Source organism: Actinomadura citrea (genome assembly GCF_013409045.1).
Classification (GTDB): Bacteria; Actinomycetota; Actinomycetes; order Streptosporangiales; family Streptosporangiaceae; genus Spirillospora; species Spirillospora citrea.
In genome coordinates this window covers 5,409,104-5,466,774 of sequence record NZ_JACCBT010000001.1, presented here as the reverse complement: position 1 = coordinate 5,466,774, position 57,671 = coordinate 5,409,104, and the positions used below count along the sequence as shown (strand labels likewise).

Below are 57,671 nucleotides of genomic sequence, written 5' to 3'. Positions count from 1 at the left end.
TAGCGGCGATGCGGACGCGTCACCCGATGGTGCGGCGCGGCTCTGGCGTCGAGAATCACCGGATGCATGAGCTGAAGTAGTCCGACGGGATCGTCACTCTGTCCCCCCTGCGCCTGGACGATGCGGAGGCGCACCTCGCGGGGGAGGACGAGTTGCTCGTTCGTTGGCTCAACGGCGGTCCCGGCACGCGGGAGGGCATCAGAGCGTACTTCCGGCACTGCCGGGAGCAGTGGGACACCTCCGGGCCACTGCGCGCGTTCGGTATCCGGATGGGTGCTGACGAGGTGCTCGCGGGCACGATCGACTTGCGGTTCTCAGGAGAAGGTCTGGCGCCCGGCCAGGTGAATGTCGCCTACGGCCAGGTGGAGCCGGAGAATCCCGCATCCGCCGCAGTCGCGCGGCGGGCAGGGTTCACCCCCAGCAAGCCGACGCACGGCAAGGACGGCACACGGTTCGACTGGTACATCCGGGACCTGCACACCGCCGCCCGGTGACGACCAACAGTTACGGGACAGCCCGCAGGCTGGCCACGAGGTCTCCGGTTTCAGGTTCTTGATTGCTGCGACGCGTGGGCTGGAGAGCGTCGGGATCCTCGGAGCGCGCGCACCTGCGTGTCATCGCCTGCCGGGCCGGCGGCCTGGCCGTTCCCGGCGCCTGACCACCGCCCCGGTGGGCGTCATTTCGCGTCGCCGCTGAGATGGCGGACGAGGCGGACGAGCGCGGCGCGCTGGCCGTCGGGGTCGTTGTCGAGGTCGGGCATCAGCATCCGTCGGAGTTGCGGGGTGGCGAACCACCAGCCGGCCAGGACGATGACGGAGTACAGCAGTTCCCGCGGTGCGAGCCGGGTGTCCAGGCGCCCCGATTCCTGGGTCCTGGCCAGTGCTGCGATCTTCTCGGCGTAGTGCGCGGTCCGCTCCTCCTCGGCCACCACCGGCTCGCCTTCGGTGGTGTGCAGGCCCTCCCAGTGCAGCAGCCGGACGAAGTGCGGATGCGCGCGGTGGTAGTCGAAGACCTGCCCGGCGTACTCGCCCAGGTCGCCGGCCGCCTTCTCGTCCAGCGGCACGGCCATGGCCAGGCGTTCCAGTTCCGTGGTCAGCACGATCGCGAACATCTGTCGTTTGTTGCCGAAGTAGGAGTAGATCCGTTCCTTGTTCACCCCGGCCGTGGCGGCGATCCGGTCCATGCGGGCCGCCTCGGGCCCGTAGGCGGCGAACTCGCTGACCGCGGCGTCCAGTATGAGCCGCTTGGTCTTCGCGGTGTCCCACGCCATGACCTGAGCGTACAGCAGATCCCAACTGGCGAGTTGGAATTTCGGCTCTCCTGCGACAAACTCCAACTCGTGAGTTGGAATTACCGAGCACCCAGGAGACGCCATGCCATCTGTCCGGCCCCCGTGCCCCGCCGTCACGGCACCATCGATCCACCTGCGCGCCGTCTTCACCTGGCTGGCCGTCTACCTCATGATCATGACCACGCAGCTGCTGTTGGGCCCCCTGCTGGGCTCACTTTCATTGCCGATTCGAACGCTCGTGGTGACCGGCGTGGTCGTACCCACGGTCGTGTACGCGCTCGTCCCCGCGATCCTGCGGACCTACTGCGCCCTGCGTCGCCATGCCCGATGACGTCGAGGACGCGAACCTCCCGGGCCCCGGCCGCGCGGCCGGATCTGCCCGAAGGAAGCAAGGGGCTGTGAGAACTGAGAGCCCACACGTCCTGCGGCCGGTGTCAGGCGAAGGAGAAGAGCGCGGCGGCTTGAACGGGCGTGCTCCCTTGGCGACGTCCGGGAACATCGTGGACGGTGGTTGCGCCTTCGGAGCGGAGCTGGTCGGCCCCGGCATCTTGGGCCATGACGGCGGCGTAGGCGCGCACCTGCGCGGTGGTGAGGTCCGTGCGGCCTCGCTCGGTGTACTGCCGGAGGAGTTCGGTGACGTCCGGGTCGAATCGCAGTACGGTCACCGGGGCGTTGAAACGCGTGGCCAAGGCGATGAGCCGCAAGCGTGCCTGCGGTGTGACGTTCGTCGACTCGGCGACTGCGGTGCGGCCCGTGCCGAGCCTGGCGGCGATCCTGCGGTCACGTTCCGCGAAGATCGCTGCGTCCGCCGCGTCGGATTCCGTTTCCGCAGGCGGGCTACCGAAGAGTTCCGCGCGGATCTCGTCGCTGGACACCACGGCTTCCGCATCGATCTGCCGGCGCTCGATCAGCGCTCGGACGAAGCTGGTCTTGCCCGAGGCCGGTGCGCCGACGAGGACGACAAGTCCTGCCGGCACCCGGACGACCGGTGTGAGAGGGGTGTGAGGTGAAGGCTCCTGCGCGGTCGAGGGCTTCGTGTCGGGAGTCGACGGGCAGTCCGCGGGGCAGGTGCTCCTCGCCGGGCAACCCGGCTGCCATGTAGGCGGATCCTGTGCGGAAGTGAACCGTGAACAGCCAGCGTTCGTCTTCGTCGCCGCCTCCGCTGCGATGCTCTCCTGGCGGACGTGCGGCTTCTTACGCCGGTCCCGCAGCGGCCACACCGGCCGGCCACCGAGGGACAACCCTACTAATGATCAATGCGGGATCGGCGCGGCGCGAGCTGGCCGGCCTGCTCACGCCGGTCTTGATGGTGAGCCTGGCGGCGATGTCGGCGGGGACGGAGACGCCTTTGTCGCGGAGGGCCAGGGGGAGGGTGAGCAGGTCGTCAAGCGCACAGCTTCCTCCGCGTCAGACGCCCGTGCCATGGCCACCAGGTGTTCCAGTTCACGACGCGCCTTTCGATCGCCGGTTCGAGGAAACGGGGATGACATGGGAACGACGGGACTGCGATCATGCGCGCCATGATCTTGTTGTTCTCGGGGGTGCACCGTGCAGCCGCTGCGTCCGGCTGATCCGGCCTCGATCGGCGGCTATCCGCTGCTGGGCCGGCTGGGCGAGGGCGGGATGGGGCTGGTCTACCTGGCGCTGGCCGGAGGGGGCCGGCACATCGCGTTGAAGGTCGTGCGCGAGGGGTTGGACGATCCGCAGGTGCTGGCGCGGTTCCGGCGGGAGGCGCAGACCGTGGCGCGGGTGCGCAGCAGGTATGCGGCGGGGATGGTCGCCTCCGGCCTCAACGAGGAGCCGTACTGGCTGGCCACCGAGTATGTGCCCGGCCCGACGCTGCGCCAGGCCGTGCAGCGCTTCGGTCCGCCTCCCGCCGGCACCTGTGTGCGGCTGCTGGCCGCGCTGGCCACGGGCCTGGCCGAGGTGCACGCCCAGGGCGTGGAGCACCGCGACGTCAAGCCCTCCAATGTGGTGCTGGCCCCCGATGCCCCCAGACTGATCGACTTCGGGATCGCGCGGGGCGAGGACCAGACGCAGATCACCCGCACCGGGGGCTGGAACGGCACCCCCGGCTATGTCGCGCCCGAGGTGCTGCGCCAGCAGGTGTTCGGGCCGCCCGCCGACGTGTTCTCCCTCGGGGTGACGATCGCCTACGCCGCCACCGGCCGTCCGCCGTTCGGGGCAGGTCCGGTCGAGGCGGTGCTGCTGCGCACCATCAACGACGAACCCGACCTGGCCGGGCTGCCCGCCGAGCTGGCGGCACCGCTGGCGGCGGCGATGGCCAAGGACCCCGCTGATCGGCCCACCTCACAAGAACTGGCCGCGGCATGCGGGGCGCCTGCCCGAACGTCCAAAGCCGATACCAGCGACCGTCCCGCCGCCCCACGCGGCCTGCAGGATGGGTTCGCCAATGACTCCGCCTACCAGCACATCACCGCGCTGGCAGCGCAGCCGGTTCCGGCGGACGTGGGAACAGCGGTGCGGCAGGGACTGGTACCGGACGGCCACAGGAGGACGGGACCGCTGCGCCGCGCAGGCGTCATCGCCGGTGCCTCGGCCACCGTCCTGGTCATCCTGGGATCGGCGGTCGCCTTCCGCTACCTCGGCGGCGGGGACGGCGACAACGGCGACCGGCCGCCCACCGGCCGCCCCGCCGCCGGCGCGACGGTGACCGCCGCCTCCCGGCCGTCGTTCGAGGGGTCGGTCTCCGATCTGAGCGAGGGCAGCTCCGGCTTCGGCTCGTTCCTGAAGAACAACATCGGCCGCAAGGTGCGGCTCAAGGTCGGCCTCAACATGAACCTCAAGATCACCGACGGGAAGGGCGCCGCCATCGACACGAGCGGTGCCGAACACGACAACGTCATCTTCGAGGTCTGGTCCGTCTGCGAGGGCGGCCTTCCCAAGAACGAGAAGCCAGAAATCGGACGTTGCACGGCCTACCACGTGAACATCGGCAATGACGAGCGCCCCTGGAACGGGCTCAATTTCGTGCACGGCGAGTTCACCTTCCAAGGCAACTTCGAGGTGTCCGGCGGAGCGGACTACCAGGGCCTGACCCTCTACGCCCTGCTCCCCGTGGCCGCCGACTGACCCCGCCGCCCAGACCGCCACTGGTGCGAATTCCAGGACATTCCCGCGATCGCCGAGGGTCTGACCCGAGAGCCTTTTCCTTCCAATAACCGGCCGCCGAAGAACAATTGTTCACCGGGCATTCCCGAGGCGGGAATGCCCGGGGAGCGACGGAAATCAAAACCCGTCCCGCCGCCCTGCGGCGCACCGCGGGCGGGCCTGGAGGGGCGTCCCGGACCAGGTGTCCCGGGCGTTCTGGGGCCGGTGTCCCGCGTGTCCCGGGTCTATTGCCGGGTGCGGGACGAGATTGGCCGTACCTGGTCGAAGAATGACGTGTCAGTGCGTGTCCCGGCCGCTCTTGATGCTGGTCCCGGGATGTCCCTGAATCGGGACATCTAAGGACTGGTTGTACAAAGCGGAAAGCTATGTTTTGATCAACCCGCTCGGCCCGCCGATGGGATCACGGGGTCCTTCGGTCAGCCATGTGGGGGAAACACATGATCGGACTTGCTCTGCGTAAGCCTGCCCGGAATCGCTTCGTGCGCACCTTCGCGCGGGAGGCGGCGTGACCGCCGCGGCCGCCGCGAAACCGGCCCTGAGCAGCGTGAAGAAGGCCGTGGCGGCCAAGCCGCCGGCCCCGCCCGCGCCGCCGCCTCCGCCCAGCAAGGTGGAGTCCAACGTGACGCTGTGGAATTTCACCCAGCCCAACGGGGGGAAGCTCGCCGAGGCCGCGTGGCCCGCGGTGGTCAACGGCACGCTGGCGGTGACCACCGGCGACCCGGCGGCGGAGGCCACCGGGCCCCGTCGGCTGTCGGCCTTCCTCGGCCTGGGCGCCGACCTGCGCGGGCTCGCGGCGGCGATCGAGCCGATCGTCAACAAGGGCGCGCTGGACCCCAAGGACGCGCCCAAGGACGCCACCGACCTCAAGCTCACCCAGAACGAGCTGGAGAAGGCCCTGGCGGTCTATCTCGGCCTGAACATCCCCCCGCTCCGCCCGACCGAGTGGAAGGTCGGCCGACGGGTGATCCTGCCGATCGAGGTGGAGATCGTCCCGCCCGCGGTCCCGCGCTGGAAGGTCGGGCGCGCGCAGATGCGCGAATGGGCCCGGCTGATCAGGCCCGAGGAGGAGGCGGGGCTCCAGCTGACGGTGCGGCTGCCCGTCGAGCCGCTGCCGGCGACGACCGAGGCCGACCACCGCCCGCTGGAGCTCAAGGCCCAGGTGGCGACGCGGCTGGGCACGCTGACCAAGCCGGTCGCCAAGCCCGAGGAGGTCGCCGCGCTCGGTGCCGAGGTCCGTGCCGGGGTGCTGGTCAACCCGTTCGAGGGAATCTTCTACCAGATCGAGCTGATGCGGCAGCTCCGCCGCGACCGGCCCGAGCTCGAACTGCCCGTCACGCTGGCCATCCTGTCCGGCTTCTCCGAGCACCAGGCCGCGGTCACCGGCTGGACGATGGGCGGCAACGCGCTGTTCCGCCGGCTCTGGGACGCGCTGCGCCGCAAGGGCGACGGCGTTCCGGTCGCCGACAAGCCCGCGGTGGCCGGCGCGCGCGCCCTGCTCGCCGGAGCGCTGGGCCTGGCCGCCAATGGGACGGCCGCCTGGTACTCACCGACCGAGCGCGGTCCGTCGGTGCCCCCGGTGGACCTGTTCCTGGCGCCCGCCCAGCTCCTGCGCAAGAGCCCGAACGGCAAGGACGTCTACCTCACCGTGGTCTACGGGCGGCTCATGGCGGCCGGCGTCCGCGACAACACCGGGAAGTACTACGGCCCGGCGGCGCTGGGCGGCATGGACCTGGTGGACTTCGTCGGGGACGATCCCGCGTTCCTCGGCCCGGCCCCCGGCTCCACGCTGCTCCAGTGCTGGGACCTGGTCAAGAAGATCGCCCCCAACGAGGGGAAGCTGGACGGCCTGCGGCTGGCCGACGGGGGCATCGTGTCGATCGGCATCCAGCAGTGGACGATCGCCGCCGACGACGAGCTGACCGTCGTGCTGTACCAGTTCATGCGGATGGCTCCGGACCACTTCGACCTGTTCTTCGGCATCCGCGGGATGCAGTTGCGGGTGTGGGGCCTCGCCGACACCACCGAGCCGACACCCGACAAGATCGACGAGGCCAACCCCTACCTGCGCCCGCGGTCCCGGCCCGACACCCCCGAGACCTGGCGCAGCGCGTACGCCTCGAGGCCGGCCGGCGACTGGGGCGACGCCGGCACCGGGCCCGCCGACGACGGCGTCCCGAGCCGGGTCAAGCTGGTGTGGCTCAAGTACAGCGCACCCGGCGGCCCGGTCGAGACGCCCCAGCCGATCAGGTCGGGCACCGCGCACCGCTGGGCGCTGTTCGGCGGCGCGGAGAACGCGGCCAAGCAGGTGATCTTCGACCCGCTCTGGGGCGGCATCTCCCGCCTGGCCTCCCAGACCTCGCGGGAGCTGTGCACCGCGCAGCTCCAGACCGCCGTGTTCCGGTTCCAGCGCCTGTGGAACCAGGTGAACGGGATGTATCCGACCACCGACGCCCCCGGCGGAAAGCAGTACCCGTTCCGCCGGCTCGTCTCCTCGCAGTTCTTCGCGGCCGCCGTGATCGACGCGCACATCAACGTCCCCGGGCTGGTGGCCGCCGACCTCGACACGGCGTTCCGCAACACCTACGCCCGCAAGCCGTACACGCTGGTCGGCACCGAGGCCGACGACCACTTCCTGATGCGGATGGCGATCAACTTCGTGCTCGCCCGGCGCGTGTACAAGAGGAACAAGGACTCCCGGGACCACAACATCGTCGCCCTTCACGACAAGCCCGTGATCCCGGCGACCAGGGACAAACCGGCCAGGGATCCCGGTCTGAACGCCACTCCCGGCAGCTTCACGGGGTGGCCCGCGCCATGATCCCCGACACCATGACGGCCGAGGTCAGCGCCCTCGGCCGGGCCATCGGCCTGTTCGACGGCCCCTCCGATGACCTGTCCCTCAACACCGCGTTCTTCGCCTCGCCCGCCGAGCACGTCGCGCGGGTGCTGGCCGACCCCGACCAGCGCGACGCCGCGCTGGAGGCCCTCGATCTCCTGCTGCCGCACGCGGCGCTGGAGGAGGAGACCCGGCTGCACCCGCTGGTGGAGCCCACCGACGTCGGCGGCCTCTACCTCGGCGTGACCCGCACCGGCGCCGGCGCCGCCACGCAGATCCTGCTGGACCTGCGGGCCGTCGCCCAGCCCGGCCCCACCGCGCCCCGCGTCACCGCGACCGTGCCGCTGGTGGCCGTCCGCAACGGCGCGCTCGCGGTCGTGACCGGCGAGGCCGCCCACCCGGTCGAGTTGACCGCCACCGTGCGGCTGCCCGGCGATGGCGCCCGGCTGACCGCGTCGCTGTCGATGGCCGGGACCGGTCCCGGCGGCGCCGCGGCCCGGTTCCGGGTCCGGTACCGCCCCGGGCCCGCCTCGACCCTGCCGCCGCTGGACCTGGATCCGATCGCCGTGCCGGAGGGCCTGGCGCAGCTCGCCGCCGCCCTGGTCGACGCGCTGCTGTCGGCGGCCGAACAGCCGGCGCAGGTGCGCGCCCTGGCCGGCCACCTGACCGGGCTGCTCGGCCTGTCCGACGGGCTGCCGGCGCTGCCGCTGGCCGGCCTGGTCCACGACCCGACCGCGATGCGCGGCTGGCTGGCCGGGCTGGCCGGCTCGACCCTGGCCGACGGCCGGTCGGCGCTGGTGGCCTGGCTGCGGCACATCGCCGGGCTGCTGGGTGACCTGCCGATGTCCGCGCCCGCCGCGGGCGCTCCCACCGAGGAGCAGCCCGTGGTGCTGCGGCTGACCGCGCCGGGCCCCGGCCCGGCGGTGCTGGCCCGGGTGTGGCTGCGGGCCGCGCCCGACAGCGGCACCCCGGTGCTGGTCGTCGCGCTGGCCGCCGAGTTCGCCGTCGCGGCGGCCGGCGCGGTCGTCTGCGGCGAGGGCATCCTGCTGGCGCTGCCGCTGCACGGCACCGGCCCCACCGTGCTCGCCGAGCGCGCCGAGGTGACCGTGCGCCGGGCGGCGGCGTCCGGCCCGCTCGTCCCCGCCGGCCCCGCGACCCACGGGTTCGGGATGGGCTCGCTGCGGGCCGGGCTGCGCTACGACGCCTCCGGGCTCGGCCCCGTGCTGGAGTTGCGCGACGTCGTCACCCCCGACCACGTGTTCCCCCGCCTGGACCTGACCGACGCGTCCTCGCTCGGCAGCGCCGCGGCCGGCGCGCTGGAGGACGCGCTGGAGGAGGGCCTCGGCGCCGCCGGGCCGTTCGCCGGCGCGGTCCGGACGCTGCTGGGCCTGGCCATGACCCCCGGCACCGACATCGGCGGCCTGGCCACCGCGCCGACCCGCGAGCTGGCCGCCTACTACCGGGAGTTGCGGCAGACCGCCGACGGCTGGCGCCGCCTGCTCGCCGCGATCGGCGGGCTGCTCGGCTCGGGCCGCCCGGGCGACCTGGCACCGGTGAGCGGTGCCGGCACCGCCGCCGACCCTTGGGTCCTGCCGCTCGGCTGGTGGCCCGGCATCACCGCCGCGACCGGCGGCTTCGCTCTCGCCCTGTGGGACGAGGGGACCGCCGGCGCGCCCCGCCTGCACCTGGGGCTGCGGCTGCGCCTCGCGTCCGCCGCGCAGGCCGACACCGCCTGGGCGGTGTCGGCGCAGGCCGCGCTGCTGGCCGCCGACCTGGCGCCCGAGGGCGGTGGCGTCCGCTGGCTGGGCGGCGTCCGCGCCGACCTGGCCGTCACCCCGCCCGGCGAGGAGCTGGACGGCGACCTCGGTTTGGCCACCGGCGACCTGCGCGCCTTCGCCGCCTGGGCGCCCGGCAGGCCGCTCACCGCGCAGGTGACCCTGGAGGACGTGCGGCTGACCGTCGCCGGCGAGCAGCTCGACCTGGGCACGCTGCGGCTGCCGGCCGACGCCGACGCCTCCAGCGGCACGTTCGGCCTGGCCATCAGCCCCGTCCAGGCGGTGGACGTGCTGCGCGCCGTCGTCGCCCGCGCGGCCGCCTCCTGGGGCGGCCCGGGCGCCGGCCTGCTGCCGTCGATCCTGGGCATGGGCCGCTCGGCGCGGCTGCCTGAGGGCGCCCCCGCGATCGAGCCTCCCGACCCCGCCGACGCCGGCTCCCTGCTGGAGCGGCCGCTGGAAGCGCTGCGCTCCTGGGCCGCCGCCCTGGTCTCCGCGCAGGCGGGTGTCACCGCCGCGGGCCTGCCCTACCTGTCCGAGGCCCGGTGGCCGTTGCAGGCTTTCCTCACCGACCGGGTGGGCCTGTTCGAGGACATCGGCGCGGCGGGCCCCGCCCCGGCGGGCCACGGCACCGCCGCCGACCCCTGGACCGTGCCACTCCAGCCGCACGACCGGCCCGCCGCCGAACTGCTCACCTGGACGCTGCCCGGCGGGCCGCCCCCGGAATGGGCCGGGGCGGTGACCGCGCGCCTGGAGAGCGAGACGCTCGACACCACCGACCTGGACTACGTGGCCGACCTCGCCGCCGACCTCGGGCCGTTCGTCGGCGAGGCCACCGCGGCGCTCGGCTCGGGCACCGAGGCCCTCGGGTCGCTGCGGCTGCTGCGGGACCTGTTCGCCGAGGGCGACGGCGTCGTCCCGGCGGGCGCGGCCGGGCGCGGCCCCGGCTCCGCTGAGGTGGCGACTCCCGTTACCGCGGCGCACCACATGCTGCCCCGGTCCCGCGACGCCATCCGGGCCGCGCTCGGCACGGTGCGCTCGCTGACCGCCGGCCTGGGCACCGTGCCCTGGTCGGTCGTGCTGGTCGCGCCCTCGTTCGCCGGGGACGACTGCTGGTCCGGCCTGGTCGCCGCGGCCACCGGGCCCGGCGGGCCGCTGCCCGCGTCCGCCGCGGTCGCGACCGTCGACCTGCGCGGCGTCCCCGACCCGCTGCACGCCGACCTGAGCACCATCGGCGCGGCGCCGGTCTACGTCGTGCGGCTGGGGGAGGAGGCGGAGCACACCGCCGTCCACCAGGCCGCGCAGCTGCGCCGCGTCCTGGACCGGATCGCCGTCGCGCGGCCCGGCGGGCGCACGGTGCTGGTCGCCCATTCGGTCGCGGGCGTGGCCGCCCGCAGGCTGGTCGCGGACCTGGCCGCCGAGCCGGCCACCTCGGTGCTCGGGCTGGTCACGCTCGGCACGCCGCTGAAGCCGGTGGACGTCAGCGCGCTGACCGGCCCCGGCGTGCGCAACGCCGCCCGGCTCGTCCGCGGGGTCGCGCCGTACGGCCTGGGCGCCGAGGGCGCGGACGACATGCTCGTGTTCCTGGCACCCACGCAGGACGACCTGGACCCGTACGGGCGGGAACTGCCCGCCGCGACCGTCGCGGTGGAGGGGCCAGGGCTGCTGCCCGCCGCCCGGTTCGCCGCGGTTCCGGCGACACCGCCGGACGTCCGCGGCATCCCCGTCCTGGCCATCACCGGTGAGTTGCCCGGCGGCACGCTGGCCACGCGGCTGGCCGACCTGGTCGCCGGCGCCGCGGCCGCCGGAGCCCCCGGTGAGCAGGTCACCCACCTGGCCCACGGAGTGCGGATCGGGCTGCCCAAGCCCCCCGGGCCGGCCGGCGCGGTCTCCGTCGAGGCCGACGTGCGGCTGGACCTGGGCCGAGTCCCGGTCGTGGCCGGCGCGCCCGAGCCGCCGGCGCCGCGGGCCGGGTTGGTCGCCCGGGTACGGCTGGCCCGCGCCGGCGGGCCGCTGCTGGACACCGAGACCGGCGCCGTCCCCGAAACGGGGGCGCGGATCGGGACCCTGGAGGCCACCGTCACAGTGCCCGGTGACTCCGGCGCGCCGGTGCTGGACGTCGTGCTCCGCGACGCCGCCCTCGGCGGCCGCTGGTCGCACGCCGCGGGCCTGGACGACCCGCGCACCGCGCCGCTGCTGGCCCGCCTCATCGACGCGCTCGGCCGGGAGGACCCGGCCGGCGGCGAGCCGGCCGCGTTCCTGAACCTGCTCACCGACCTGGGCCTGACCGGCACCGACGGGACGGGCAAGGTCTGGATCACCGACGCGTTCGCCGCGCTGGCCGCCGACCCCGGCGCCTACCTGGGGCCCCGGCTGGTCCCGCTGCTGGACCGCGGCACCGGCCTGTACGGCCTGGTCCGCGACGCCGGCGCGGCGGCGGGGGCCGGGCCGTGGCGCTGGCGCTCCCCGGACCTGCCGGTCGAGCTGGTCGTCACCCCGGACCCGTGGCGGGTCGCGGTCCGCACCACCGGCGCCGGGCTGACCACCGCGGCCGGTGGCCGGTTCCGCGGCGACGGCGAGGTCGAGCTCGGCGGCGCGGCGACCGCGGACTGCGCCCTGTCCCTGGCCGGCGTCGGGCTGGACCGGGGGCCGACCGGCGCGCCCCGGCTGCACGCGCCGTGGCTGGACGCGCCGCTGCCGCTGGACGCCGGGCCCGCCGAGCTGCGCGCCGCGCTGGCCCCGCTGGTGCCGCGCCTGATCGCCGACGTCTGCCTGACCGGCCTGCTCGAACGGGTCATCGGCGGGTTCGGTCCGGCCGCCGCGCTGTCGCGGCTGCTGCACGACCCGGCGGGCTGGCTGCTGGACAACCTGCTGGGCGGCGCCGGATCGGGAACGCCCGACCCGGCGGCGCTGAACGGGGTCCTGACCGACCTCGCCGACGCCGCCGGCCTGGCCCGCGACGCGGCCCGGCCGCTGGTGCTGCCCGGCAACCTGATCGTGCGGGCCGACGCGGCCCCGGCGGGCGGGACCAGGCTCTCCCTGGCCACCAACTCGCCCGTCGCGATCAGTGGGATCACCCTGGCGCTGTCGGCGGCGGTCACGCTCGCCCGCCGGCACGCCGCCGTCGGCGGCACCCTGGAGGTCGACCTGCCGCTGCCGGGCAGCTGGGGGAGCGTTCGCGTCATCGCCGGGCACGGCCCCGACGGCCCGGTGCTGGCCTTCACGCTCTCCGGGGCGGAGACCACCGTCCACCTGCTGCCCGCCGTCAAGGGGGTCGCCGAGCTCGTCGCGGCGCAGGCCGCGCGCCTGCTGCCCGAGGTGCTGGACGGCCTGACCGCCGCGGCGGCGTCGCCCGCGCCCTCCCCGCTGCTGTCGGACGCCCTCGCCGTCGCCGCGGCGCTGGGCGTCTACGACCCCGCCGCGGGGCCGGGGCACGGCTTCGCCGCCCGGGGCGACCGGCTCGCCCGGCTGGTCCGGGCGGCGCCGGGTTCCCCGGACGGCATCACCGCCGCCGGGGTGAGCGCCACCGCCACACTGCTGGGCCGGCTGCTCGGAGGCATCGTCTCCTCGCCCGCGCCCGGCGCGCTGCGGGTGTCCACCCCGGTCCTGGGCGGGAACCTCGTCCTCGACGCCGTCGCCGTCCCCGGCTCGGCCCAGCCCGCCCTGCTGGTCGGGCTGACCGGCCTGAACCTCCAGACACCGGCCGGCGGGCAGGTCAGCGCCGGGGTCACCGCCGACGTGACGGTCGGCCGCTCCGGCACGGCCCTCACCGCCGCCGCCCGGCTCGCGACCCGCCTGGACACCGGCGCCGGGATCGTGCTGACGCCCCGGCTGGACCTGTCGGCGGGCTCGGACGGACGGCTGCGCGTCACCCTGCGCCCGCTCGGCGACGACCAGGTCGTCGTCGCGCTCGCCCCCGTCCCGGCGGCGATCACCGCCGCCGACGCGGCCCGGCTCGCCCGGTCGTGGGTCGTCCCGCTGGCGACCCGGCTGATGATGCGGGCGGCCGACACCTGGCTGTCGCGCCCCCTGTGGGACGGCCCCACCGGCAGGAACACCCGGGACCTGCTGCGCGCGGCCAAGGTCGTGGACGACCAGGACCGGCTGCTGCCGCTGCCCGGCCCGGCGGCCGCACTGCGGGACCTGCTCGGCGTGCTGGACGGGGTCGCCGTCCCGCTGCCGGGCGGCCTGGGGCTGGGCCTGGCCCGCTCCGGAACCCTGCTGGGCCTGCGCCTCACCGGCCAGGCCGAGATCACCGCCGGGGAGTACCGGGTCGAGCTGCATGCGGGCCTGCCCGCCGCAACGGGCGTCGCCTGGCCGGCGGCGGAGAACGGCGTGACGCTGATGCTGCTGGACACCGCCGGGACGGCGCCGGGCCTGGTCCCCGCGCTGCGGTTCGGCGGAGTCGGCGCGACGGTGCGGCGCCGCGACGGCGCCGCCGTCATCGACGCGGGCGGCGTCCGCCTCGGCCACGCGTCCGGCTTCGTCCGCGCCGAGGTCGCGCTGCCGGTCGGCGGGACCCCGCGCCGCGCCACCACCGCGGGCTCGCTGGGGGCGGCGGCCGTGCTCGGTGGGCTGGGCCTGCCGCTGCTGACCGCCCCGGGCCCTGCCAACGACCCGGTCACGGGCGGGATTCTGGCGCCCGGGACCGGCGACGGCACCCCTGCCAACCCGCCGATCGACGTGGTGGTCGCCTCCGGCCCGACCGGGCCGCAGGTCGTGCTGAACGGCACCGACAACGCCGAGCCTCGCTGGCTCCCGGTGCAGAAGTCGTTCGGCCCGCTGCACCTGGACCAGCTCGGCCTGGCCCACCGCAAGCTCACCGGCCCCGAGCACGCCGGCCACCCCGACGCCGTCGCGCTGTTCTTCGACGGCAGCCTCGCCCTGGCCGGCATGTCGATCAAACCGGACGGGCTGCGGCTGCTGGTCCCGCTGGACGACCTGGCCGAGCCCGGCGAGTGGGAGGTCGGCCTGGACGGCCTGGCGGTCTCGCTGGACCTGCCCTCGGTGCGGGTCGCCGGCGGGCTCACCCGGACGGTGGCCGACGGCGTCGCCGAGTACACCGGCGAACTGTCGGTCGACGTGGCAGGCCGCGGCTTCACCGCGATCGGCGGCTACTCCAAGGGCGCCGACGGCGTCACCTCGCTGTTCGTGTTCGTCGCGCTGCCGTTCGCGCTGGGCGGCCCGCCCTACCTGTTCGTCGAGGGCCTGGCGGGCGGCGTCGGCTACAACCGGGCGCTGGTGGTCCCCACCGACCCGATCGCCGCCGCGTCCTTCCCGCTGGTGCAGGCGGTCCAGGAAGGCGGCGTCGGGCAGCCCCGCGACCCCGAATCGCAGCTCGCCGCGCTGCGCAAGGTCGCCCCGGCCCGCCGGGGCAGCCACTGGGTCGCGGCGGGCGTGCGGTTCTCCAGTTTCGAGCTGGTGCACACCAGCGCGGTCGCCTACGCCGCCCTCGACCGCGGCTTCCAGGTCGGCCTGCTCGGCGTCTCGCGCATGGTGCTGCCGATGGCCGGGCCGGCCATCGCCAACGTCGAGCTCGCGATCAACGCCCGGTTCGACTCCACCGAGAGCCTGCTGTCCATCCGCGCCCAGCTCACCGACAACTCCTGGCTGCTGTCGCGCGACTGCCAGCTCACCGGCGGCTTCGCGTTCGTCATCTGGTTCCGCGAACGCCGGTTCGTGCTGACCATCGGCGGCTACTCGCCGTGGTTCGACCCCGAGGGCTTCCCGGTGGTGCCGCGCGTCGGCATCCGCTGGGCGGTCTCCAAGGAGATCTCGGTCAAGGGTGAGGCGTACTTCGCCGTCGTGCCCGGGTTCATGATGTTCGGCGGCCGGATCGAGGCCGCCTACAACACCGACATCGTCCGGCTGTGGTTCACCGCGTGGCTGGACGTCCTGCTGGGCTGGGACCCGTTCTACTACCGCGTCGACATGGGCGTGGAGGTCGGCGCGACGTTCCGGCTGCGGGTGTGCTTCATCGCCTGTGTGACGATCCGGGTCAGTGTCAGCCTGGGCGTGTCGCTCCAGATCGAGGGGCCGCCGCTGCACGGCCGCGCCCGGGTCGACCTGGCGGTCGCCTCGGTGACGGTGCACATCGGCGACCCGGTACCGCCCCCGCCGGCGTACCTGACCTGGCTGGCCTTCAGCCGCCGTTACCTGGCCGGGCCCACCGGCCCGGCGGTGGTGGCGGTCTCGGCGGGCGCCGCGGCCGACACCGGCCCGGCCGCGACCGGCGCGAACCCGCCCGACGGGTCACAGGCCAACCCGTGGCCGGTCCAGGCGGCGGCGCGGCTGCGCACCGAGAGCCGCATCCCGGCGACGCGCGCCAAGGTCGGCGAGACCGCGGTCCCGCTCACCGGCATCACCGTCGGCGGGCCCGCCCCGCTGCACCCGACGCCGTGCGGGAACAAGGTCCTGCCGTACTTCCGCGTCACCCACCAGGTCGCGGTAACCGGATCGAACGGCGCCGCGCCGAACTCGATGGTGGTGACGCCGCGGCAGGGCGGCTTCCAGGCGGCGCTGTGGCAGCCCGCCCCCGCCCCCGGCGACCAGCCGCAGAACGTGGACGGCCTGTCCGCGCTCGGCGGCGTCGACCTGGACTTCATCACCACCCCCACCGGTGCCCCGGTGACGGTCCGGCCCGAGATCACCGCCGTCAGCACCCCGCTGCCGTTCGGGGCGCCCGCCGGGCGCGCCCGGGCGGCCACGGCCCTGACCGCCGAACCGGCGCCGCCCGCCCCGACCCGCCGCACGCCGGCTGCCCCGGGGCCGAGGCTGATCGGGGTGGTGCACCCCGGCGGCCGCCGGGTGACCAGGCCCGCACCGGCGCCCCTGGCCGCGCTCGCCGCGACCGACGACGCCGTCGCGCTCGCCCCCGAGACGGGGTACGTGTGGCGCGTCTCCGCCGGGGAGCGCGCGCGGCTGGCCGTCGAGCACGGCCGGGCGCGGGTGGTGTGCGTGTCCGGGTCCGGGCACGTGCTGGCCGACCGCGTCGTGGACGCCGCGGCCAAGGCGTTCACCCCGCCGGAGGGCACCTCGCACGTCATGGTCGGCGACGTGGCGGGCCTGCCCGCCGGGGCCCCGGGCTGGCATGTCGGGACGCCCGTCGTCCAGGTGCTGCCGGGTGTGGCGCTGGCCGGGCGGGCGACGCTGCTGCCGGACGGCCCGGTGCCGATGCCCGCCGCGCCCGACCAGGTCGTCCTGCTCAGCGCCGGAGACCTGCTGCGGAACCGGGGCGGCTGCCGGACGCTGCTGCCACCGGCCACCACGGTCGTGCAGGTCCTGGTGGAGCGCGCTGACGGCACCGCCGGGGCCGCCGCCGACCTGGACGGCGCCGTCACCATCGACGGCCGCACCGTCCGCGGCGAGGCCCTGCGCACCGCCTCGGGGATGGGCCTGCTGGTCCAGGTGCCGCCCCGCGACCACGGCGCGGACCTGCCGGTGCAGGTGGATCTGGAACTGCCCGGCGGCTGGTCCGCGGTCGCGGTGCACGCGGTCGCGCGGCGCGAGGACGAGGCAGCCGACGAAGGGGCCGGCCAAGCGCTCGCCGCGGCCGGGACGCGGCCCGCCGTGGTGCGCTGGGCCGCCGCCGACAACGACGGGGGACGGAAATGACCGAACTGGAACCGGGACGGATCGACTTCTACGACGGAGTCGCCCCCGGACTGCGCGACGACACCTACCGGGTCCGGGTGACCACCACCGTCGAGCACAGCGCCACCGCCGACCACGCGGGCGCGCAGCCGCTGGAGGTGTTCACCGAGGACCGGTGGGTCAAGGTGGCCGGGGCGAAGTACCGGCTGGACCCCAGCGAGATCCTGTCGGTGTACCCGCCGCCCGACTCAGCGGGGGCCTACACCACCACGCTGGGGCATGTGGTGCTGCGCCGCCGCACCCTGCCCTGGGAGAAGGCGGTGGCCCCCTCCACCAGCACTCCGTGGCTGGCGCTGCTGCTACTGGACGTGAACGAGGCCACCATCAACCGCAACGTGGCCGCGCCGGACGGCACCCGCTACACGACGGTGTCGATGAGCGCGGACGTGGCTCGGGCCGCGCTGCCCCTGCGGGCCGAGGTGCCGCTGCTGTGCCACGCCCGCCAGGTCGCCCCCGGCGGCCCGGACACCGCCCGCGACGACGACGGATGGGTCGCGGTGGTGATGACCGGCCGCCTCCCGGTCGCAGGGCGCGCCTACAACATGTGCCTGGTCTCGCTGGCCGACCACGGCGCCGTCCTGGACCGCGGCAGTGTCCCGGCGACCGTCACCCTGCCGGTACTGCACGACTGGACGTTCAAGTCCGGGAGCTCGGGCACCTTCCAGAAGGTCGCGGCGGGCGTCGCGCAGAACGCGGCCGCGTTCGGCCTGTCCGCCGGGCACCCCGCCCGCCTGGACCACACCCGCCGGGACGGGACGCCGGGCGTCGCCCTGTACCGGGGCCCGATCGTGGGCGTCGCCGACGAGCCGGCCGTGGCCGCCGAGGCTGAGACGGACGTGAGCCTGTCCACCGCCCGCACGCTCGGCCGGCTGCTGGCCGCCGCCGACCGGTCCCTGGTCCGCGAGCTGAGCGAGTGGCGCCGCCGCGACCTGATGTCGGGCCTGGGCCCGCCCGCGTTCGCGGCCGGATCCACCCCGGGCGACGTCGCGGCCGAGACGGTGGCGCGCCTGTCGGGCGCGACCGCCGACCCTTGGGGCGTCCCCGATCGCGTCCGCCGCCTGCACGCCCGGCGCGACGGCGCGCTCACCCCGGCGGAGGCGCCCGGCGCCGACGGCGGCACACCCAACGGCGCGCTCCCGCAGGACGCCGGAACCGCAGCGGAGGGACGGTCATGAGCGAGGCAGGGCGCGCGGCGCTCAAGCGGGGCATGGCGGCGGCCGAGGGGCTGAGCGCCGGCGAGCCGCCGCAGGCCGTCACCGAGGCCGTCGACCGCTACCACCGGCTGATGGGCATCCCGTTCGACCACATCGTCCCAGACCCGGCCCTGCTGCCCGAGGAGTCGGTCCGCTTCTTCATCGTGGACGGCGAGTGGCTGGAGGCGCTGACCGAGGGCGTGCTGAGCGTCGGCGGGACGGGCAGCCGGGCGAGCGCGCTCGCCGCCCGGCACACCGAGCTGTACCGGAGCAGGATGCGCACCGCCGCCGCCTCGGGGCCGGTGGCGGGAATGCTGCTGCGCTCCACCCTGGTGGCGCAGTGGCCGACGTCGCAGATCCTGGCGTTCGCCGATCCGGTGCCTCCGCGCGACGCCAAGCCCGCGGGGCTCGACCCGATCGAGCCGCTGCGGTTCGAGGCACTGGCGCCGACGCTGCTGCTGGTGCTGTGGCCGCAGGTGCCGTCCGCGGTCTGGATCGAGGAACCGCACCGCGAACTGGGCCACGGCTTCCACGTCGATCCCCAGACCGGGGGGCTGGTCGTCCCGCCGGCGCCGAACACGGCCGGGGCGAACGTCCCGGTCCAGATGCGCGCGCCCCAGACCGTCGACATCGTCAGGCTGGCCGCCGATGTGGCCAAGCAGCCGGGCCGGGGCGGCAGGGCCGGCCCGGGACCGCTCGCCGCCGCGCTGCTGAGCCGCCCGTACCGGCAGGTCTTCGAATGAGCGGCGACGCGGGACGCCGCACCCCGGGGGAGAACGTGCACGAATCACAGCCGGTCCTCACCACGGCCGCCGCGCCCGACGCCGCCTCATGGCTGCTGGTCCCGGTCGCGCTGGACGTGCTGGCCCTGCGCGCCGGCGACGGCCCGGCGCAGTGGGCCGACACCGCCATGCGCGAGCCCGTCCCCGGCGGCGACGCGGTCCAGATGCTCCAGGCCGACCCGTTCACCGACCGCGCGGCGCCCCGCGCCACCGGCGCCTACCTGCACTGGGCGGTCCCCGACGCGCTCACCCACGCCGAGCAGGCGCCGCCCACCGGCGGCGAACCGGGGCCGGTGGTCTTCCCCGCCCTGCCCGAGCGGTGGCTGGTGGCCAGGCTGTCGGCCAAGGCGGGCCCCAAGCCCCGCGCCGTCCGCGCCTGGATCCTGGACGCCGCCGGGGCCGCGCCCGGCACCCCGCCCACGGTGACTCCGCTGGAGCAGTGGTCCGCGCCCGCGCCCGGCGCGGTGCCCGCCAAGCCGCTCACCGCGCTCGGCCACGGGGACTTCGGCTGGGCGGCGTACTACGACAACGTCGAGGGCAGGCTCGGTTTCCACGATCCCCTCACCGACGCCGAGGGGCCCGTCGCCTACCTGGTCTGCGGCTGGTACGCCCACCCCGAGCTCGACCCCCTGCGCCGCGCCGACACCGCGGGCTGGAAGGCGTTCACCGACCACCTCGCCGACCAGCGCTGGCGGCTGCCGGGGGACCAGTACAACGGGCTGGCGCCCACGCCCACCGGCCTCATCCTGCACGGCAGCGCCGTGTCGATCGGCTGGCCCGGCACCGGCTGGAACGGCGACCTGGGCGGCGTCCTGTCCGCAGAGACCGACTACCGGCCCGACCCGGGGGCGATCCGGCTGGCCCTGGCCGAGTCGCTGGTGGACGCCCTGGCCGCGCTGTCGGCCGAGGACGGCGGCGACCCCGCCCGGCTGACCGCCGTCCGCGCGTTCCTCGCCCAGGCCGACGGCGAGGCCGCCGGCGCCACCGGCGGCGGCACCAGCCCCGACGGGGAGTCCCGGCTGACCGCCGCGCTGCACGCGATGCGGTTCGGCGCCGCCCCGGACGTCCCGCACCAGGAGACCATCTGGCAGGCCGCCGACCCTCGCCCGGCCGCCGAACCCGCCGCCTCGGCGGCCGCGGGCACCACCGTGGCCGGGCAGTTCGTCGGCGTCGAGCGGGCCCGGCCCCGGCTGTTCGAGGCCGCCGACCCGGTGCTGGTCGTGCAGGGCGGCGGCCGCAGCTTCAAGCACGGCGGCGACGGCCGGTTCGAGGGCGACGCCCGCCTCACCGTCCGGCTCGGCGGCCAGACGGTCGCCAGCCTCGGCGCCGCCGCCGACGGCAGCGGCGGCGCGCCCGCCGGGCGGCTGGACGGGAGCGTCCTGCGTACCGGCGTCCCGGCGCTGTGCCAGGACCTGATGGTCGAGCTGGCCGCGCTGGACCCCGGCTCGGCCCCGCCGCCCGTCGGCGGCGAGCGGTCCCCGGCCCTGGCCCGCACCGACTGGTGGGCGACCTGGGACCCCTCCCTGCCCCCGGCGGCCAATGGCGGCGCGCTGCCCTCACCGGTCGCGGTCACCCCGCCCGCGCGCCCGTGGAACCCGCTGCACGCCGACTGGGAGCTGCGCTACGAGCCACTCGCCGCGACCGGCTGGCGGCTCGGCGACACCGACCTGGAGGGGGCGCCCCCGCCCGCGGTGGCCGAGCCCGCCAGGACGTTCCAGGGCCGCGCACCGCTGGCCGCCGGCCCCGCGTCCGTGCTGGCCGGCGCGACCCTGCGCGCCCAGCGCAAGGCCGTCGCCACCGGCATGGCCGGCCCCGCCGCCGCGCCCGCCGACGTCGAGCTGCTCGACCTGCTCGGCGGCCGCCTGGACGGCCTGATGAGCATGCTGCGCGGCGAGCAGCAGGGCGACCTGGTCGGCGGCGACACCCGCCCGCCGCTGCTCACCCCTCCCGCGCCGCTGCGCGCGGGCCGCACGAAGCTGACCCGGCTGCGGCTGGTGGACACCTACGGCCAGGTCGTCGAGATGGCCTCGGGCGCCCGCTCCGCCGGGCCGCCGACGCTCGTGCCGCCGTCCGCGGCCGCCGACGACGACCCGGGCACCCTCGTCCTGGCGCCCCGCTTCACCGCACCGGCGCGGGTGATCCTGCGCTACGTCGCCGCCGACGGCCGCACCAACGCCGCCGGCGCCACCGTCGAGGCCGACGACACCATCAGCCCCGTCGCCGGGTTCCTGATGCCCGACTTCGTGGACGGCTCGGCGGAGTTCTTCGACCCCGCCGGAGGCGGCCTGGGCCGGCTGCGCGCCGACGGCACCGGCGCGACCGTCTGGGAGGACGACCCCGCCCGGCCCGGCCGCCCCGGCCGGCTGGGCGCCGACCCGGCCGACGCGATCGGGCACCCGGCCTTGGCCGGGCTGGCCTCCGGCGTCGTCGGGGCCGATCGTCGCGGCGGCCCCTACGACCCGACGGCGCTGTCGTCGCTGCTCAAGGTCATCGACACGACCTGGTGGACGATCGACTTCACCGGCGAGGCCGGCGAGGAGCACCTCGCCATGCTGCTGGGCCACCCCGTCGCGGTGCTGCGCGCCGAGCTGCTGGTCGAGGTCGACGACCCGGCCGCCGACCCCGCCCTGGGCGGCGTCCCGATCGAGGTGGCGCTGGGCGCCCTGGACAGGTTCGAGGACGGCCTGGTCGGCTACCTGGCCGGCGACGACCCCGGCATCCTGAGGGTCATCGACCCGGCCGTGCTGGAGGCCGCCCGCGAGTCCGGCGAGCCGCTGGCCGAACGGTACGTCACCGGCGACCCGCTGATCGTGCGGCCCGGCGTCCCGGTGCCGCTGACGCTGCTGGTGGCGCCCAACTGCCAGGTCCACGTGCGGACCGGGCTGCTGCCCGCCAAGGCCGTCGGCATGCGCCGCTCCTGGGTGGCCGAGCCGCTGGCGAAGATGACGCCGACGTTCCGGCACGGCCCGGTCCTGGCCGACGCCGAGCACCGCCGGCTGCCGCTGCCCGCCGACGTACACGGCACCTGGACGTGGCTGCACCGCGCCGACCCCTACACCTGGGCCGCAGACGAGGTGACGGTGCTGCCGCCCGGCGGCGCCGGCGCCGCCGAGGGCAGCCCGCCGGTCCGGGCGCCCCGCGTCGAGGAGGGCTGGCTGCGGCTGGGCCTGGTCGACGCGAGCTGGGAGCAGTACGCCGTCCGCGTGGACGTCGAGGCGGTCAGCCAGGTGCCCCGGATCGTGCCCGGCAGCCCGATCAAGCGCGTCGGCGGCTCCAACGGCGGCCGGTCCTGGTCGCTGAGCGCCCAGAACACCATGGAGCTGATCCGCAGCGGCCGGTTCGACTTCTGGATGCAGCCCCGCGTCAACGGCCACCCGGCCGGCATGCCGCAGGGCGACGCCCGCCAGATCCGCGTCGTCACCGACGCCGAGGGCCGCCCCGCCCTGACCACCACCACCGCGGGCGACCTCGCCGACCCGCTGCTCACCCTCCCCGAGACGGGCATCCCGGAGATCAAGATCTTCGACCCGTCCAACCCCGGCACCTACGAGCCCAAGGACGGGTACCGCCGCCACACCGTGGCCGCCCGGCACAACGGACAGTACCTCGACGTCACCGGTGGCGCCCACGTCGTCGACCCCTACGTCCCGATCATCACCTGGCCGCTGCACGGCGGCACCAACCAGCAGTGGGCGTTCCGGTGGCACGACCACGCCTACTTCACCATCGCCGCCTGGAACAGCGGGCTGCTGCTGACCGCCGGCCCCCTGGAGAAGCCCGACCTGTCCGCGGTGTTCCAGGCCCCGCCGCCGCAGCCCGGCGCGCCCGCCGCCACCCAGCTCTGGCAGCCGGTCTCCACCGGAGACGGCCACGTGGTCATCTACCTCAAGGGCACCACCCGGTGCCTGAGCGTCGACGGCGGGCCCGAATGGATGGAGAACGGCCCGCGGACGGTGGTCACCGAGTACCAGGGGCTGCCCAACCAGCAGTGGAAGATCCGCCCGGTCGACATCGACACCCCGCTCTTCGACGCCACCGCGACGTCGATCAGCGTGCCGCAGACCATGTACACCTCCCAGGTGGAGACCCTGACGGTGCGGGTCCGCAATACCGGCAACAGCGCGTGGCGGCCCGAGGCCGGGCACGCCCTGCTGCCGGTGGGGGGGTTCGTCCAGCTCGTCTACGTCAAGGCGAACTACAGCACCGAGCGCCTGACGGCGATCCCCGTACCTCTGGTGGTGCAGCCCGGCCAGGAGGTGACGATCACCTTCCCGGCGGCCGGCGGGACCAGCCCCACCACGCTCACCGGCTCGTTCCGGATGGGCAAGGTGACCATGGTCGGCGGCATCCCGGGCGGCGTCACCGAGACCTGGGGCCAGCCGACCCCGGACCGCACGATCACGGTCGCGCAGGTCACCGGCACCCAGCTGTCAGCCACGGTCGCGGCGTCCATGCCGCCCGGCACGATCGTCGCCGGGGACAGCCCGTACGTGTGGTTCACCATCCAGAACACCGGTACCGCCGGCTGGTACCGGGAGATGGGCCACCGGATGATCAACCTGCACGGCGCGTCGGGCGACCCGCTGAGCCCGACCGACATGTCCCTGAGCACCAACCCGGTGCGGCCAGGGGAGACCACCAGCGCCGGGGCGCAGCTCCACCCCGACACCCCGGGCACCTACCAGCTGCGGATGCAGATGGCGCAGACCGCGCCCTTCGGCGCCATGTCGCCGTCCTACTCGGTGGTCGTCGCGGGCATGGTCGACGTGACGCAGGGCAACGGCGCGGCCTTCCCGACCACCTGGGTCCAGGGGTACGCGGCGTCCATCCGGGCCGTGCTGAACGCCGCGGCGCCGCGCGCGGTGCCGGTCACCGTCCGGCTGGGCAACAGCACATGGGGCACGACCTCCGTGCCCAAGGGCTCCACCGTCTCGCCGGGCGTCTCGCTGAACCTCCCGGTCGGCCGGCACACGATCACCGTGCTCTGCGCGACCCAGGCGATCACCAAGGAGGTCAACGTGATGGACCCGAAGGAGACCGAGAAGCCCGACATCGAGAAGATCGACCCGGACAAGGTCGCCTTCAAGGAGAAGGACCGCGAGTTCCCGCTGACCGAGGCCGCCGGGTCCGGCGCCCCCGCCGACGGGCCCGGCGCCACCCCGTGGATCTCCGCCGACGACCGTCCCGACGTCGGCGGCCACCTCTACGACGACGGGCCCGAGGACGGGTGATCGTCATCGTCTCCGGGAGCGGCCACCGCCCGGCCCGGCCCCTGCTGCGGGGGCTGGGCGGGGCGCGGCTCGTGACCCCCCGCGTTCTCGCCGGCCCCGGCACCCGCTGCGACCCCGCCGACCTGCCCGCCGCCACCCTCGGCACCCGCCGGGGGACGCTGGCGGCCGGCGACGTCACCGCCGTGCTGGCCTGCCTGCCCGCGGTCACCCCGTGGGACCTGCCGCACATCGCCGGACCCGAACGGAGCTTCGTCGCGGCCGAGCTGACGGCGCTGCTGGCGCTCTGGCTCCAGGCCCCGGCGCTGGTCGTCAACCGCCCGGTGCCCGGTTCGCTGTGCGGCCGCGGCCTGGACCCGGGCGACGTCCGCTGGGCCGCGGTGGAGGCGGGCCTGCCCGTCGCGGCCCGCTCCAGGGCCGAGACCCGCCTCACCCTGGTCGGCGACCGGATCCTGCCCGACGGCGCCGACCCGGCCGCCGCAGAACTGGTTCGCACCCTCGCCAAGACCCTGGACGCCACGGTCCTGTGCGTGCGCCTGGCCCGTGAACCCGACCGCGGCTGGTGCGTCCACGGCGTCGAGCCCTGGTGGCAGGCCGCGGACGGCGAGGTCACCGCCGCCCTCGGCGCCCTGATCACGGAAGGGGCACGATGATCCTGCTCTGGGGACACCCGGAAGAACGCCCCTTCGCCCAGGTCCTGAGGGCCCTGCACGCGCGCGGCGCCGACCCCCTCGTCCTGGATCAGCGCCGCCCGATGACCGTGACGTCCGGCACCGTGCGCACCGCGGGCGCCTCGTGGAACCTCGCCGGCGTGACGGCGGCGTACCTGCGCCCCTACGACGCGGCCCGGCTGCCCGCCGTCACCAGATCCCCGGCGCGTACGGCCCTGACCCGGTACGCCCGCCGCGCCGCGCCCGCCCTGTGCGCCTGGGCCGACCACGCGCCCGCCCTGGTGGTCAACCGCCCGTCGGCGTCGGCGACCAACGCCGCCAAGGCATGCCAGGGCCTGCTGGTCGAGGCGGCCGGTTTCGCGGTGCCGCCCAGCCTGGTCACCGACGACGCCCAGGCCCTCGCCGAGTTCGCCGGCGAGCACGGGGCGGTCGTGGTGAAGCCCGGCAGCGGCATCCGCGCCCGCGTCGCGCTCGCCGACGTCCACGACCCCGGCAGGATGGCCCGCCTGGCCACCTGCCCCACGTTCTTCCAGCGGCACATCCCGGGCGAGGACGTACGCGTCCACGTCGTCGGCGACCGGACCTTCGCGGTCCGGCTCGCCTCCGACGCCGTCGACTACCGAGTTCGCGACGCGGCCCTGAAGCAGAGCACGGTCGAGTTGCCCGGCGACCTCCCTGAACGCTGCGTGGCCCTGGCCCGAGCCCTGGGGCTGGTCGTCGCGGGCATCGACCTGCGCATGACCCCGGAAGGCGACTGGTTCTGCTTCGAGGCCAATCCGGCCCCCGCCTTCACCTTCTTCGCAGGAGCCGACCAGGTGGCCGAAGCCGTAGCCGACCTACTCCACGCTCACCGCCCGAGTTCGTAGACCCCCACGCCGGGGAGTACACCGGGTTCGGTGAAATCCGGTCTACCTGGAGATGCAGGTCGGGCGAGCCTGAAGGGCGTCCAGAGCGCGGAGGAGTCTGCGGAGCTCAAGCGGCTCAAGCGGGCGAACGCCGAGTTGCGGCGGGGTGGATGAGATCCTGAACCTGCCCGGAGCCCGAGGCGGCGCCGGCGCTGCTGCTATCGCGGATCCGCCGAGCCGAGGCGGTGGCCGGGCGGTCGGATGCTAGGGCAGGATCGCGTCGACGTAGCCGCCGTCGACGCGGACCGCCCCGCCGGTGGTGGCGGACGCGTGCGGCGAGCTGAGGTAGACGACCATGCTGGCGATCTCTTCTGGCTCGATGAGCCGCTGGAGCAGCGAGTTCGGGCGGTGCTCGGTCATGAAGCGGCGCTGCGCCTCGTCCCAGGGCAGGTCCTCCCCGACCATCTCGGCGACGAAGTCCTCCACGCCCGCGGTGTGGGTCGGTCCGGCCAGGACGGTGTTGACGGTGACGCCCGTGCCCGCGACGGCCTTGGCGTAGCCGCGCGAGACCGCCAGCAGCGCCGTCTTCGACACACCGTAATGCACCATCTCCGCGGGGGTCACGACCGCCGAGTCGCTGGCGATGAACTGCACGCGCCCCCAGCCCCGCTCGGTCATGCCCGGCAGGTAGAGGCGGGCGAGCCGCACTCCCGACAGCACGTTGACCTCGAAGTAGCGCCGCCACTCCTCATCGTCGATCTCCAGGACGGGCCGCGCCGAGAAGATGCCGAGGTTGTTCACCAGGATGTCGACGTCGGGCGCCTCGGCCCGCACCGCCTCAGCGCCCTCGGCGGTGGCGACATCGGCGACCACGCCCCGCAGGTCCGCCTCCGGGAGTCGCGTCCGCAGTGCGTCCAGAGCGCCGGTGACACTGTCCTCGGCCCGCCCGTTGACGATGGTCGCCGCCCCGGCCCGTGCCAGCCCCGCGGCGATGGCGTGGCCGATGCCCTTGGTGGAACCGCTGACGAAGGCGGTCCGCCCCCTGAGATCGATGTCCATGGCGGTGACCTTCCCACCTCGACGCCGGTCAGAGCTGCTGGACCCCGGAGATCTCTGGCAACTCATGTCGCTCTGCGCACCGTGTGGGGGTGCGCGAACTGTGTCCCGGCAGCGGCGGTGACGTCGCGGTCGCTCTCCAACCAGGCCGGGGCGGCCCGCGCCCCCGGCTCGACGCCGGGGTTTCTTTCAGACGCGTGACGTCATTCGTCGAATGATGCGGTTTCTTCTTGTTCACGTTGTCGGAGTGGTTCTCGGCCGCGGCTCGTCGGCGGGCTCGGCGAAGCGTGGGAAATGTTCGTCCGGAAGGGGGTCGCCCACGGTCAGGCCGAGCGGGTCGGTGACGGGGTGTGCGGGTCCGGCCGCCAAGGTCAGGTCCGCGTCCGCGTAGATGATGACGTGGGCGATACGGGGGTCGCCGGTGAGGTTGGGCGTGGCGCTGTGGGCGAGGCGGGAGTTGTGGAGCGTGCAGTCGCCCGCGCGAAGGGGGACCGTGATGCGCCGTTCCCACAGCAGTTCGGGCGCCACGGTGAACATGTCGGCATGGTTTGACAGATCCTGTGGGCGCAGGCCGTCCAGGTGCTGGGAGCCGGGGATGAACGTCATGCAGCCGCGGTCGACCGGCACGTCCACCAGCGCCACCCAGGCCGAGAGGGCATGCCGTGAACCGGCGTGCGGCCAGTACGGCTGGTCCTGGTGGAATTCCGTCGAGGCCCCGTTCCGCGGCTCCTTGATCAGCAGCTGGTCGTGCCACAGCCGCAGCGGGATCCCCGCCAGCCGGGCCGCGATGGCCGCCAGGTCGGGGTTCAGGGTGAGCTCGCGCAGGGTCTCATCGTGACGCCACAGCTGGAGCAGTTGCGTGAAGATCGTCCCGTTGTGGTGGTCCCGGACGGTGGAGCGGGCCGCCAGCGCCGCTTCGGCGAACCTGGCCGCGTCGGCCCGGGAGATCACTCCGGGCAGGTGGACGAAACCATCACGGCGATACGCTGACACGGCGTCCTGGGAAAGGTTGTCCGCAGTGGTACGGGGTTCGGGGCCGGCGACAGTCATGGCTATCTTCCTTGCCTTCTGGGGATTGCCGTCTCGACAACTGTCGCCGCCGCCTCCACCGTGCGGCTAGCACGAGAGCCCGACAGGCATAGCACGATCTTGACGAGCGTCCGTCGAGGAGAGGTCCGATGCATCGCGTGCGGCTCGCTGAGGTGTTTCCGCCGGGGCGGCCGCCCATCGCCGCCGAGCGGTTCGAGTTGCGGAGCGACACCGCCGCCCACAGCCATGACTTCATTGAGCTCGCCGTCGTCACCGGTGGCACTGCCACCCACGTCTCGGCCGCGGGCGAGCAGCCTCTGGACCGCGGTGCGGTGACGATGCTCCGCCCGGGCGACTGGCACGGCTACCGCGGCTGCGACCGTCTGACCGTCTACAACCTGTACATCAGCCCGGAGGCGTTTCGGCGCGAACTGGCCTGGATGCGCGCCGCCCCGCACCTCGGCCCCTCAGTGCGCATCGCCGGCCGATCCGGCCGCCACACGGGCCACCCGCTGCGGCTCGACCCCACCGCGCTGCGAGTGGTCGAAACCGGCCTGGCGGAAACCTCCGGTGAGCCCGGTTCCGATCCGGCCCTTCATCCCGGACCGGCCTACGCCGTGCGGGTCGGGATTCTGCTCTGCCTTCTGGGCGGCGTCGCGGCACATGGCTCCACGGATGCCACCAGCGAACGAACCGATCATGTCCATCCCGCGGTGTTGGCCGCGGCGCAGTTCTTGGAGGACGACATTCAGCGGGCCTGGAACCTGGGCGAACTCGCCTCCACCGTGAACTTGTCGCCCCCCTACCTGACTCGCATGTTCACCGCGCATCTCGGAGTTCCGCCCATGACCTATCTCGGCAGGCTGCGAGCAGAGCGCGCTGCGGCACTCCTCATCGAGACCGACCTGTCCGTGGCAGCGATCGGAAGGCTCGCCGGCTGGCACGATCCCAACTACGCGAGCCGCCGGTTCCGGCACTTCTTCGCTCTCAGCCCGGCCGCATACCGCGCCCGATTCCGCCCCGGCGGGTGTTAGACGATCACGCGACCCGGGGTGCCGACGTGTGATGGTTCATGAGGCGCTTCCCAGGGGCGGTGGCGTCAAAGATCGCGGCGCCGGACGGCGAGTACGGCGCTGACCGGCGCCCCGGACTCGGGCCCCTCCTGCCGAGAGGCTTTGAAGTCGTCCGGGGAGTGCGACGAGCGCCGCCCGCGACTTGATCGGCACCGTCCCGCCAGGGACGGCCGCCGCGCACGACGCCATGCCGGCACCCTGGCGGGCCGCATTCGGACCCGAGAACGGGCCGGGGGAGGCGCCTACCGCGGAGCCCTGCCCGGAGGCTGACCACCACGCGTCGCGCCGTCCGCCGGCCCCTCCACTCCACTCCACGTGAGGAGCGTTCCGAAAACGGGCCCGCGCGATGTTCGGGTTTCTACAAGGTGAGACCGCCGTCGATCGTGAGGATCTCGCCCGTCATGTAGGGGTTGGCCATCAGGAACAGCGCGGCGGCCGCGGCCTCCTCGGGCGTCCCCCACCGGCCGAGCGGGTTTCGGGCGCCGGCCTGCGCGACGGCCGCGTCCCCGGCCTCGCCGGGGCCGGCGCCCATCGCCCCGCGCGACAGCGGGGTGTCGAACTGCCCGAAGCGCAGGGCGTTCACACGGAGCCGGCGGGGTGCCAGTTCCACGGCCAAAGCCCGCGCCAGCGTCTCGACGCCGCCGACGGCCGCGAGCGGCGCGGACATCCCGGCCACGGGGCGGGAGACGAAGGCGCCGGAGGAGAACGTGATCGAACCTCCCGCGCCCAGCCGCGGCGCCGCCGCCCGCGCGACGGCCAGTGCCGCCCACAGCCGTCCGTCCATCGCCTGCAAGGCGGTGTCCCTGGTGATGTCGGTGAGCGGGCCGGTGCCGCCGAGGCCCCCGGCGGTCAACAGGACGTGGTCGACGGCGCCGGCGCGTTCGAAGGTCTCGGCCAGCGCCTGCTCGTCGGCGGCGTCCCCGGCGACGACGAGCACCGCGCCGTCGCCGCCAGCGGCGCGGACGTGCTCGGCGGCGGCGTCCAGCCGGGCCTTGTCGCGCCCGGTGAGCACGACCCGCGCGCCCACCGAGGCCAGGAGGGCGCCGGTGGCGAGGCCGATGCCGGAACTGCCGCCGACGATGACGGCGGTCTGCCCGGCGAGGCCCTGCGGCAGCGGGGAACGGACCGGGACGGGCGCCTCGGTGGTGGTCATCACGATGCTCCTAAATAAACCAACTGGTTGGTTTATCCTGCCCGCCGCGGACCACGAAGTCAACCGGATGGTTTAATTCGGTGCATGACCTACGACGCGGAGGCCACCCGGCGTCGGATCTTCGTGGCCGCCACCGCCGAATTCGCCGCATACGGGCTGGCCGGGGCCCGCATCGACCGCATCGCCCGCGCCGCCCGCGCCAACAAGCAGGGCATCTACCTGTACTTCGGCGACAAGGAGAAGCTGTTCGGGGAGGTCGTGCGTGACAAGGTCGACGAGGTCTGCCACGCCACCGACCTCGGTCCCGGTGACCTGGGTGAATCCGTGGGCCACCTGTTCGACTGGTACCAGGAGCACCCGGAGCTGATCCGGCTCCTGCTCTGGGAGGCGCTGGAGTCGCGCGAGGAGGTGCAGGGCGAGCTCGAACGCCGCGAGATGTACCGCGAGATCGTCCGCGGGGCGCAGGCCGGCGGCATCGCCGGGGGACCGTCCGGGGAGGGCGCCAGGCGGCTCGCCCAGGACTGGATGTTCACGATCCTCGGCCTGGTCGCGTGGAACTTCGCCGTCCCGCAGCTGTGCCGCCTCGTCCTGGACGAGGACGACGAGGCGGCGGCGCTCGCGCGCCGCCGCGCGTCCGTCGTGGAGACCGCGCGCGTCCTCGCCGAAGCACGGCGCTTCGCATGACCGGCGGCGCCGCGCCGCGGATCCGGATCCCGAAGTTCATCTGGGGCCATCGGGTCGATCCCGTCAAGAGTGAGCGCCAGAACCACGACCAGACCGCCACCAGCGCGCACTGCTGATGTCCCTGCGCTCCAACGAGACCTTCGAACGGTCCCGCCCATCCGGGCGCAGCCGCCGTGTAACACCAGCATGCCCGCGACCAGGCGGCTGGACGAGCGGCCGGGGCTGCCGGTGGTGGTCTACGAGCCGGGCAGGGCCGCCAAGCCCACGCTGATTCGGTAGACCGCCGACCAGCTCACCTTGATCTCAGCCTGACTCCGGGGTTCCGAGCGGCTTGTCCACCGATCGGTGGACGGCGGGTTCAACCGAACGGGCCTGCCGAGCGCGCTCCCCTTGTCAAGACACTGTTGACATGACGAACACCTTGAACGAAGCGCCCTTGGGCGGCGGTGGTGCGGATGCGGCGTTCGGTTCCACCGAGGTCGTGCGACTGGAGTCGGTGCGCAAGGTCTACGGCGGCGGGAGAAACGCGGTGGTCGCGCTCGACGAGGTGAGCGTCGGATTGCGGCAGGGCTCGTTCACCGCGGTGATGGGGCCGTCTGGTTCGGGCAAGAGCACTTTCCTGCAGTGCGCCGCCGGGCTCGACCGTCCGACGTCGGGGTCGGTGGTCCTGGACGGGGTGAAGCTCGCCTCCCTCGGCGAGAACCGGCTGACCAAGCTCCGCCGCGACCGGATCGGTTTCATCTTCCAGTCGTTCAACCTGCTTCCCGCGTTGAACGTGCGGGACAACGTCGGCCTGCCGCTGCGGCTGGCGGGCCGCCGGCCTGACCGAGCAGCGGTCCAGGAAGTGCTGGAGCGCGTCGGGCTCGGCGGGCGGCTGCACAGCCGTCCGGGTGAGCTGTCAGGTGGTCAGCAGCAGCGCGTCGCGATCGCGCGGGCGCTCATCACCCGGCCGGCGGTGATCTTCGCGGACGAGCCGACCGGCGCGCTGGACACCACCACCGCCCGCGAGGTGCTCGTCCTCCTGCGGGAGGCCGTCGAGGGGGCGGGACGGACGGTGGTGATGGTCACGCACGACCCGGTCGCCGCCGCGCACGCCGACCGTGTCCTGTTCCTGGCCGACGGCCGCGTCGCCGGCGAGATCGACCGGCCGAGCGTAGAGCAGGTCGCCGAGCGTATGACGCGCCTGGGCGCCGCCGGAGCGAACCGGTGATCGGGATCGCGCTGCGCACCCTGCGCTTCCACAAGGGCGGCTTCCTCGCCTCCTTCGCCGCGCTGTTCCTGGGCGCCCTGATCGTGGTGGCCTGCGGCGGACTGCTGGAGACCGGCATCCGCGCCGAGGCCCCGCCGCGGCGGCTGGCCTCGGCGGCGATCGTGGTCACCGGCGACCAGCGTTACCAGGGCACGGTGCAGGAACTGGTGTTCCCCGAGCGCGTCCACCTGGACGCCGCGCTGGCAAGCAAGATCGCCACGGTTCCCGGCGTCGCCGCCGCGGTGCCGGACCTCTCGTTCCCCGCCACGCTCCCCTCCGGCGGGCAGGTCACCGGCCACAACTGGTCCTCGGCCCGGCTCACTCCACTCCGGCTCGCCCAGGGCACCGCGCCCTCCGGCCCCGGACGCATCGTCCTGGGGGAGGACCTGGCCGAACGGGCCGGGCTGCGGACCGGCGGCCAGGTCCAGTTGCTGGTGCACGGCGCCGCCGAGCGGTTCGAGATCTCCGGGCTGGCCGCCGGGACCGGCGACGTCTTCGTCGCCGACGCTCAGGCGGGCCGCCTCACCGGCCGACCCGGAACCATCGACTCGGTCGGCGTGTTCCTCGCACCCGGCGCGAGCACCGCCCAGGTCGTCCGAGCCGTCCGGGCCGCCGCCGGTACCGGGCCCGCGGTGCTGACCGGGGACGACCGGGGCCGCGCCGAGGACCCCGCGGTCCTCGCCGACACCGGCGACCTGGTCCCGCTCGCCGCCGCGTTCGGCAGCCTCGCCGCGATGGCCATGGTGTTCGTGGTGGCCGGCACCCTCGGTCTGTCGATCCGGCAGCGAGAGCGCCAGAGCGCGCTGCTCCGCGCGGTCGGCGCCACACCCGGCCAGCTCCGCCGCCTGATCCTTGGCGAGACGATGATCCTGACGGTGGCCGCCACCGCCCTGGCCTGCTACCCCGCCCCCCGGCTGGGCCGCCTGCTGCTGCGGGTCTTCGTCCATGGCGGCGTGGTGCCGGACGCGGTCGCGTTTCGCTCCGGACCCGTCCCGCTGATCGCCGGCGCGGGCCTCGCGATCACCGCCGCGCTGGGCGCCGCCCTCATGGCCGCGCACACCGCCGCCCGCACCCGCCCTGCCGAGGCGCTGGCCGAGGCCGCCCTGCAGCGCCGGTGGTTCAGCCGCGTCCGGCTCGTCCTGGGTGTGCTGTGCCTGGGCGGGGGCACCACGCTGGCGTTCGGGACCGCCGGCTCCGACGCTCCCGACGCGGGCGGGGTCGCCACCCCGGCCGCACTGGTGTGGACGATCGGCTTCGGACTGCTCGGCCCCGTGCTGGCCCGCGCCATCACCACCGGACTCGCGCGCCCCGTCCGGGCGCTCTCAGGGCTCTCCGGCGAACTGGCCACCAGCAACGCCCGCGCCCGGACGGCACGGCTGACCGCCGCGGTCATGCCCGTCATGCTCGCCACCGGGCTGGCCCTCAGCCTGACCTACCTGCAGACCACCCAGTCCGCCGGCGCCCGCCAGGCCTTCGAGGAGGGCCAGCGCGCCGACCTGGTCCTTACCTCCGCCGCCGGCGGCCTGCCCCTCGACGCGGTCGACGCCGTCCAGAAGATCCCCGGTGTCGCCGCCGCGACCGCGCAGATCCCCGGCCGCGGCTTCATCGAACCCGCCGCTCCGCTCACCCCGTCCGACGGCGAAGAGCCGGCGGGCCCGCAGCCCACCGAACTCGCGCTCCAGGGCATCACCCCGCAGGGAAGCGACCGGACGACGGCCTTCCGCGCCGCCACCGGCACCCTGACGGCACTGCAAGGCGACACCGTCGCGCTGCCCGCCCGCTATGCCACCGGCCACCGGCTCGGCGACACGATCGCGATGCGGCTGGGCGACGGCACCCGGACCGGGTTGAAGCTCGTCGCCACCGTCGGGGCCCGGCGCGGCTACGAGACGGCGCTCGTCCCGGCGGCGCTCCTCGCCGCGCATACCGACGCCGGGCTCGTCCCGCGGATCCTCGTCAGCACCGCCCCCGGCGCGAACCGCACCGAACTGGCCGCCGCCCTGACCGCCATCGGGCACCCCGGGCTCCGTGTCACCGACCGCGACGACCTCGCCGCCGGTCAGCAGGAGCAGGACCGCACCCAGGCGACCATGGCCTGGCTCGTTCTCGCGGTCGTCGTCGGCTACGCAGTGATGTCCTTGGTCAACACCCAGGCCCTGGCCACCGCCGAACGCCGCCGCGAGTTCGGCCTGATGCGCCTGATCGGTGCCACCCGCCGCCAGGTCCTGCGGATGATGGCGGTGGAAGCGGGCCTGGTCATCGCCGTCGGAATCACCCTCGGCTTCCTGGTGGCCGCCCTGACCATCGTCCCGCTGTGCCTGAGCGTGCTGGACTCCGCGCTGCCGGCCGGCTCCCCCTGGATCCTCGCCGCGGTAGTGGCCGCCGCCGTGGCCCTGACCTCCGCCACGACCCTGACCGCAACGCGAATCGTCCTGCGAACCCGCCCCGGCGCCAGGCCATAATCGGCTCATCCCACGCGCCCGGCCTGGGGACCCCGCCCCTGGCCGGGCGCCGGCGTCGGACGGGTGGCGTCACTCGCGCCCCAGCAGATCGCACTCGGCGATCGCATCAAGAACGGCCTCGCGCCTGATCACCGTGATCGTGGTCAGCCGATGCCCAGCCGGTAGGGATCCCAGTACCTGCTGCTACCGCCGCGGCCTTTCTGCGTGGGTTGTCAGACGGACCGCTGGACGAAGTCGAGGGCGGTCTCGGCGACCTCTTGCCAGGCGTGGTCGATGGTGAGGGAGTGGCCCCGGTTCGGCATCTTCACGATCTCCGTGACGGAAGGGTTGCGCTTCTGTCGTTTGTAGGCGGCGTTCGCGATCGCCCAGGGCACCGTGTGGTCCTTTTCGCCGTCGATGAACAGCAGGGGACCGCGGTCGGGGCTCTTCGTGTCGACCTTCGCCTCGGTCCACGGATTGAGATTCGCGTTGCCCATCTGCATGAGAGCGAGCCCAGAGCCGGCGACGTGGAAGTTGTCGTAGAGCTTCCGCGCCTCCTTGTCGTCCAGCGCATTCGCCCATCCGTAGGTGAACTGGTCGAACGTGAGAGTGATCGCGCGATCGCGCGTCAGCGGGTTGACCAGGAATGGGCCCGCCGCCTTGAGCACGGAGGCCGGCAGCGGCAGAACGCCCCGGAAGATCCCGGGGTCGATGGCCACCGTGGCCGCCGAGAGGCCCTGGCCCGCCAGCATTTCCGCCAGAAGACCCCCGGTCGAGTGCCCGATCAGCACCGGCCGCCTGTCCAGGGCGTTGACGATCTCGGTGGTGTGGTCGGCGATCTGCTTCAAGGTCTTCTTGGCGAGGACGCCCGGGTTCGCCCTGGCCGCTTCCACCGTTTCCGGATCGTCCGGCCAATCCGGGGTCAGCGGTGCGTAGCCCGCCTGCGTGAAGAAGTCCACCCAGTTGGCCCAGCTGCTCGGCAGCAGCCAGAGCCCGTGGATGAGGACGACCGGGGTGTTGTGAGAGGCGTTGGCCGCCTCGATCTCCCGGTACTCCCGCTCAGAGATTGACGGCATGCCAACCCTCCTTCGGTCGGGTGAAAGTCAACTCGTCGCCTCCTCCGCTCGCCGATCGACGGAAGCGCTCGGAACCGGGTGTGCCGGTCAGCTTCGGAGGAAGGCCAGCAGTTCGGCGTTGAGCTGGTCTTGGTGGGTGGCTGTGATGCCGTGGGGGGCGCCGGGGTAGTAGACGTCCTTGGCGCCCTTGATCAGCCGGGCGGATTTGATCGCCGAGTCCTTGACCGGGACGATCTGGTCGTCCTCGCCGTGCAGCACCAGAGTCGGCACATCGAATTTGGCGAGGTCGTCGTGGAAGTCGGTCTCGGAAAAGGCCTTGATGCTCTCGTAGGCGTTGAGGAGACCCGATTGCATGCTCCACAGCCAGAACTGATCCAGCACTCCCTGGGAGATGCCGGCACCGGGCCGGTTGGCGCCATAGAACTGGATGGCCAGATCCTGGTAGAACTGCGAACGGTCGTTGAAGAGGGCCTCGCGCATGTCGTCGAAGACCTCGATCGGGAGGCCTTCGGGGTTGGCTTCGGTCTTCACCATGATCGGGGGCACCGCCGCGATCAGGACCGCCTTGGCCACCCGGCTCGTGCCGTGCCGGCCGATGTAGCGCGCGACCTCCCCGCCGCCGGTGGAGTGGCCCACCAGCGTGGCATCCCTGAGGTCGAGCGCCTCGATCACCGCGGCGAGATCGTCGGCGTAGCCGTCCATGTCATTGCTCGTGGAGGTCTGGCTGGATCGGCCGTGACCGCGCCGATCGTGCGCGACCACCCGATAGCCGTGCTGGACGAGGAACAGCATCTGGCCGTCCCATGCGTCGGAGCTCAACGGCCAGCCGTGCGAGAACGTCACGGCCGGGCCCTCGCCCCAATCCTTGTAATAGATCTCCGTACCGTCATGGGTAGTGATCGTGCTCATGGCACCGGCTCCCTGTTGAAGGCGAGGCCGATACGGAACACCGTCGACCCCACCGGTCTCGTCGAGTCCGTAGAACACTCGGTCCTGTCCATGGCCCGCGACTTGCCACGCTGGGCATGGATCCTCCCTCCCCTCGAAGGATGAGCACTTAACTTCAGAGTGTGGAAAGCCTGGCAGTAAGACGGTGAATTTCGCTTTACGTGCACCCTCCCCTTGACCGGCGTGTCCTGCGTCCACCGGATCATCACCGACCTCGCCGTCGACGTGACCCCGGCCGGGCTCGTCCTCGCCGAGTGCGCCCCCGGCGTGACGCCCGAGACCGTCCCCCGTCGCCGTCGCCGTCGCCGCCGTGGTCGCCGGACCGGAAGCCATCGGCCGCCACCGCCTCGTCCGTCCCGTCCACTCCTCGGGCTCCCTCGGAACGTCCTCGCACGGCGCCCTGGTGGACACCGATGTCGCGCGCGCCATGCTGGCTCAGGACCTGACCGGCCTGCGCGACCACGGCTCGCACCCGCTCCACTCGCGTGCCCAGGGGCGCGCCTGGTTCAGGTTGGTGGCCGCCGAGACGTGACAGGCCCCACACCCCGGCTCGCTCGATGGAGGCCGCGTGGGTGCCGTGGATGGAGCACGACGTCCCAGAACTCCTCGAACCTGAGGTAGAAGACGTCTTCGACCTCGCGCCGGATGTTGTGCACGAGGCGTTCGACCTCTCGGAGCAGGGCTTGCTCGTACGCGAAGGAGCGGCTGATCATGCCGTATCCGTGGTATTTCCGGTATCCGGCAAAGGTGCGCACGCGGTCGGTCATCCGCTCGGCGTCCTCGGCCTTCCGGGCCCGAAACGTGACCTGAGCAGTCTGGAGAACAGATGTCCCACGACGAAGACCCACTCTGCGCCGTCTTCATGCCGGCTCTGGTGGTGATCCTGCATGCGGCTGAGCAGGAGAAGGGCGAGCCGCTGACGGAAGCGGAGGTGCTCGCCATCCGCGACGATGCGGTATGCATGACCGTCCCGCTCAGCGTCGCAGACGACCTTGAGCGATCTCGCGGGTACTCCGACATTCCGCCCGCAGACTGCTGGCATGCGTGGCTCTCCGTTCGGGAGCAGATCGCGGCCGAGTAGGTCGGGAGGAGAACAGGACGGGTCAGCAGGCGGGTGATATCGAGCGTCTTGCGGGTGCGGAGTTTGAAGGGCGGGCGGAACGGAGCGGATTACGGCGGTCCGGTGAGGCTGGTGCCGGTGTGGGCGGCTTGGCCGGCACGTTCGCCGCGGCCATGGCGATCGCCGGAGGGATGCCGTGGCCAGGGCCAGGGAGTTGACGACGCTCCCCGCGATCAGACGATCCGCCTGAGCCGGTGGTCGGAGTACGGAGTCGCTGCGGACGCCGGGCGGGGCGCCCACGACGAGGTGAATGACGGCCGTGAGCGCCGACCTCGCCGCTCACGGTGGTGGCCTGGCGTGCACGGTGCTCGGTCCAGAACCCCGCGTTGCTCCTCCGACCCTGGCGTTGTTCACCGGCTCGCCTCCGGCATCGTCGTAGGCGGCGGGGGATCCGCCTCCACGCTCGGGCCCGGTCGGCTCAGTCCGATAGCTCAAGGATGACGAGCTGAGCGGTACGCAAATTTCAGGCACCGTTGAGCGGTCCGGTTGAGGGTGTCGCACCGAAAATCTTGGTCCAGCTTGACTGGACCGCAGCCCTTGCGTTGAGGGGGTTTTGTGAAGTCTTTGCAGGTCGGTCAGGTCGTTGGGGCGTGCTTGACGAAATATGGGGCGGCTTGAACCTGTTGTGGCTCTGTGACCGACGGGGAAGCCCGTCCGGAGCGCCCGAACAGATCATGAAGGGCGCATCAAGTCCCTGATCATCAGGACGGCCGATCAAGGCACGTCCGCCGCCGAGTCCGCAGAGCGCCGATCACGGCCGAGCGGAGCCGGGGACCCACCGAAACACCGGGGTGAATCCGCACCCCCGCCGTGCGCGGGGTCGCGGTAGGGCCACTTCCACGCCCGAACCCGACAGCTAACCCGGTAGGCGGACTGGAAGAACTCAGGAGAACCTTTTCATGACCGCTCGTACCTTCGACCTGACCAAGCGCATGGGCACCCGCGTGGCCGCCGGAGCCGTCCTCTCAATGGCAGGTGTGTTCGGCTTCGCCTCCCTGGCCCCGTCCGCCCAGGCGGACACCAAGCCCGCGAACACCGCGCACGTTGCCGAGGTGTCCAAGGCCGACGCCAACGGCGCCAAGACCGGCGGCCAGAGCGCCAAGGCCGGCGCCTCCGCGCAGGACGTCATCAAGCTCGCCCGCACGCAGGTCGGCACCCACGAGGACGCCTCGGGCAACAGCAAGTTCAACAACTGGTACATCGGCTCGTCGCTGGGCGAGCTGAACGCCCACCGCATCGGTGCCGAGAGCGCCTCCGTCTACAAGGGCCAGTCCTGGTGCGACATGTTCGTGTCCTGGCTGGGCCAGCACACCGGCACCAAGGGAATGGGCGCCGACGCCTACACCGTCAGCCACGCCCAGTGGTTCAAGAAGACCGGCCGCTTCGGCCAGACGCCGAAGCCCGGCGCCGTGGTCTTCTTCGCCTGGAACGGCGGCGGCATCAAGGGTGTCGAACACGTCGGCATCGTCGTGAAGGACAACCACGACGGCACCATCAACACCATCGAGGGCAACACCGGTGACGCGGTGAAGAAGAAGGTCCGCGACACCTCCACCGTCGCCGGCTACGGCTACCCCGAGTACCGGTGAGCCGGGGCCGCTGAGCGGCCCCTTGCCCGCACCGTCAAGCGGTGCTCCCCCTCTCCACCCGCGCGATCACACCCACGTCGCGAGCACGCCCACGTGCCGTGCGCCGGATCCGTCATGCCCGAACGGCGAGTCCATCACGCCGAAGGCATGGCCCGGCGCCCGGCCCACCGAGCAAAGGATGAACATGCAGCAGCGAACCGCCCTTATCGGTACCGCCCTCGCGGGCATCCTGGTCGCGGGCGTGGCGGTCGAGGCTGCCCATGGGGCCCCGGCGGACAAGCCGATGGCGCACACGGTCACCGGGCAGCAGGTCACCGGGCACAAGGTCACCGGGCAGTTGGTGACCGGGCAGCAGGTGTCCGGGCACAAGGTCACCGACCAGCTGGTGTCCGGGCACAAGGTCACCGACCAGGTGGTGACCGGGCAGCAGGCCGCCGGGCACAAGGTCACCGGCCATAAGGTCACCGGCCAGCAGGTGGCCGGGCAGCACGACGCGAAGGCCACCCGCCACACCACCGGCAAGGCCGCTTCGAAGAGCCACGCCGTCCTGTCGGGCAGCACCACCGCGTCCTACTTCTGGGACGACGGCTCGGGCGTGAACGGCGACACCGGCGCCCCGGCGGGCGGCAAGCCGATGCAGAAGGGCCTGTTCGCCAGCCCGAGCTGGCCCATGCACACCAAGGTCAAGGTCACCTACAAGGGGCGCAGCGTCACCGGCTTCGTCGGGGACCGCGGGCCGGGCGAGCCGTCGCACCGCGGCGTCATGCTCGACCTCGACACCTACACCTTCCGCCACCTGGTGGACGGCAAGAAGCCGAACAGCAAGTACGACACGGGCACCTCGGCGGGCCACCTGAAGGGCGTCAAGTACGAGGTCCTGTCCTGGGGCCACGGCATGGGCAAGAAGGGCGCCCCGAAGCCCCTCGGCTGACCAAGCCCGTCCAGGTGATCCCCTCCTGGCCACCCCGACCCCCCACCACAGGCCCCGCTCCCGTCCTCGGACGAGAGCGGGGTCCGTCACGTCCGGGGCAGAAATGCAGGCAGCGACGTCGTTGTCAGCGGACTGTCGCGGTGCCGTCGTCTGTGATCGTCCAGCTCCAGTAGCGGCCCCAGAAAGGGACCGGTGATCGATCGGGCCCCCTCATAGACGGTGTCCGCCAGGAGGCCGACCACGCCGAAGACCATGACGAACCGCCATGGCGACAAGGCCGCAGCCTGGGCTCCCTTGCCGTCGACCGAGCACGCGTCGATTTCAACATCAAGGGTGACTTCTCCGGCGGGCTGGTGCTGATTACCGTCTCTGGCGAACGTTAAAGACGGCCCCGCCGAGGCCCACCACGTCGGGTCGGGGTGCAGGGCGCTCGGCTCGACACGGCTCAACGCTGACTGGGCTGGAGGACATGACGGAAGCCTCATCGCGGGCTCGTCGGTTGTTCCTGGGCGGGCAGTCGGTGTCTTTGCTCGGTGACGGCTGCGCGGTGCTCGCTGTGCCGCTGCTGGTCCTGCAGTTGACCCGTGACCCGTTGGCGGCGGGTCTGGCGGCCGCCCCGCGCGGGATCGGCTATCTGCTGGTCGGACTGCCCGCGGGGCCGGTCGTGGACCGGCTGAATCCGTGGAGGGTGCTGGTCGCCATGGATGTGCTCCGCGCCGGGGTCTTCGTGGTCCTTCCCGGGCTTGTGTGGCTGGGGGCTGCCCCGTTGGGGGGCGTGCTGGCCCTGGCGTTCGTGGGCGGGGCGGCCACGGTGTTCTTCGACGCCGCGTTGACCGTCGCCGTGAAGGACCTGTTCCCGGCCGAGGGGTTGCTGAGGGCCAACTCGGTGTTGGAGAGCGCCGGGCGGACGTCGCAGATGGTCGGCCCGGCCATCGTCGCTCTGCTCGCCACCTGGATCGGTGTCGAAACCGCGTTACTGATCAACGCGGCGACCTTCGCGGTTTCGCTGGCCACCCTGGTGCCGCTGCTGATCGAGGTGAGGGCGGGGCGGACGCGGGGCGGTGGCGCCCGGGATGCGCGGTCGGCCGGTCTTCTGGCACCCGGCAGAGCCGACCGGGCCCGGACGACACCGAGGTCGGCCCGCCTGATGCTCCGCAGGCTCGGTGAGGATCTTTGGGAGGGCCTGCGGTTCATCGTCGGCTTTCGCCCGCTGCTGGCCCTCACCATCGTTCAGACCTTGGTCAACCTCTGCCTGGCGGTGGACACCCTGATCGTCTACTTCGCCCGCGTGCAGCTGGGCCTTCCGACGCCGCTGGTCGCCGCCGTGATCACGGCGGGCGGGGCCGGCGGGATCGCCGGGGCGGTCACGGCTCCGTTCATCGCGGCGCGGCTGGGTGCGCTGCCCTCGATCAGCCTGGGCATCCTGCTGGCGGCCGGCTCGCTGCTGGTCATGGGAGCCAGCACTGGATGGGCGCCCCTGCTGGCCGCCAACGCCGTGCAGGTGTGGGCGGTGTCGATCGCCAGCGTGATCAACCGCAGCACCCGGCAGCGCTGGATTCCCCGCGAGCTTCTCGGACGGGTCACGACGGCGGCACGGGCGCTGTTCGTCGCGGCGACCCCTGTCGGTGCCACCGTCGCCGGCGCGGTGACCAAGGCGTCCGGCCACGACCCACGCCCGGCCTTCCTGGCCGCCGGCCTGCTGATCGGCGTCATCATCGGCTGCGGCTGGTTCGGCGTGCTCCGGCGATACGACACCCCGGCCGCAGCACCCGACTCCTGAGGCACTGGTCCGCACCAAGGCCTGCGGGCAGACCTGGCGGTCATCAGCCGAGTGCCACGGCGAGCACTAGGGCCATGAGGAAAGAATCGAGCCTGTCGAGCAGGCCGCCGGCGCCCGCCAGCCAGGAGGCGGAGTCCTTGGCCTCGACTCCTCTCTTGACCATCGACTCCAGCAGGTCCCCCAGTGGGGCGCCGACCGCCACCGCGACGGCCCAGGCCGGCGTGAAGGCACCGAGCACGGCCAGTGTGCCCAGTCCCGTGACGGTCCCGGTCAGCAGGCCGCTCCAGTGCTTGGACGGCGACAGCCGGGAAAGGGGCGGCCCGCCGAGGGACCGGCCGCCGAACGAGGCGGTGATGTCGGCGATCGACACCGCGGCGAACAACGCCAGGATCTCCGGGCCGAGCAGGACCACGCCGGCCAGCGGCGCGAACCAGATCACTCCGAGCACACCGAAACACAGCCTGGAGAGTCCGCCGGCCGCGTCACCGGCCAGGACCGGTACCAGGGCGACGGCTGCGAGGGTGAGTGCGAGAAGCCGGGGGAGATGGCCGGGCGCCAGCCAGGCCGTCACGGGCGCCACGGGCACGGCGGCGGCGAGCACCACGCGGTCCAGCCGGGGCAGGCCGGTCAAGGCGGCGTACTCGACGGCGCACGCCACCCCCGCCGAAGCGGCGAGGGCGGCCGCACCGCCAGGGCCCATGTCCAGGGCGACGACCACGACGGGCACGCCCACCGCCCAGGCGCACCACCGCAGTACGTACTCACGCCGCTTGGACAGCCCGGCCGCGATGCCGCCGACGAACAGCGTGCCGGCAAGGTAGGGGACCAGATCCGCGACCTCGGTCACGCCGTGCCGAGCGGGACGCGCAGGGCTTCGGCGACGGCGCCCGCCACGCGGGTGTTGGCCGCGGCGTCGCGCACCGCGATTCGCACCGTCCTGCCCTCGAACGCCGGGGACATCGGCGACAGGTCCCGCAGGAACACGCCCCGCCGCCGGCACCGGTCGACAAGCCGGGACGCGGTGGGCCCGCCCCTGGGCAGCGTGAGCAGGACGAAGTTCGCCACCGACTCGCTGACGCGCAGGTTCTCATCGGCCTCCATGAGCGCGGCGGCCAGTTCGGCGCGCAGCGCCGCCGTCTGGGCCCATCGGGCGGTGTAGTACGCCGGATCGCGCAGCGCGCTCACCGCGGCGATCTGGGCGGGCAGGCTCACCGACCACGGCGGAGTCCAGCGACGCAGATCCGCCACGATCGGTGGAGGCGCCGTGAGATAGGCCGCTCGCAGGCCCGACAGAGCGTAGATCTTCGACAGCGAAGTACAGACGACGGCGTTGTCGGCCTCGGCCGCGTAGGGCTCCAGCGTCTGCCCGGCGCCGACGTACCCGGCGTACGCCTCATCGATCCAGAACCGGGTCCCGCCCGGCGCGCCCTCCAGCACCTCCCGCAGTCCGGCCGTGTCGAGATGGACCCCGGTCGGGTTGTTGGGATTGACGATGACCACCAGGTCGTACTGGTTCCGCAGGGCGCGGGTGAGACGTTCCGGGTCGATCCGCCAGCCCTCCGCCGGGTACAACGGGAACCGGTCGGCGCGGCAGCCGATCACCTGCTCAACGACGTGCGCGTACTCGCCGTAACAGGGGTCGATCAGGAGCACCTTGCTGGAGGCGTCCAGCCATCGGCTGAACGCGCGGAAGATCAGGTCGGAGGAACCCGCGCCGACCGCGACGGCGTTCCCGGGCAGGCCCCGGCGAAGCGCGATCTCCTCGATGAGCCCGTCGGCCCGCGCGGGCGGAGACGTGCGCGCGATCCACTCCTGCCCGCCGGTCAGGGCCGCGACCGCGGCGGGAGCCGGCGGGAACCAGGCGTCGAGCACGTCGGCGGGGACCACGTCGCCGTGCGCGTCCAGGGTGTCGAACCCCCGTCCCAGCGCCTCTATGGACGCACCGCCGTGGGCGCAGGACTCGTCCTCGGGCAGGAAGGAGGCCTCCAGCCTCCACCGCACCTTCCGTCCTAGATCGCGCAGCAGCGGTCCGTGCCGTCGCAGGGTCCGGTCGGTGAGCTCGGCGACGTCGCCGGTCAGGAGCTGGAAATCCACGGCCCCCGATCGCACCTCCGTGCCGGTGGACGCGAGCCCCAGCGCCAGGTACATCGGCAGCAGCTCAACCCGTCCCAAGGCCACGATGCTCCGACCTCCGTGCCCCGCCACCCAGCGGAGCGCCGCGTACATCAGCAGCCTGCCGATCATCTTGCCCCGCAGGCTCGGATCGACGGCCAGGATCCGGATCTCGAAAAGGCCGTCATCAGACAGCGCCGGATGCTCGTCCCTCCGCAGATGGCGATCGATCGAGAAGCGGCCTGCCCACGGGGGCGTCACACTGACGAACCCGGCCGGTTCGCCACGACGGAGCGCCACGATGTAGACGTTGCTCCCGTCGAGGTCATCGGTGAGCAGGCCGGCGGCGTTGGGGGTGTGCTGGCCGAGTTCCCGCGCGTAGATCTCATGCCGGAGACGGCGGATCCACTCATCGTCCGCCTCGGACGACATACGGAGCTCCAGCCCGTCGACGACCGCCGCGACGGACGAGGAGTCGGCGGCCCGGCCCGGGGATTGCTGATCGATACTCATTGTCATCACCTCGGGTGCCACTCTGCCGAGACCCTCACGGCACCGCCTGAGCACCTGTACTCAGTCGTCCGGGGCCGCTACTCAGTCGTCCGGGGGCGCGCACTCAACTCCCGCCACCAAACCCCCGAGCACTCCCTGGCCTTCGTCGGCAACGCTTGGCGGATGCCACGGAAACATGGCGCTGGAGCCGTTGGCCCTGGTTTCTTCCTGGGACCGCGTTCGAGTTGGGTCCCCCCGAATCGCCTCAGATGGCCGGTGACGTCGTGAGGTTGGTGTGTCCCCAGATCATGCAATCGTGCCAGGTGTCGCGGTCGGGGTCGGGCGTGGTCCAGGCACGGCAGTGGTGGGGGAGACGTTGTTCGTACTGGTAGCCGGCGCGGTCGGCCAGACGCAGCGAGGGGGTGTTGGCGGGGTTGATCTCAAGCCAGATCCGGTCCAAGCCCAGTTCGTCGTGCGTCCAGCGGGTCAGCGCGTTGATACCGCGCAGGGCCAGGCCCTGGCGACGGCTTTCCGGTCGCACCCAGTAGGCGAGTTCGGCGCTGCGCGGGCCGTCGACCATCAGCCCCAGAGCGCCGAGCAGGCGGTCGTGCTCGAGCATCCCGTAGGACACCTGGCCTCCTGCGGCCGGATCCCAGGCGTTCAGAGCGGCGCGCGCATCCTGAGGTGTGTAGGGCCCGGCCGGGTGGGGCCCCCAGAGGGCCCGAGCCGTCTCGGTGCCGGTGGCCTCGACCACGAGGGCGACGTCATGTGTGGTCAGGGTCCGCAGCCGCAGGCCCTGGCCCAGGTCGATGTCGGCGATCATTCACCCGCGCCCTTGCCCGGCCAGATCGGCCCGAGCTCGCGGGCCGTTCTTCAAGGACCGAGCGGCCTCTTCGGCGGACGTCATACTGTAGTTGGTGTCCAAGTCCATGCCGCCTACTATGAGAGCGAAAGGGGTAGGTGGTCAAGTGCGTTACGTCGCCTACATCGGTAATCTGACCCGGCTGGCCGTCGAGCTGGTCAACGGTGACGAGCCCAGTGAGCTGCGGCGAGAGTTCTTTCGCCAGCACCACATAGCCGAACCGGACGCCGGCGAGCTGGAAGGTCTCCTCCAGTCCCTGCGCGAGGCGGTCGCGGCCGTCGCCGACACCGGACCGATCGCCCCCGTCAACCTGCTCCTGGAGCGTTTCCCGCCCGCGATCCATGTCAGTGAGCACGACGGGGAGGGGCAGCAGCACCTGCACTTCGCCCGCGACGGGGAGGAGCCCGTTCCTTGGCTCGGCCGCAGCTGCGCCGCAGCCCTCGCGCACGCGATCTGCGGTGACCCGGAGGTGACCGTAGGCCGCTGCCAGGCGGACGGTTGCACCCGCTTCTACGTCGACGACTCCCGCAACCGCAGCCGCCGCTTCTGCTCCAACACCTGCGCCAGCCGGACGACCGTCGCCAACCATCGCGCCCGCCGCAGGGCGGCCACCACCCGTTGATTTCCTGCCGGGGGTCACCCGCCCCATGTAGTCGTCGTAGTCCGCTTGACCGCCTACACGACTGACTTCTAATGTAGGCAGCATGAATGATAATGACACCTACACAACTCTTGACGCGGCCCGCCGCCTCCACGTACTCGGTGACTGGGATCACGCCGCCGCGCTGCTGGCCGAAGAGCACAGCACCGAAGCGCGCGAACTGAGGGCCGAGATCCTTTATGAGCGGTTCTTGTTCCGAGTCGACGGCATCGAGGCCGCGGCGGACGCGATAGCGGCCCTCGATCCGGAGTCGCCGCAAGCTCGGCTACTCGCCGCCCGGCTCGCCTACACCCGTCTGATCTTCCAGGTGGACCCGCTGCCGGACGACTACGAGACCGCAGAGGCCGGGTACCGTTTCGCTGCCGCCGACCCGAAGACGCACGGATGGGCCGAGTTCCACTGGGCCGCGCTCCTCGACAACGTCCGCGAAGACGGTGCCGCGGCGAAGGCGCACTACACCAAGGCTCTGCAAGCCGCTCACCAGGAAGGCGACTTGATCCTCGAGTCCATCGTGCTCCGCCACCTGGCCTGGCGTGTGATCGAGGGCGGCAATCGCGACGAGGGGCTGCGCATGCTGCGACGCTCGCTTCATCTGCGCTCTGCGGTCGGCTTGCGTCCGCAGATCGCCGCTGCCCAGCTACTACTCGCCGCTGAGCTGCCCGAGGATGATCCTGAGCGCGCCACACTCGTCGAGACCGCTCGGCACATAGCCGATGACCTGGGCCTCAGCTGGGTCCAGAGCGGCCTCGAAGAACTGGCCGCCTAAGAGGTCATCTCGTACCCAGCAGGCGGGATCATGGCTTCGGAAGTGGCGGGGTGGCGTTCGTAGTCGCGGGCGAGTCGCCGGTGCGCGGTCAGCCAGGCCAGCGTCCGCTCCACTGCCCATCTGCGGGGTGGCACTGTGAAGCCCTTCTGGTCTGGGGGTTTGCGGACGATGCTGATCGTGGTGGCCAGCACCTCGTGGGCCCGGTCGACGAGGCGTCCGGCGAAGCCGGCGTCGGCGAAGACGAATCAGCAGGCGGGTGCGGTCAGGTACGCACCGAGCAGGGTGGTCTTGGCGCCGCCGCGGTCTTGGACGCTGGCGGCGCACACGGTGACGGCGAGCAGCAGGCCGAGGGCGTGTTTGGCGCGTCTTCCAAGCTGGCCATGCGGGTCCGATTCCCCTCGCCCGCTCCACTGATCAAGGCCGTCTCTTAACGATTTTCGTACGGCGATCGTGCGGGGAGCGGAGGCGGACGCCTACAGTTCTGTCGCATGACCTCGCCGCCGCGCTCGTACGGTTTCACCGGCAGGCGACCGGCCGCCGTCGAGATCGCGTTCTGGATCGCGGTCGTGGTGCCGCCGCTGGCGACCGTGCTCAACGTGGCCGGCTTCGTGGTCGTGAAGCGGGCTGTGGACGACGTGTTCGGCACGACAGGCGGGGACGCTCAGGCGTCGATGTACGAACTCCATGACAAGGTGAACGGGCCCCTGCTCGGCTTGTTCATCTTCTTCACGTTCGTCTACCTGCTCCTGAGCGGCCTCTGGATCCTGCTCGGCCTCAAGATGCGCAGCGGCCGACACTGGGCGCGGATCACGCTGACCGTGTTCGCCTCCCTGTGGGCCCTGTCCAGCCTCGTCGCGCTGGTCCGGGGCGACACCCAGGGCTTCACGACTGCGGACATACCCCCATTCTTCGAGTTCCCGAGCTCGTACCTCGTACTGGACTACGCGCGAAGCGCCCTGGATCTGCTCGCGATGGCCGCATTCATCCCGCTGGTCTTCCTGAGGCGGTCCAACCGGTATTTCACGGCCCGGCGCCCACCTGCCTGAGTGCGTGTTCTGAGAGGTTGATCCATCACACCTAGCCCGCGACGGACGCCCCACCGTCCGTCAACACCGACGCCACCTCGAATACACCTGACAGGACCCTTCTCAAACACGCACTAAGGATGGGGCCCGGAAGTGGTGAGCCCCTCGGCCGGAACCATACGCATCAATTCCTAGGGTTGGGATCGGTAGATGGAAGACGCACCCCAGCAGGCGAACGGACTGCCGGCCGGGCATGATGCCGCTCCCACGCCGGAGCAGGAGTTCGCCCGGCTCGGGCTGGCGGACGTCCGCCCGCCCACGCCCATCGGCAACTTCCGCTACGGGGTCCGCGCGGGAGATCTGTTCTATGTGTCCGGAACCTATGGCACGGTCAAGAATGACAAAGGCGAGGACATCTTTCCTATCAGTGGCAAGCTCGGGCGGGAGTTGACCGTCGGCGACGGCTACCGTTCCGCGCGGCTGGTCGCGGTGAACCTGCTGGCCATGGCGCGCGCCGAACTCGGCTCCCTCGACCACGTCGACCAGGTCGTTCGGCTGGCCGGCTACGTGAACTGCGTCCCGGGGTTCGCCGAGGCGCCCGCCGTGGTCAACGGAGCGTCCGACCTGCTCATCGAGGTGTTCGGGCCGGACCGCGGAAGCCACGCGCGGATCTCCTTGTATCAGAACGATTTGCCGCGCGAGGCGCCCGTGGCCTGCGAACTGATTCTGTATCTCCGGGACTGACGGCCCCACCGGTCGCGGCGAGTGGTAAAGCGCAGCCGGGTGTGCGCGCCGGTGACCCGTTGCTGCGCGCCAGGGCCTGGCCGGCCGACCATAGCCAGAGCGCGCAAGCCGAGGGCTGGACTCCACCGGGTTCGGTGAAGCCATTGAAGGCAGTCATGGTCTTGGTGAATCGCCCCCGTGTTTGCCGGAGACTCTGATGTGCCCCGCCTTGCGGTGATGTGCGTCCTGCCGCCCGCGGTTCCTTAGGCATTCACGGTCCTGGGCCGATGTGCGGGCGTGTGCACGTGTATCGCAGGTGTATCGGAAATCGCATACGCCACTGCAACAGTCTTCCGTCTTCAGTGGAGGCATGGACCGCGGCGGTCCGTGCCGAGGGCATGGTGCCGCAGCTTCGGAAAGTGATCGTGAAGAGGAGCGCGTCGTGTCATATAAGAACGTCCGTCCGCCGCTGAGGAGCGCCGGTCTGGCCGCCGGTGTCGCCATGCTGATGATGGCTAATGCCGGGCCCGCCACCGCCGCTCCGGAGCCGGTCGGGAACGTGCAGAAGGCGATGGAGGATCTGGCCACGGCTCCCGGGGTTGTGGGAGCCGTCGGTGGGGCCTACGTCGACGGGAAATCCGTCGGGCTGGGCAGCGGGGGCTCCCGGCTGCTGGGCGGCGGGGGCGGGAGGATACCCGCGAACGCCCGCTTCCGGATCGGGTCACAGACCAAGCAGATGGTGGCCACCGTGGTGCTGCAACTGGTCGAGGAGGGCAGGTTGGGCGTGGATGACAAGCTCGGCGACCTGCTGCCGGTGGTGGTGGAGGAGGACCTGGTGGAACGGGCCCACGAGATCACGGTACGGCAGATGCTCCGGCATACCTCCGGCATTCCCGACTGGTACGCCGGCAAGCCGAACCCGGACGGTAGCGAGGGAGAAGACCCTTCGTTCGACGTGTTCGACTTCACGACCCACTATCGGCCGCTGGATCTGGTGAAGTGGAGCCGCGGCCGGCCCCGGACCGGAGACCCGGGCGAGAAATGGTCCTACTCCAACACCAACTACACCCTTCTCGGCGTGGTCATCGAGAGTCTGACCGGCCACGACCTGGCCGCGGAGCTGCACGGACGCCTGTTCGGCCCGCTCGGGATGACCAAGACCTACCTTCCCGTCAAGCCGCCGGAGGGCATCAAGGGGCCGCACGGCCACGGCTACTACCCCGACGCCACCGGCAGGCTGCGCGACATGGACCGGTTCAACGCCGGCATCGCCGGGGCGGCCGGCGGAGTGGTCTCCACCGCGCATGACGTCAGCGCCTTCCAACGGGCCTTCGCCCAGGGCAAACTGCTGCCGCCCGAACTCCAGCGAGTCCTGACCGACCGACTGCCCGGTGGCCCGCAGCCCCTGGGCAAGAGCCGCAGCTCATGCGGCGACGATCTCTACATCATGGGCGGGACCGCCCCCGGCTTCCTCGCCATGACCTTCTACTCAGAAGACGGCCGCCGCCAGCTCTCGATGTCGGCCACCCTGAGCGGCAAGGACACCGCCGGGGCGGGCCAAGCCATGGGCAAGGCCATGGAGACCATCTTCTGCCCATCCTCGTAGCGCCGGCTCCGGGACCCTCCGCCCCGTGCCAGAGGCTGAAGGTGAGGGCATCCGGTTCCGAGGGATGCCCTCATCGGTCGTCTGGCACAGGAACGCGCGGACGGTGCCACCCTGCTGTCAGGGGTGACGATGGGGAAGGCGGGGTCCGGGTTGTCCAGGACTCCCATCAGGCGGTCCAGTGCCGACGTGTCGCCCTCCATAGCGGCGTCCTGGGCGTCCTTGCCGGTGAGTACGGCGAGCAGTTGCGGCTGGGTGAGGGCCACGGTCAGGCGTTTTTGGGAAGGGTGGCGCCGGTGTGGTAAACCCCGCGCCGTGCCATCGCGGTTCCGGCGTAGACGTTCTCGGCGACGGCGTTCTCGGTGAACCCGGCCGGCGCCAGGATCGGTGCGCCCTCGGGGTTGCCGGGCGGCAGAACGCCCCCGGCTCCGCCGAAGTGGTCGATGTGGGAGTGGGTGTAGAGCAGGCCGGTGACGGGGCGGTCGCCGCGGTGCTCGCGGTACAGGGCGAGCGCGGCGGCGGCCGTCTCGTTCGATATCAGCGGGTCGATCACGATCACGCCCTTGTCGCCCTCGACCAGAGTCATGTTCGACAGGTCGAGCCCGCGGACCTGGTAGATGCCCGCGGCCACCTCGTACAAGCCCTGCTTGGCGCACAGCTGCGACTGCCGCCACAGCGACGGGTGCACCGACTGAGGGCATTCGCCGTCCAGGAAGGAGAAGACGTCGCCGTCCCAGACGGTCTGCCCCTGGGCGTTCGTGACGATCCCGGGGGTGCGGGAGGCGATGTGGCCGCGGTCGGCGTTGTCGAAGTCGCTCCGGTCGCTGAAGGGCAGATCGGTCATGTCCGGGCGATTGCCGCATCCAAGGCAGGAGAGAGAAAGCGGACTCTGGTCAAATCCTCGCCCTGGCCCGGCGTTGTCTCCGCCGTTGTCGCGACGTCATCGTTCAGCCCGCCTCACCACCTACGAACCCACAGGTGTGCTCCGGCCGCCGGCTCCATGCCCGGCGGGCTGCTGGGGGCCGCTGGTACGCGACGGCAGTAGCACGACGATGAGCACAGCTCCGAGCGCCACGCACACCGCGCCCGCCGTGAGGCCGCCCGAGTAGCCCATGACGGCCAGCGCGGCCACCCCGACGGCGCCGCCGATCTGCTGGACGGAGGTGAACAGGGCCGAGCCGAGACCTGCGTCCTCTTCGGTGGTGCCGTCGACCGCGGCTACGGCCATGACGGGCAGGCTCAGCCCGTTGCCCACGCTCAGTATGAGCATGCCGGGCAGGACGTGGGCGGCGTAGGAGTCGCCCGCCGCCACGCCGGACAGCAGCAGCAGGCCGGCGATGTTGACCAGGAACGCCAGCAGGAGCGCCCAGCGCGTCCCGATCCTGAGCGAGATGCGGGAGGACGACCACATGCCCGCCAGGATGCCGCCGCCATAGGGCAGGTAGGCGATGCCGGCCAGGAGCGGGCTGTACCCCAGAGCGGTCTGCACCTGGATCATCAACAGGAAGGACATCGCGTACATCGCCATCGAGAACAGGAGGGTCGCGCCGTTGGCGACCGCCCGCGTCCGCGAGGCCAGGAACGACTTGGGCACCAGCGGTGCCGCCGTCCGCGACTCGGTCACCAGGAACGCCACCGTCAAGGCGGCGGACAGCGCGACGGCGCCGATGGCGATCGGATCGCTCCAGCCGGTCTCCCCGGCCCGCAGCAGCCCGTACACCAGCGACACTGCGGCACCGGTGACCAGGACCGCGCCGGGAACGTCGAGGCCGCGCCGGCCGGGGGCGCGGGACTCGGGGACGAGGCCGGGGAGCAGCGCCAGGGCCACGGCGACGACGGGCAGGTTGATCAGGAAGATCCAGCGCCAGGTCACCAGGTCGGTCAGGGCCCCGGAGATCACCAGGCCCGAGGTCCCGCCCAGGGCCGCGATGCCACCCCAGATGCCCAGTGCTCTGGTCCGCTCCTCCGTCCTCGGATACAGCAACGTGATCATCGACATCGCCGCCGGGCCGGCCATCGCGGAACCCGTGCCCTGCACGAACCGCCCGATCACGAGCTGCCATGGCTCCTGCGCGAGGCCGCAGGCCAGGCTGGCCACCCCGAACAGTGCCACGCCCATGAGGAAGACGCGGCGGCGGCCCAGCAGATCCGCCATCCGGCCGCACAACAGCAGCAGCCCGCCGAAGGCCAGGAAGTAGGCGTTGACGACCCAGGGCAACCCGGACGCGCTGAAACCCAGGTCATCGCGGATGCTGGGCAGGGCCACGTTCACGACGGTGTCGTCGAGCACGAGCATGAACTGGACGAGGCACAGCACGATCATCGGCACTCGATGACGCTACGATCCGCCGCATTTGGCCACAATCCGCGATGAGGCCAGACTGTGTCGCATGGAGGACATGGCCGCGATCATCGTCGGCCACTTCCCGCTGGCCTCGGGGGAGTGGATACCCCCGCACAGCCACACCCACCACCAGCTCGCCTGGACCCGGCGGGGCGTCCTGAGCGTCGGCGTGGACGAGGTGTACTGGGTCCTGCCGCCCACCCGGGCGCTGTGGCTGCCTGCGGGCGTCACCCACACGACCGGCGCGACCCGCGAAGCGGTGCTGTGCAGCCTGTACCTGGCTCCGGAGCGCTGCCCGGTGAATTGGGTCGAGCCCACGGCGGTCGGCGTCGACGGCCTGCTGGCCGAGCTGATCGGGTACCTGGCCCGTACCGACCTCACCGACGACGCGCGGTCGCGCGCCGAGGCGCTGGTGCCCGACCTGCTGCGCCCGCTGCCCACCCGGCCCATCGACGTGCCGCAACCCACCGACGAGCGCGTCCGGGCGGTGGCGGCCGCCCTGCTGGCGGACCCGGCGGACCCGCGCGGCCTGGAGGCACACGCCCGCGCGGCGGGCGTGAGCCGGCGGACGTTGACGCGGCTGTTCGTGCACGACACGGGCATGAGCTTCGACCAGTGGCGCACGCAGGCACGGCTGCGCGCCGCCCTGCCGCTGCTGGCCGAGGGGCAACCGGTATCGCGGGTGGCGCACAGCGTGGGGTACGCCACGGCGAGTGCGTTCCTGGCGGCCTTCCGCCGCACGGTCGGCACCACGCCCCGGCGCTACCTGCACAGTCGTTGACTTTGATCTCCTCCACGCTGACTGGTACGCCCCTGACAACGCCTTCACCCAACCGACGCTGAGGTCCGCCGGCTACCGCCAGAACCCGCCGCCGCGCGTGCAGAGCCGGGGACAACTGTCGGATCTACGCGCCAGGCGCAGCCGACCGAGGCTAGGAAGTCATGGGCAGGAAGCGGGTGTGCGCAGGACGCTGCCAGCACCATGCACTCGCGCGACGGCACATCCCGGGGGCCCCGCGTGGGGCGGGTCGCGGGACCTGCTGCCAGCCCGTCCGTCATGGTTTCGCGGTCCCGGCGCGGGGGATGATCGGCGCAGAGCAGTGGTGTGCCTGACCCTGGAGGACGGCAGCCCTGACCTGAGGCCGATGATGGCGTGCGCGCCGCGACCGGCGACTGCGCAGCCGTCCCTCCCGCGGCCGACCACGCCTGGCCGGCAAGGCCAGGCGTGCGCGTGACGGCGAGGAGGGGTAATGCCGCAGCCAGGGGAACCGCAGGACGTGCTGGCGCCGCCTGCGGTGGCGGCGATCTTCCTGGTGGTGACAGTACGGCCGGGCGGCGAGGACGCGGTGCGCGGTCTGCTTCCCGACATTGCAGGGCTGACGCGCGCTGTGGGGTTCCGATCGCCCGAAGGCGGCCTGAGTTGCGTGACCGGGATCGGTGCGGAGTTGTGGGACCGGCTGTACGGGCCACCGCGCCCGGCCGGCCTGCATCCGTTCCGGGTACTCGGCGGCGCCGTCCATACGGCGGTGTCCACCCCGGGCGACCTGCTGTTCCACCTGCGGGCGCGCCGTATGGACCTGTGCTTTGAACTGGCGGGCCAGTTGATGAACCGACTCGCCCGGTACGTCGACGTCGCCGACGAGGTGCACGGTTTCCGCTACTTCGACGAACGCGACCTGATGGGGTTCGTCGACGGCACCGAGAGCCCGAAGGGGCGCGACGGGGTGGTGGCCGTGCGCATCGGCGACGAAGATCCCGCGTTCGCCGGCGGCAGCTACGTGGTCGTCCAGAAGTACGTCCACGACCTCCAGGAGTGGGACGCCCTGCCGGTCGAGGCGCAGGAACTGGCGATGGGCCGCACGAAGCTGAACGACATCGAACTGCCCGACGAGATGAAGCCGTCGAACTCCCACGTGGTCCTGAACACGATCACCGATGCCGACGGGAACCAGCGGCAGATCGTGCGGGACAACATGCCGTTCGGCACGGTCGGCGCCCGAGAGTTCGGGACCTATTTCATCGGCTACACCGCCAGCGTCGAGGTGATCGAGCGGATGCTGGAGAACATGTTCATCGGTGACCCGCCGGGAAACCACGACCGCATTCTGGACTTCTCGACTCCGGTCACCGGTGGCCTGTTCTTCGTGCCCACCGCGGACTTCCTCGACGACCCCTCACCGCAGCTGGCCGCGGCGGCCGCCGCCTCGGCGGACAAACCCGGACCCGATGCGCAGGCTGCAGAGGAACCAGCAGCGAGGGCGCCGACTTCGCCCGATGACGGCTCACTCGGCATCGGCAGCCTGAAAGGACACGGCACCTCATGAACAACCTGCACCGCGAACTTGCTCCGGTGTCGGACGCCGCCTGGGCCGGCATCGAGGACGAAGTACGCCGCACCTTCACCCGTCACGTCGCCGGACGCCGCGTGGTGGACCTGGTCGGCCCCGCCGGAACCGAGTTGAACGCGGTGGGGACCGGGCACGTCCGCCCCTTCGACGCGGCGACCGAAGGGGTGCTGCTCCACCGGCGCGAGACCCAGCCCATCATCGAGGTGCGTGTCCCCTTCACCGTCACCCGCCAGGCCGTGGACGATGTCGAACGCGGTGCGCTCGACTCGGACTGGGGGCCTGCCAAGGACGCGGCGAAGCGGGCCGCGTTCGCCGAAGACCACGCGGTCTTCCACGGCTCCGACCCGGCCTCGATCACCGGCATCGTCCCCGGCAGCTCCAACGCCACCCTGCCGCTGCCCCCCGACGTCCGGCAGTACCCCGGCGCCGTCGCCAAGGCGCTGACCGCGCTCCGGCTCGCCGGTGTCAACGGGCCCTACAGCCTGCTGCTGTCCGCCGACGCCTACACCGCGGTCACCGAGACCACCGACCACGGCTATCCGATCCACCATCACCTCGCGCGGCTGCTGCGCGACGGTGAGATCATCTGGGCGCCGGCGCTCGACGGGGCCCTGCTGCTGTCCACCCGTGGCGGCGACTACGAGCTTCACCTCGGCCAGGACCTGTCGATCGGGTACCTGTCCCACACCGCCGACCGCGTCGATCTCTACCTCCAGGAGTCGCTGACCTTCCTGTCCATCACCGCCGAATCCAGTGTCCCGCTGAGCGCCGGCGGCTAGCGGGGCATGACCGTCTCGCAAGAATCGGATGGGGAGGGCCACGCCGTTTTCGTGGGAGCGGTCTACGTGAACCGATGGTGGGTCGCCCGCGCCGACGGCGCACCTGCGACCCGCCACGGCGGGCTGATCCCGGAGTTCCTCAGTGAGGAGGGAACACCGATGCGCGACGCAGCGGTGACCTTGGCGCGCGTGCGAGAGGCGCAGTGGCGGTGATGCACGGTATTCCTTCGTCGCCGCGTGCTCGGCGGACAGCGTCGGTGACCGCCGGGATCCTGGTGTGCGTGCTGGTCGGCGTGCTGGCGAGCGTGCCGCTGGGAGTGCTCTCGGGGATCGCCGTCGCGATCGCGGTGTTCGTCACGACAGGTGTGGCGCTGCTGTGGCCGATGACCGCCGAGGACACACGGCGCAACGCGCGCCGGGAGGACTTCCAGCCGCTCATGGCCGAGTCGCTCATCGTGACGGTCGCGGTCGCCAGCCTGGCCGGGGTCGCGGTGCTGCTGGCGATCGGGAGTTCCGCCACCCGCAACGGCGCCGCCGCGATCGGCCTGTTCGGCGTCTTCATGAGCTGGGCGATGCTGCACCAGCTGTACGCCATCCGCTACGCGCACCTGTACTACGGCGAGCCGTCCGGGGGGATCGACTTCAACAGCGACGAGCAGCCCGCCTACCGTGATTTCCTTTATTTCAGCTACAACCTCGGAATGACCTACCAGGTGTCGGACACCGACGTATCGAGCACGGTGATCCGTTCGGTGGTGCTGCGCCACACGCTGCTGTCCTACGTCTTCGGAACGGTGATCCTGGCCGCCACGGTCAACCTGGTCATGGGAATGATCTCGAGTTGAGCCGCCGGGGACGCGGCGGGTCGACGGTCATCGGCTCACTCCCGGTCGCTAGTTCTGTGTGGGCAGCCAGGCGCCGTGCAGCCCCAGGGGCACGCGCACGGGGATGCGGACCCGGGCGACCGGCCCGTCGGCCGGGTTCTGGCCGGGCAGGACGAGGAGCCAGCTGGTGAGGTCGGTGCGGTCGGTGGCGAAGGTGAGCCAGTAGCCGTCGCCGGCGTCCGTCGTTCCGGGGACGGGGGCGAAGACGGGCTCGCCGACCGAGAGGGCGCCCGCGTTCCAGGTCTCGGCCACCACGTCGTCGCTGCTCACCTCGTACCAGCGCAGCGCGTCGTACTCGCCGGGCAGCAGGTCCGGCGTCCGCCCGCTTCCGGCCGCGGTGGCGATCCGGTGGTGCGGGCCGGCCAGGACCCGGTCGTCCACCCGGGGGAATTCCACGCGCACGTCGTCGAGCAGCCGGCGGCGGATGGAGCCGGCGTCCGGGTCCAGAACGGCGCGGGCGAGCCCGTGCGGGGCTCCGCCGGGAGCGGCCGGGCGCGGACCCAGCCCAGGGCCGGGCCACTGGACGTAGTCCAGGACGACCTGTCCGTCGGGGGTGTCGTAGGCGTTGACGGTATGCCAGACCCAGAACGCGGTGTCGCGAGCCCACCGCACGGGCCCGCCGTCGCGCGGGATCAGCGCGATCCGGGTGCCGCGCTCGGGGCGCCAGTCCAGGAACGAACCACCCTGCAACGCCGCCGCCAGATCCAGGAAGGCGGGCGCGAGGACCAGGACCAGGTAGCGGCCGGTGAGAGCCATGTCGTGGATCATCACCGGCTCCTCCGGACCCTCCACCGCCGTGGGGCCCCGGTCGAGGCTCCCGTCCGCACCGAGCAGTGACCAGGTGAGGAACGGTTCCTCCAGCGCGTAGCAGAAGACCGCCATCTGCCCGGTCCGCGGGTCGACCTTGGGGTGGGCGGTGATCCCGGCGGGCAGGCCGTCGCCGAAGGTCTCCCTGCCGAGGGTCTCCAGCTCCGGGCTCATCCGGTAAGGGCAGTCGGACTCGGCGAGGGCCAGCAGACGTCCGCCGTGCCGAACGATGTTGATGTCCGGCAGCTCCTTGAACGTCTGCGCGAGCGCAGGCCCGACCTCCTCCGCCCCAGGGATGATCATCGACTCGATTCCGCCCCACAACGCACGCCCCGCGGCCTCCTCCGCCCGCAGAGCGGGAGTGCGCACGAAACGGTTGCGGTAGCGGGCCTTCCCTTGGCTCATCCACACGCCGTGCACCATCCCGTCGCCGTCGATGGGAAACAGGTACGAGCCGATCGGCGTGAACCGCGGGTTGGGGCCGTTGCGCAGGTAGACCCCGTCCAGATCGGCGGGCAGTTCGCCTTCGACCTGCAGTTCGGCCTCGTCCACCTCCTCGCTGACGGGCGCGAAGGTCCCGTTCAGGTGTGCGACGCGAGTCGGATCGAATTCGGTGGAGTGCGCGACCATGACCAACCTTCCGTCCCTGGACCCGGTGGACGCGCGCCGTCGACGGGCCGGACGCCCTCACCACGGGCAGATGCGCAGTGCTCGCCGCGCAGATGGCCGCACC

The 57,671-nt window shown here is 72.6% G+C and carries 43 protein-coding genes, 2 pseudogenes and 1 riboswitch; of the genes and pseudogenes, 28 read left to right on the top strand and 17 right to left on the bottom strand.

All coding sequences use genetic code 11. The features are described 5' to 3' along the window. Positions 1–152 precede the first annotated feature (152 nt). Complete coding sequence (locus BJ999_RS25410; protein WP_218935219.1) at positions 153–494, top strand: GNAT family N-acetyltransferase; 342 nt, start codon at positions 153–155, stop codon at positions 492–494. Between the two features lie 182 nt (positions 495–676). Here the strand turns inward: BJ999_RS25410 and BJ999_RS25405 are convergent, their stop codons facing one another. Further along, a complete protein-coding gene (locus BJ999_RS25405) occupies positions 677–1,270 on the bottom strand; it encodes a TetR/AcrR family transcriptional regulator (RefSeq protein WP_179835617.1) in 594 nt (197 codons plus the stop codon). 103 nt (positions 1,271–1,373) lie between these two features. Between BJ999_RS25405 and BJ999_RS25400 the strand changes: the two genes are divergently transcribed. Beyond that, a complete protein-coding gene (locus tag BJ999_RS25400) occupies positions 1,374–1,622 on the top strand; it encodes a hypothetical protein (protein ID WP_179835616.1) in 249 nt (82 codons plus the stop codon). A 103-nt stretch (positions 1,623–1,725) separates the two neighbouring features. Here BJ999_RS25400 and BJ999_RS25395 read toward each other — a convergent pair whose 3' ends face one another. Next, positions 1,726–2,268 (bottom strand): ATP-binding protein, encoded by a 543-nt coding sequence (locus tag BJ999_RS25395; protein ID WP_179835615.1) that lies wholly within the window; start codon positions 2,266–2,268, stop codon positions 1,726–1,728. Between the two features lie 571 nt (positions 2,269–2,839). On the opposite strand from BJ999_RS25395, the gene BJ999_RS25390 reads away from it, so the two are divergent. The 8 genes from BJ999_RS25390 to BJ999_RS25355 all read left to right on the top strand — a co-directional run bounded on the left by BJ999_RS25390 (position 2,840) and on the right by BJ999_RS25355 (position 25,424). Then, positions 2,840–4,384 carry a serine/threonine-protein kinase gene (locus BJ999_RS25390; RefSeq protein WP_179835614.1) on the top strand — a complete coding sequence of 515 codons (1,545 nt, stop codon included), beginning with the start codon at positions 2,840–2,842 and terminating at the stop codon, positions 4,382–4,384. 544 nt (positions 4,385–4,928) lie between these two features. Continuing rightward, complete coding sequence (locus BJ999_RS25385) at positions 4,929–7,241, top strand: hypothetical protein (protein ID WP_179835613.1); 2,313 nt, start codon at positions 4,929–4,931, stop codon at positions 7,239–7,241. Further along, entirely contained in the window at positions 7,238–16,645 is a 9,408-nt protein-coding gene (locus BJ999_RS25380) for a DUF6603 domain-containing protein (protein WP_179835612.1), read from the top strand. Before BJ999_RS25385 ends, BJ999_RS25380 begins: the two co-directional genes overlap by 4 nt. Beyond that, positions 16,642–17,859 (top strand): hypothetical protein, encoded by a 1,218-nt coding sequence (locus BJ999_RS25375; protein ID WP_179835611.1) that lies wholly within the window; start codon positions 16,642–16,644, stop codon positions 17,857–17,859. Before BJ999_RS25380 ends, BJ999_RS25375 begins: the two co-directional genes overlap by 4 nt. After that, a complete protein-coding gene (locus BJ999_RS25370) occupies positions 17,856–18,620 on the top strand; it encodes a hypothetical protein (protein WP_179835610.1) in 765 nt (254 codons plus the stop codon). The genes BJ999_RS25375 and BJ999_RS25370 overlap by 4 nt, the downstream gene beginning before the upstream one ends. Beyond that, positions 18,617–23,890 (top strand): RICIN domain-containing protein, encoded by a 5,274-nt coding sequence (locus tag BJ999_RS25365; RefSeq protein ID WP_179835609.1) that lies wholly within the window; start codon positions 18,617–18,619, stop codon positions 23,888–23,890. Before BJ999_RS25370 ends, BJ999_RS25365 begins: the two co-directional genes overlap by 4 nt. Continuing rightward, positions 23,887–24,540, top strand: coding sequence for a hypothetical protein (locus BJ999_RS25360; protein ID WP_179835608.1), 654 nt, complete (start codon positions 23,887–23,889; stop codon positions 24,538–24,540). Before BJ999_RS25365 ends, BJ999_RS25360 begins: the two co-directional genes overlap by 4 nt. Next, positions 24,537–25,424, top strand: coding sequence for an ATP-grasp domain-containing protein (locus BJ999_RS25355; protein WP_179835607.1), 888 nt, complete (start codon positions 24,537–24,539; stop codon positions 25,422–25,424). The genes BJ999_RS25360 and BJ999_RS25355 overlap by 4 nt, the downstream gene beginning before the upstream one ends. A gap of 243 nt (positions 25,425–25,667) precedes the next feature. Here the strand turns inward: BJ999_RS25355 and BJ999_RS25350 are convergent, their stop codons facing one another. Together BJ999_RS25350 and BJ999_RS25345 are read right to left on the bottom strand one after the other, a co-directional pair. After that, positions 25,668–26,462: an SDR family NAD(P)-dependent oxidoreductase gene (locus BJ999_RS25350; RefSeq protein WP_179835606.1), complete on the bottom strand. Its 795-nt coding sequence runs from the start codon at positions 26,460–26,462 to the stop codon at positions 25,668–25,670. A gap of 231 nt (positions 26,463–26,693) precedes the next feature. Beyond that, on the bottom strand, positions 26,694–27,452 hold the full coding sequence (locus tag BJ999_RS25345) for a phytanoyl-CoA dioxygenase family protein (RefSeq protein WP_218935218.1): 759 nt from the start codon (positions 27,450–27,452) through the stop codon (positions 26,694–26,696). A gap of 185 nt (positions 27,453–27,637) precedes the next feature. Here BJ999_RS25345 and BJ999_RS25340 point away from each other — a divergent pair, with 185 nt between their 5' ends. Continuing rightward, the gene (locus BJ999_RS25340; RefSeq protein ID WP_179835604.1) at positions 27,638–28,522 is read left to right on the top strand and encodes an AraC family transcriptional regulator; all 885 of its coding nucleotides are present in this window, start codon (positions 27,638–27,640) and stop codon (positions 28,520–28,522) included. Between the two features lie 397 nt (positions 28,523–28,919). On the opposite strand, the gene BJ999_RS25335 is transcribed toward BJ999_RS25340, so the two are convergent. Next, a complete protein-coding gene (locus BJ999_RS25335; RefSeq protein ID WP_179835603.1) occupies positions 28,920–29,714 on the bottom strand; it encodes an SDR family oxidoreductase in 795 nt (264 codons plus the stop codon). Between the two features lie 84 nt (positions 29,715–29,798). Here BJ999_RS25335 and BJ999_RS25330 point away from each other — a divergent pair, with 84 nt between their 5' ends. The 3 genes from BJ999_RS25330 to BJ999_RS43715 all read left to right on the top strand — a co-directional run bounded on the left by BJ999_RS25330 (position 29,799) and on the right by BJ999_RS43715 (position 34,109). After that, on the top strand, positions 29,799–30,398 hold the full coding sequence (locus BJ999_RS25330; RefSeq protein WP_179835602.1) for a TetR/AcrR family transcriptional regulator: 600 nt from the start codon (positions 29,799–29,801) through the stop codon (positions 30,396–30,398). A 409-nt stretch (positions 30,399–30,807) separates the two neighbouring features. Beyond that, positions 30,808–31,608: an ABC transporter ATP-binding protein gene (locus BJ999_RS25325; RefSeq protein ID WP_179835601.1), complete on the top strand. Its 801-nt coding sequence runs from the start codon at positions 30,808–30,810 to the stop codon at positions 31,606–31,608. Further along, the gene (locus BJ999_RS43715) at positions 31,605–34,109 is read left to right on the top strand and encodes an FtsX-like permease family protein (RefSeq protein ID WP_179835600.1); all 2,505 of its coding nucleotides are present in this window, start codon (positions 31,605–31,607) and stop codon (positions 34,107–34,109) included. The genes BJ999_RS25325 and BJ999_RS43715 overlap by 4 nt, the downstream gene beginning before the upstream one ends. A 212-nt stretch (positions 34,110–34,321) precedes the next feature. On the opposite strand, the gene BJ999_RS25315 is transcribed toward BJ999_RS43715, so the two are convergent. Beyond that, positions 34,322–35,164 carry an alpha/beta hydrolase gene (locus BJ999_RS25315; RefSeq protein WP_179835599.1) on the bottom strand — a complete coding sequence of 281 codons (843 nt, stop codon included), beginning with the start codon at positions 35,162–35,164 and terminating at the stop codon, positions 34,322–34,324. A gap of 87 nt (positions 35,165–35,251) precedes the next feature. Beyond that, positions 35,252–36,073, bottom strand: coding sequence for an alpha/beta fold hydrolase (locus BJ999_RS25310; protein WP_179835598.1), 822 nt, complete (start codon positions 36,071–36,073; stop codon positions 35,252–35,254). Positions 36,074–36,422: 349 nt separating this feature from the next. Between BJ999_RS25310 and BJ999_RS25305 the strand changes: the two genes are divergently transcribed. Beyond that, a complete protein-coding gene (locus tag BJ999_RS25305) occupies positions 36,423–36,644 on the top strand; it encodes a hypothetical protein (protein WP_179835597.1) in 222 nt (73 codons plus the stop codon). On the opposite strand, the gene BJ999_RS25300 is transcribed toward BJ999_RS25305, so the two are convergent. After that, complete coding sequence (locus tag BJ999_RS25300; protein WP_179835596.1) at positions 36,619–36,879, bottom strand: hypothetical protein; 261 nt, start codon at positions 36,877–36,879, stop codon at positions 36,619–36,621. The genes BJ999_RS25305 and BJ999_RS25300 overlap by 26 nt on opposite strands. A 59-nt stretch (positions 36,880–36,938) precedes the next feature. Between BJ999_RS25300 and BJ999_RS25295 the strand changes: the two genes are divergently transcribed. The 3 genes from BJ999_RS25295 to BJ999_RS42345 all read left to right on the top strand — a co-directional run bounded on the left by BJ999_RS25295 (position 36,939) and on the right by BJ999_RS42345 (position 39,752). Next, positions 36,939–37,193: a hypothetical protein gene (locus BJ999_RS25295; RefSeq protein ID WP_179835595.1), complete on the top strand. Its 255-nt coding sequence runs from the start codon at positions 36,939–36,941 to the stop codon at positions 37,191–37,193. A 774-nt stretch (positions 37,194–37,967) separates the two neighbouring features. Then, a riboswitch (cyclic di-AMP (ydaO/yuaA leader) is annotated at positions 37,968–38,117 on the top strand. Positions 38,118–38,131: 14 nt separating this feature from the next. Beyond that, positions 38,132–38,821, top strand: coding sequence for a CHAP domain-containing protein (locus BJ999_RS25290; protein WP_179835594.1), 690 nt, complete (start codon positions 38,132–38,134; stop codon positions 38,819–38,821). A 184-nt stretch (positions 38,822–39,005) separates the two neighbouring features. Further along, positions 39,006–39,752, top strand: coding sequence for a septal ring lytic transglycosylase RlpA family protein (locus BJ999_RS42345; RefSeq protein WP_229810362.1), 747 nt, complete (start codon positions 39,006–39,008; stop codon positions 39,750–39,752). An 86-nt stretch (positions 39,753–39,838) separates the two neighbouring features. Here BJ999_RS42345 and BJ999_RS25280 read toward each other — a convergent pair whose 3' ends face one another. After that, positions 39,839–40,201 (bottom strand): hypothetical protein, encoded by a 363-nt coding sequence (locus BJ999_RS25280; protein ID WP_179835593.1) that lies wholly within the window; start codon positions 40,199–40,201, stop codon positions 39,839–39,841. Between the two features lie 50 nt (positions 40,202–40,251). Here BJ999_RS25280 and BJ999_RS25275 point away from each other — a divergent pair, with 50 nt between their 5' ends. Further along, positions 40,252–41,532: an MFS transporter gene (locus tag BJ999_RS25275; RefSeq protein ID WP_179835592.1), complete on the top strand. Its 1,281-nt coding sequence runs from the start codon at positions 40,252–40,254 to the stop codon at positions 41,530–41,532. A gap of 43 nt (positions 41,533–41,575) precedes the next feature. Here the strand turns inward: BJ999_RS25275 and BJ999_RS25270 are convergent, their stop codons facing one another. The 3 genes from BJ999_RS25270 to BJ999_RS25260 form a co-directional block, all read right to left on the bottom strand. Beyond that, entirely contained in the window at positions 41,576–42,379 is an 804-nt protein-coding gene (locus tag BJ999_RS25270) for a phosphatidate cytidylyltransferase (RefSeq protein WP_179835591.1), read from the bottom strand. Next, entirely contained in the window at positions 42,376–44,157 is a 1,782-nt protein-coding gene (locus BJ999_RS25265) for an aminotransferase class I/II-fold pyridoxal phosphate-dependent enzyme (RefSeq protein ID WP_179835590.1), read from the bottom strand. Before BJ999_RS25265 ends, BJ999_RS25270 begins: the two co-directional genes overlap by 4 nt. Before the next feature lie 244 nt (positions 44,158–44,401). Beyond that, complete coding sequence (locus BJ999_RS25260) at positions 44,402–44,959, bottom strand: GNAT family N-acetyltransferase (protein ID WP_179835589.1); 558 nt, start codon at positions 44,957–44,959, stop codon at positions 44,402–44,404. A 145-nt stretch (positions 44,960–45,104) separates the two neighbouring features. Between BJ999_RS25260 and BJ999_RS25255 the strand changes: the two genes are divergently transcribed. After that, a complete protein-coding gene (locus BJ999_RS25255; protein ID WP_179835588.1) occupies positions 45,105–45,620 on the top strand; it encodes a CGNR zinc finger domain-containing protein in 516 nt (171 codons plus the stop codon). Between the two features lie 82 nt (positions 45,621–45,702). Beyond that, positions 45,703–46,425, top strand: a complete 723-nt coding sequence (locus BJ999_RS25250) for a hypothetical protein (RefSeq protein ID WP_218935217.1) — start codon at positions 45,703–45,705, stop codon at positions 46,423–46,425. On the opposite strand, the gene BJ999_RS44080 is transcribed toward BJ999_RS25250, so the two are convergent. After that, positions 46,422–46,616: a transposase gene (locus BJ999_RS44080; RefSeq protein ID WP_179838802.1), complete on the bottom strand. Its 195-nt coding sequence runs from the start codon at positions 46,614–46,616 to the stop codon at positions 46,422–46,424. The two genes, BJ999_RS25250 and BJ999_RS44080, sit on opposite strands and share 4 nt — an antisense overlap. Before the next feature lie 297 nt (positions 46,617–46,913). On the opposite strand from BJ999_RS44080, the gene BJ999_RS25240 reads away from it, so the two are divergent. The 3 genes from BJ999_RS25240 to BJ999_RS25230 all read left to right on the top strand — a co-directional run bounded on the left by BJ999_RS25240 (position 46,914) and on the right by BJ999_RS25230 (position 49,779). Beyond that, positions 46,914–47,471 (top strand): hypothetical protein, encoded by a 558-nt coding sequence (locus tag BJ999_RS25240; protein ID WP_179835587.1) that lies wholly within the window; start codon positions 46,914–46,916, stop codon positions 47,469–47,471. A 189-nt stretch (positions 47,472–47,660) separates the two neighbouring features. Further along, a complete protein-coding gene (locus tag BJ999_RS25235; protein ID WP_179835586.1) occupies positions 47,661–48,194 on the top strand; it encodes a RidA family protein in 534 nt (177 codons plus the stop codon). Between the two features lie 349 nt (positions 48,195–48,543). After that, the gene (locus tag BJ999_RS25230) at positions 48,544–49,779 is read left to right on the top strand and encodes a serine hydrolase domain-containing protein (protein WP_179835585.1); all 1,236 of its coding nucleotides are present in this window, start codon (positions 48,544–48,546) and stop codon (positions 49,777–49,779) included. A 179-nt stretch (positions 49,780–49,958) separates the two neighbouring features. Here BJ999_RS25230 and BJ999_RS44075 read toward each other — a convergent pair. From BJ999_RS44075 to BJ999_RS25220, 3 genes and pseudogenes are all read right to left on the bottom strand, one after another. Beyond that, a pseudogene (locus BJ999_RS44075) lies at positions 49,959–50,042 on the bottom strand (hypothetical protein); the annotation flags it as partial. Between the two features lie 14 nt (positions 50,043–50,056). Further along, a pseudogene (locus tag BJ999_RS25225) lies at positions 50,057–50,620 on the bottom strand (MBL fold metallo-hydrolase); the annotation flags it as partial. A 120-nt stretch (positions 50,621–50,740) separates the two neighbouring features. Next, positions 50,741–52,099 carry an MFS transporter gene (locus tag BJ999_RS25220; RefSeq protein WP_179838801.1) on the bottom strand — a complete coding sequence of 453 codons (1,359 nt, stop codon included), beginning with the start codon at positions 52,097–52,099 and terminating at the stop codon, positions 50,741–50,743. 67 nt (positions 52,100–52,166) lie between these two features. Between BJ999_RS25220 and BJ999_RS25215 the strand changes: the two genes are divergently transcribed. The 4 genes from BJ999_RS25215 (at position 52,167) to BJ999_RS25200 (ending at position 56,092) form a co-directional block, all read left to right on the top strand. Continuing rightward, entirely contained in the window at positions 52,167–52,901 is a 735-nt protein-coding gene (locus BJ999_RS25215) for a helix-turn-helix transcriptional regulator (RefSeq protein WP_179835583.1), read from the top strand. A gap of 469 nt (positions 52,902–53,370) precedes the next feature. Continuing rightward, positions 53,371–54,444: a Dyp-type peroxidase gene (locus BJ999_RS25210; protein ID WP_179835582.1), complete on the top strand. Its 1,074-nt coding sequence runs from the start codon at positions 53,371–53,373 to the stop codon at positions 54,442–54,444. Then, positions 54,441–55,247 (top strand): family 1 encapsulin nanocompartment shell protein, encoded by an 807-nt coding sequence (locus BJ999_RS25205; RefSeq protein ID WP_179835581.1) that lies wholly within the window; start codon positions 54,441–54,443, stop codon positions 55,245–55,247. Before BJ999_RS25210 ends, BJ999_RS25205 begins: the two co-directional genes overlap by 4 nt. Before the next feature lie 257 nt (positions 55,248–55,504). Then, entirely contained in the window at positions 55,505–56,092 is a 588-nt protein-coding gene (locus BJ999_RS25200) for a DUF1345 domain-containing protein (RefSeq protein WP_218935216.1), read from the top strand. Between the two features lie 48 nt (positions 56,093–56,140). Here the strand turns inward: BJ999_RS25200 and BJ999_RS25195 are convergent, their stop codons facing one another. Next, positions 56,141–57,568 carry a carotenoid oxygenase family protein gene (locus BJ999_RS25195; protein WP_179835579.1) on the bottom strand — a complete coding sequence of 476 codons (1,428 nt, stop codon included), beginning with the start codon at positions 57,566–57,568 and terminating at the stop codon, positions 56,141–56,143. Positions 57,569–57,671 lie beyond the last annotated feature (103 nt).

Coding starts and splice junctions, on each gene's coding strand:
- BJ999_RS25295 (WP_179835595.1), top strand. CDS start 36,939: ATGTCCCACGACGAAGACCCACTCTGCGCCGTCTTCATGCCGGCTCTG.
- BJ999_RS25220 (WP_179838801.1), bottom strand. CDS start 52,099: ATGATCGTGCTGTGCCTCGTCCAGTTCATGCTCGTGCTCGACGACACC.
- BJ999_RS25335 (WP_179835603.1), bottom strand. CDS start 29,714: ATGACCACCACCGAGGCGCCCGTCCCGGTCCGTTCCCCGCTGCCGCAG.
- BJ999_RS25330 (WP_179835602.1), top strand. CDS start 29,799: ATGACCTACGACGCGGAGGCCACCCGGCGTCGGATCTTCGTGGCCGCC.
- BJ999_RS25370 (WP_179835610.1), top strand. CDS start 17,856: ATGAGCGAGGCAGGGCGCGCGGCGCTCAAGCGGGGCATGGCGGCGGCC.
- BJ999_RS25235 (WP_179835586.1), top strand. CDS start 47,661: ATGGAAGACGCACCCCAGCAGGCGAACGGACTGCCGGCCGGGCATGAT.
- BJ999_RS25315 (WP_179835599.1), bottom strand. CDS start 35,164: ATGCCGTCAATCTCTGAGCGGGAGTACCGGGAGATCGAGGCGGCCAAC.
- BJ999_RS25260 (WP_179835589.1), bottom strand. CDS start 44,959: ATGATCGCCGACATCGACCTGGGCCAGGGCCTGCGGCTGCGGACCCTG.
- BJ999_RS25240 (WP_179835587.1), top strand. CDS start 46,914: ATGACCTCGCCGCCGCGCTCGTACGGTTTCACCGGCAGGCGACCGGCC.
- BJ999_RS25400 (WP_179835616.1), top strand. CDS start 1,374: ATGCCATCTGTCCGGCCCCCGTGCCCCGCCGTCACGGCACCATCGATC.
- BJ999_RS25290 (WP_179835594.1), top strand. CDS start 38,132: ATGACCGCTCGTACCTTCGACCTGACCAAGCGCATGGGCACCCGCGTG.
- BJ999_RS25210 (WP_179835582.1), top strand. CDS start 53,371: ATGCCGCAGCCAGGGGAACCGCAGGACGTGCTGGCGCCGCCTGCGGTG.
- BJ999_RS25265 (WP_179835590.1), bottom strand. CDS start 44,157: ATGAGTATCGATCAGCAATCCCCGGGCCGGGCCGCCGACTCCTCGTCC.
- BJ999_RS42345 (WP_229810362.1), top strand. CDS start 39,006: ATGCAGCAGCGAACCGCCCTTATCGGTACCGCCCTCGCGGGCATCCTG.
- BJ999_RS25215 (WP_179835583.1), top strand. CDS start 52,167: ATGGAGGACATGGCCGCGATCATCGTCGGCCACTTCCCGCTGGCCTCG.
- BJ999_RS25350 (WP_179835606.1), bottom strand. CDS start 26,462: ATGGACATCGATCTCAGGGGGCGGACCGCCTTCGTCAGCGGTTCCACC.
- BJ999_RS25205 (WP_179835581.1), top strand. CDS start 54,441: ATGAACAACCTGCACCGCGAACTTGCTCCGGTGTCGGACGCCGCCTGG.
- BJ999_RS25230 (WP_179835585.1), top strand. CDS start 48,544: ATGGACCGCGGCGGTCCGTGCCGAGGGCATGGTGCCGCAGCTTCGGAA.
- BJ999_RS25195 (WP_179835579.1), bottom strand. CDS start 57,568: ATGGTCGCGCACTCCACCGAATTCGATCCGACTCGCGTCGCACACCTG.
- BJ999_RS25375 (WP_179835611.1), top strand. CDS start 16,642: ATGACCGAACTGGAACCGGGACGGATCGACTTCTACGACGGAGTCGCC.
- BJ999_RS25325 (WP_179835601.1), top strand. CDS start 30,808: ATGACGAACACCTTGAACGAAGCGCCCTTGGGCGGCGGTGGTGCGGAT.
- BJ999_RS25300 (WP_179835596.1), bottom strand. CDS start 36,879: ATGACCGACCGCGTGCGCACCTTTGCCGGATACCGGAAATACCACGGA.
- BJ999_RS25380 (WP_179835612.1), top strand. CDS start 7,238: ATGATCCCCGACACCATGACGGCCGAGGTCAGCGCCCTCGGCCGGGCC.
- BJ999_RS25310 (WP_179835598.1), bottom strand. CDS start 36,073: ATGAGCACGATCACTACCCATGACGGTACGGAGATCTATTACAAGGAT.
- BJ999_RS25405 (WP_179835617.1), bottom strand. CDS start 1,270: ATGGCGTGGGACACCGCGAAGACCAAGCGGCTCATACTGGACGCCGCG.
- BJ999_RS25340 (WP_179835604.1), top strand. CDS start 27,638: ATGCATCGCGTGCGGCTCGCTGAGGTGTTTCCGCCGGGGCGGCCGCCC.
- BJ999_RS25365 (WP_179835609.1), top strand. CDS start 18,617: ATGAGCGGCGACGCGGGACGCCGCACCCCGGGGGAGAACGTGCACGAA.
- BJ999_RS25250 (WP_218935217.1), top strand. CDS start 45,703: ATGAATGATAATGACACCTACACAACTCTTGACGCGGCCCGCCGCCTC.
- BJ999_RS25355 (WP_179835607.1), top strand. CDS start 24,537: ATGATCCTGCTCTGGGGACACCCGGAAGAACGCCCCTTCGCCCAGGTC.